This window comes from Catellatospora bangladeshensis (assembly GCF_016862575.1).
Classification (GTDB): Bacteria; Actinomycetota; Actinomycetes; order Mycobacteriales; family Micromonosporaceae; genus Catellatospora; species Catellatospora bangladeshensis.
The window spans coordinates 57,672-112,906 of record NZ_BONF01000008.1; the positions used below are offsets into that span (position 1 = coordinate 57,672).

Consider the following 55,235-nt stretch of genomic DNA (forward strand, 5'->3'; position numbering starts at 1 on the left):
ACGGAGAGGCCGGTCTGGCCCTTGGCCAGGTTCCGCCGGAAGAGCGCGTTGGTCGCGGCCGCGTGCGAGTGGCCGGCGTACGTGCGCATGACCCAGGGGCGATCCCGGTCAGCGAGGCGAGGCTGCTCCATACGCCGATGCTAAGTGAACGTTCAGTAACTTGTGCCGGTGAACAATGTCACTGGGTCATGTGTCACCGCCACACACGGCCGAGCGGGGTGCATGCGCGGCTCGCGTAGGGTGCCGGTGTGACTGACGAAGAGCTGGCCATCAGCGTCTCCGGGCTGCGCAAGTCCTATGCGGACAACGTGGCCGTCGCGGGCGTCGACCTGGCCGTACGCCGGGGCGAGGTGTTCGCCCTGCTCGGCCCGAACGGCGCGGGCAAGACGACCACGGTCGAGATCCTCGAGGGCTTCCGGCAGCGCGACGCGGGCGACGTGACGGTGCTCGGCGTCGACCCCGCCAAGGCCGACCAGGACTGGCGCCGCCGCGTCGGCATCGTGCTCCAGGGCACGGGCGAGTTCGACGAGCTGAAGGTCGGCGAGGTGGTGCGCCACTTCGCCCGCTTCTACCCCAACCCGGCCGACCCCGACGAGGTCATCGCCCGCGTGGGCCTGACCGAGAAGGCCGGCTCGCGCACGCACACCCTCTCCGGCGGCCAGAAGCGCCGCCTCGACGTGGCGCTCGGCATCGTCAACCAGCCCGAGCTGCTGTTCCTGGACGAGCCGACGACCGGCTTCGACCCGGCCGCGCGCCGCGAGTTCTGGGAGCTGATCCGGCAGCTCTCGCACACCGGCACCACGATCCTGCTCACCACGCACTACCTGGACGAGGCCGAGGCGCTGGCCGACCGGGTGGGCGTGATCGCGCACGGGGCGATGATCGCCGTGTCCACCCCCGCCGAGCTGGGCGGGCGGCACCTGGCCACCGCCACGGTGAGCTGGCGCGACGAGAACGGCACCCGCACCGAGGAGACCGACCGCCCCACCGAGGCGGTGCAGCGGCTCGCCGCGTCGTTCGGCGGCGAGGTGCCCGAGCTGACCGTCACCCGGCCCACGCTGGAGGACGTGTACCTGAAGATGATCGGCGAGACGGGAGAGCAGCCGTGAGCCTCAACCTGGCCCTGGCCCAGGGCGGCATCGAGTTCAAGCAGTTCGTGCGGACCCGGGAGTCGCTGGTCTTCACGCTGCTGTTCCCGGTGATGCTGATGTTCATCTTCGGGTCGATCTTCGGGAACATCATCATCACCCCGCCGGGCGAGATCCCCCAGGTCACACTCTCGCAGTACTTCGTCACCGGCATGATCGCCTCGGGCATCATGGCCACCGGGTTCCAGAACCTGGCCATCACCATCCCGATCGAGCGGGACCGGGGCGTGCTCAAGCGCTACCGCGGCACGCCCATGCCGAAGTGGGTGTTCTTCGCCGGCAAGATCCTGTGTGTGGCGGCGCTCGCGCTGATCTCGATCGTGATGCTGCTGGCCGTCGCGGTCGCCTTCTACGACATCCACCTGCCCGACACCGGGCAGAAGTGGTTCACGTTCTTCTGGGTGAGCGTGCTGGGGCTGATCTCGTGCACGCTGTGCGGCATCGCGTTCTCCGGCGTGGCCAAGACCGGCCGGGCCGGACCCGCCGTGGTCACCCCGATCGCGCTGATCCTGCAGTTCACCTCCGGCGTGTTCTTCGAGTACAAGGACCTGCCGCACTGGATGCAGCAGTTCGCCGCGCTGTTCCCGCTCAAGTGGATGTGCCAGGGCCTGCGCAGCGTCTTCCTGCCCGAGTCCTTCGCGTCGCAGGAGGTCGCCGGGTCGTACGAGCTGCCCAGGGTGGCCCTGGTGCTCGCCGCCTGGTGCGTCGGCGGCCTGATCCTGTGCCTGCTCGGGTTCCGCTGGACGACCAAGCGGGAGGGCTGATGGACCGCCGCCGGGCGCTGGGGCTCGCCGCCGGGGTGACCGTCGGCGCCGCGGCGCTCGGCGGCGCCCTGCTGTGGAAGTTCGGCGGCCCGGACGACCAGGAGACCGCCGCCGCGCTCATCCCCGACGCGCCGCTCGGCGACGAGCGGCTGGAGCAGCGCGAGTCCGCCGCGCGGGGGCAGGCGGTCGACTTCTACACCGCGGTGCCCGCCGGGCACGGCGACGGGCGCGGGCTGCCCTTGTGCCTGGTGCTGCACGGCGCCTCGGCGACCGCGGCGAGCTTCCCCGGCTTCGGGTTCGGGCGGTTCCTCAGCGATGCGGTACGCCGCGGCGTGCCGCCGTTCGTGCTGGCCGGGGCCACCGGCGGGCGGCTGCGCTGGGAGCCGTCCGGTGCGGACGACCCGCAGCGCATGGCGTACCAGGAACTGCCCGCATGGTGCGCCGAGCGGGGCTTCGACACCACCCGCGTGGCGCTCTGGGGCTGGTCCATGGGCGGGTACGGGGTGCTGCGGCTGGCGCAGGAGCAGCCGGGCCGGTTCCGGGCGGTGGCGGCGTTCTCCCCCGCGGTCAGTCAGGGTGACCGGGTGTTCGCCGGGGCGGCCGGGCTGGCCGGGACGCCCGTCGCGCTGTGGTGCGGCGAGCAGGACGACTTCTACGGCGACGTGCAGGCGCTCGGCGCGGCGATCCCGGGCGCGCGCACGGCGTACGCCGAGGGCGGCCACACCCGCACGTACTGGAACTCCGTCACCCCGGCCGCCTTCGACTTCCTCGGCCACACCCTCGCCGAGCCCCGCTCCTGACAGCGTCGGCCCGCCCGGAGGACCGGACGGGCCGACGCCGGGAGACGGCTCAGTACGTGTAGAAGCCCTTGCCCGACTTGCGGCCCAGCTCGCCGGCCGTGACCATGCGCTGCAGCAGCTCCGGCGGGAAGAACTTCGGGTCGGCGGTGTCGGTGTAGATGTTGCGGGCGGCGTGCGCCAGGATGTCCACGCCGGTCAGGTCGGTGGTGGCCAGCGGGCCCATCGCGTGGCCGAAGCCCAGCTTGCAGGCGACGTCCAGGTCCTCGGGGCTGACCACGCCGGACTCGACGAGCTTGACCGCCTCGACGACCAGCGCCGCGATGAGGCGGGTGGTGACGAAGCCGGCGATGTCGCGGTTGACCACGATGCAGGTCTTGCCGATGCCCTCGGCGAACGCGCGCGCGGTGGCCAGCGTCTCGTCGCTGGTGCGGTGCCCGCGGACCAGCTCGCACAGCTTCATCATCGGCACGGGCGAGAAGAAGTGGGTGCCGACGACCATCTCGGGCCGCTGGGTGGCGGCGGCGATCTGGGTGATCGGGATGGCCGAGGTGTTGGTGCCGAGCACCGCGTCGGGCTTGCAGATGCGGTCCAGCGCCCGGAACACCTCCTGCTTGATCTCCAGCTTCTCGAAGACGGCCTCGATGACCACGTCGGCCTCGGCGGCGGCCTCCAGGTCGGTGGTGGTGGTGATGCGGCCCAGGGCGTCCTGGGCGTCCTGCTCGGTGATGGTGCCCTTGGCGGCGAACCGGCTCAGCGAGGTGCGGATGCCGTCGAGGCCGCGCCCGGTGGCCGCGTCGTCGAGGTCGCGCAGCGTCACCTGCCAGCCGGCCTGCGCCGCCACCTGGGCGATGCCGGCGCCCATGAGTCCCGCTCCGATGACCGCGAGCTTCCCTGCCATTGCCCTGCCTCCCGCTTGCCGGACACGAGTCGTGTCGCTGCCTGACGGAGCCCGCTCCGCGGCCCCGGGGCTCGGTCTCCGCCGAGCTGCGGGCGGCCGCTCCGGCGCGCTCACCGGCCGCCGGTGTCGCGGCGGCCGCAGTCGAGCCTAAACGATCGCTCAGGAGCCCGCGAACGGCCTCGCGACCGCCTCCGCCGGGTGCAGACTTAGATCATGCCTGCTAGTGCTTATCTCGCCGGCCCGATGGTCGCGATCCTCACGATCGCGGTCCTGGCCGTGGTGCTGCACCGCGGTATGCAGCGCGAAGCGGAGACACCGGCCCCGGTCGCGCCGGTCCCTGACGACTACGGCCTGCTGGCCAGCGCCGCCGTGGCCCGTACGCTCGCGGACGCCGCGCTGATCCGCGATCACCTGCACAGCGTGGGCATCCGCGCCACGCTCGCCACCGCGCCCGACGGGCGCATCCGGGTCCTGGTCTTCGCCGACGAGGTGCATCGCGCCCGCAGGGTGGTCGGCGAGACCCGCTAGACCCCGGATGCCGTCAGCGCCGCCGGCACCCGGCTCAGCATGAGGGAGGCCCTGCCCGAGGCGGGGCCTCCCTCATCGGCTCAGAAGCCGTACTCGGGGTCAGCCGGGGCCTCGGCGCGCTCCACCTCGACGCCCAGGGCGCGCAGGTCGGCGACGAAGTCGGGGTAGCCGCGGTCGATGTGGTGCACGGCGCGCACCGTGGTGACCCCGTCCCCGCACAGGCCCGCGATCACCAGGCCGGCCCCGGCCCGGATGTCGCTCGCGCTGACCTCGGCGCTGGACAGGTTCGCCCGCCCGCGCACCATGGCGTGATGGCCCTCGATGCGGATGTCGGCGCCCAGGCGCTTGAGCTCCTCGGCGAACATGAACCGCCCGTCGAAGATGTTCTCGGTGATCAGCGAGACGCCGTCGGCGACCGCGGCCATGCCGATCGCCATCGGCAGCAGGTCGGTGGCGAAGCCCGGGAACGGCAGCGTGCGTACGTCCACCGCGTTCGGGCGGTCGGCCTGGCGCACCCGGAACCAGTCCGGGCCGTAGTCCACCGAGCCGCCCCCCTGCTGGATCTTGTCCAGGGCGATCTCCAGGCAGCGCGGGTCGACGCCGCGCACGGTGACGTCGCCGCGGGTCATCGCCGCGCCGAAGGCCCAGGTGCCCGCCACGATCCGGTCGCCGATGGAGGCGTGCCGGACCGGCTGGAGCTGGTCCACGCCGCGCACGGTCAGCTCGGAGGTGCCCGCGCCGGTGATGCGGGCGCCCATCGCGATCAGCATCTGGCAGATGTCGACGATCTCCGGCTCGCGGGCCACGTTGTCGATCACCGTGGTGCCGCGCGCGAGCACCGCCGCCATCAGCAGATTCTCGGTCGCGCCGACGCTCGGGAAGTCCAGGCTGATCTTGGCGCCGTGCAGGCCGGAGGGCGCCTCGGCGACCACGAAGCCGTGCTCGCCGCTGATGTCGGCGCCCATCTTCGCCAGGCCGGAGACGTGCATGTCCAGCCCGCGCGAGCCGATCGCGTCGCCGCCGGGATGGGCCACCCGCACCCGCCCGCAGCGCGCCAGCAGCGGCCCGAGCACGCAGATCGACGCCCGCAGGCGGCGCACCAGCTCGTAGTCGGCCTCCGGGTGCAGCACCGCGGGCACGTTGATGCGCACCTCGTCGCCCTCGAACGCGACCTCCGCGCCCAGCCGCCGCAGCACCTCGCCCATCAGCGCGATGTCGGTGATGCGCGGCACGTTGGTGATCACGCTCTCGCCCTCGGCCAGCAACGCTGCCGCCATGAGCTTGAGCGCGGAGTTCTTCGCGCCGACCACGCCGACCTCGCCGGCCAGCCGTACGCCGCCCTTGACCCTGATCACATCCACGTCGGCCATCGTAGAAGCCGGGCCTGGCGCCCGGACGCCCGCCAGCACCGCGCCGACGGAATCACCACCGCCGGGCACCATTAGGCTCGTCGACATGGCTGTTCACCTCACCCGCATCTACACCAAGACCGGCGACGCCGGCACGACCGCGCTCGGCAACGGCGAGCGGGTGGCCAAGACCGACCCGCGCATCACCGCGTACGCCGATGTGGACGAGTGCAACGCCGCGCTGGGGGTGGCACTGGCGCTGGGCGAGCTCGCCGGCGACGTGCGCGACGTGCTCACGAAGATCCAGAACGACCTGTTCGACGTGGGCGCCGACCTGTGCAACCCGATCACCCCCGACCCGAAGTACCCACCGCTGCGTGTCACCGAGGACTACGTCACCCGCCTGGAAGGCTGGTGCGATGAGTTCAACGCGCGCCTGGCCAAACTGGATTCTTTTGTCCTGCCGGGAGGCACCCCGGGCGCGGCGCTGCTGCACGTGGCCCGTACCGTCGCCCGGCGCGCGGAGCGCTCCACGTTCGCGCTGCTGGCCGAGGATGCGGCACGCACCGGCCCGCTGAGCGCACAGTACCTCAACCGGCTCTCCGATCTGCTGTTTATCCTGGCCAGAGTCGCTAATTCGAACGGCGCGGGCGACGTGAAGTGGGTGCCCGGGGCCAACCGGTGAGCCTGCACCACGTCGAGGTGTGGGTGCCGGACCTGGCCGCCACCGAGCGCTCCTGGGGCTGGCTGCTGGCCGAGCTGGGCTGGCAGGAGCACCAGCGCTGGGATCGTGGTGTCTCGTGGCGCCACGGCACGGCGTACGTGGTCTTCGAGCGCTCTCCCGACCTGGCCGGCGACCGGCACGAGCGGTGCGCGCCCGGCCTCAACCACCTGGCGCTGCACGCGGGCACCCCGGCCGACGTCGACCGGCTGGTGGCCGCGGCGGGCGGGCACGGCTGGACGCTGCTGTTCCCCGACCGGCACCCGCACGCGGGCGGCCCCGGCACCTACGCGGCGTACCTGGAGGACGAGCAGGGCTACGAGGTGGAACTGGTCGCCTCGGCCTGAAATGGCGGATCCGGCGCGCGCGTGCGCACGCGTGACTACCGTGTGTCCATGGCCGCTGCGATCCTCGCGGAGGGGCTGGTCAAGCGGTACGGCTCGGTGACCGCGCTGGCCGGTCTGTCGCTCAGCGTGCCGGAGGGCGAGGTGCTGGGCCTGCTCGGTCCCGACCGGGCGGGCAAGTCCACCGCGGTGCGCATCCTGGCCACCCTGCTCCGGCCCGACGCGGGCAGCTGCCTCATCAACGGCCTGGACGTGCTGACCCAGCCCGCGCAGGTGCGCGCCGAGATCGGGGTGAGCGGCGCCCGCCCGGCCGTGGACGGCTTCCTCACCGGCTTCGAGAACCTGGAGCTGCTCGGCCGGCTGCACCGGCTGGGCCGCCGCCGGGCCCGTTCCCGCGCCGAGGAGCTGCTCGAACGCCTCCACCTCAGCGAGGCGGCACACCGCCCGGCGAGCACCTACCCGCCCGGCATGCGGCGGCGGCTGGACCTGGCCGGGGCGCTGGTGGGCACGCCGTCGGTGGTGCTGCTGGACGAGCCCACCGCGGGCCTGGACCAGCGCAGCCGGCTGGGCATCTGGGACGTGATCGGCGAGCGGGTCCGCGACGGGACGACGCTGCTGCTGGCCACCCGCCAGCTCGACGAGGCCGACGAGCTGGCCGACCAGATCGTGGTGCTCGATCACGGGCGCACCCTGGCCCGGGGCACGCCGGAGCAGCTCACCCGGCACATCGGCGGCGAGCGGCTGCAGGTGGTGCTGGGCAACCGGGCCGAGACCCAGGTCGCCGAGGACCTGCTCAACCGGGTCTGCGGCGGCCAGGCGGTGGTCGAGCTGGAGCAGCACCTGGTCCACGCGCCGGTGACCTCCGGCGCGCAGGCCCTGGTCGAGCTGGTACGCCGGCTGGACGCGGCCGGCATCGAGCCGGTCGACATCGGCATCCACCGGGCGAGCCTGGACGACGTGTTCCGCAAGCTCACCGGCCAGGCCGTGACGCCCACCCAGGCCGAGGAGGAGGCCCGCCGATGAACCGGCGCGCTGCGGACCTGCGACCCGGCCGGTGCCCGCAGTGCGGTGCGGGCGGGAGGCGGCCGTGACGATCGGCGCGGGAGCCGGGCTGCGGGACGCGAGTGAGCTGGCCCGGCGCAGCCTGCTGCGCACCCGGCGGGCGCCGCGCACGCTGGTCCTGGCGGCGCTGCTGCCGCTGCTGCTGCTCCTGGTCTTCGGGTACGTGCTGGGCGGCTCGGTGGCCGTGCCCGGCTACCTGGACTTCCTCGTGCCGGGCGTGCTGGTGCAGGCGGTGACGCTGACGGCCGGGCTGGGCGCCGCGAACGTGGCGGTCGACGTGCGGCGGGGCATGGTCGACCGGTTCCGCACGCTGCCCGTCGGCTCGGCCGCGGTCCTGACCGGCGCGACCGCCGCGGACCTGGTCCGGCTCGCGGTGACGGTGACGGCGGGCGCAGCGGCCGGGGTGATCGCGGGCTGGCGGGTGGACGGCGGGCCTGCCGCAGCCGCCGCCGGCTTCGGCCTGCTGCTCCTGTCCGGGTATGCGCTGACCTGGGCTTCGTTACTGCTCGCGCTGCACGCGCGCAACCCCGGCACGGCCCGGCGGATGGTCTACGCCTGCCTGATCCCGCTGGCCTTCGTATCCGGCGCGGTGGCCCCGACGGACCCGATGCCGTGGTGGCTGCGCCCGCTGGCGGAGGCGAACCCGGTCACCCTCACCGCGGCGGCGCTACGCGGCCTCTGGAGCGGCGCCCCGGGGACGGGGCTGTCCGCATACCCCCTGGCCCTGCTCTGGCCCCTGGCCGTCCTCCTGCTGGCCGTCCCGCTGGCCCGCCGCCGCTACCGCCGCACGGTCCCCTAGATCCACCGACTTGCCAGGCACATGGGCGAAAGAACGCGCAAGATACGCCCACCTGCCAGGCAAGTCGGACGATCTTGGGGTGGTCACATGGAGTACGGGGCGGCGGCCTCGAGCCAGGAGAGGAAGCCGGTGACGGTGTGCATCGGCATGGCGATCTCGACCTCGGTGCGGGAGTCGGCGCAGTGCAGCACGATCCAGTCAGCGGGCACCAGGACGGCCTCGTCGGCGGTGGGCGCGCGGCGGCTGAGCACCTTCAGCTCGCGGCGGTCGTAGCGGCGCCGCGGGCGCGGGGAGAGGCTGAACATGCGATACCAGCGGAGCTCGTCCCCGCGGAACTGGGCGAAGCCGGGTGCCCAGCCACGGCCCCCGGCCGCCTGGCGCAGCCGGAGGTAGAGCTCCACGGTGCCGTGCCCGCGCGCGAACAGCTCGCGGCGCACGAACAGGCCCGCCAGCAGGGCGAGCAGGACGACGAGGCCGATGGCGATTGCTTCGAGCAGCGACCTCATCGTCGTGGGCGGCGCTGGTCGCTCAGTGGCGGGCGGCCGGAGCGACCGGGTGGGCGTTCTCGGCGAGCACCGTCACACCCTCGGTCGTGACGGACAGGAAGCCGCCGAACACCTCGTAGGCCAGCTCCTCGCCGCCCGGGAGGATGATCCGCACGCCGCCCGGGTTCGCGAGCTGGCCGAGCAGCGGCGCGTGGCTGGGCAGCACGCCCAGCTCGCCCTCGGTGGTGCGGGCGATGACCATCTCGGCCTGCCCGGACCAGACCTTCTCCTCGACGGCGACGAGCTCGACCTGGAGCAGCTTGGCCACGATGTCTCCTCGGATGCGGCAGCGAATGGTGCAGCGAGTCTAACCGCCGGTGATCGACGGCACCCACCAGGACCGGATCAGTGTGATCCGCCCGGCAGTCTAGTTGTTGATCAATTCCGGGTGGAAGGCGAGGTAGTTCTCGACCGCGCCCGCCGACACCGCCGCCAGGAACTGCTTGGCGTCGAGGTCGAGCTGCTCACCGAGGTACTGGTACTTCATCTTGGGCTTGGACTTCTTCTTGTCCTTCTTGTCGTCATCGTCGTCATCGTCGCCGCCGTCGTCCCCGCCGTCGTCGCCCTCGTCGTCTTTCTTGTCCTTGTCGAGGACGTAGCGGCCCACCCCGCCGCCGGACAGCCTGATCATGGCGATCCGGCTCGGGCGGATGTCCTGGAGCGCGAACGCCCAGTCGATCACGCCGTGGCCGCGCCCGCTGAAGGTCAGCGAGTCGCCGGCGGCCCGGAGCACCGCGTCGAGCTGCAGCGGATCGGCCAGCACGTCGGCGCTGAAGCCCTTGGCGACCATCGCGCGGACCAGTTGCTGCTGGTGGCGCTGGCGGGCGTAGTCGCCGCCGGTCACGTAGCGCTGGCGGGCGTAGTCCAGCGCCTGCCAGCCCTTGAAGTGGCGCAGGCCGGGCTCGTACACCATCTGCTCGCCGACGTAGCTGTCGCCGACCCGGTCGCGCGGGTCGCCGTCCGGCTCCAGGTGGATCGAGGCGACCCGCTCGTCGACGGTCATGTCGATGCCGCCCAGCGCGTCGATGACGTCCTTGAAGCCGCTGAAGTCGATGATCGCGCCCGCGTCGAACCGCGCGATGCCGGTGTACTGGCTCACCGTCGCGGCCAGCAACTCGAAGCCCTGCGCGTAGTTCGCATTGGGGCTGCCGGGCACCATCGAGCCGAAGTACATCGCGTGGGCCAGCTTGTCCTGGGCGTTGCCCGCGTAACCCGACTTCGGGAACGGCGGGATCGCCACCAGCAGGTCACGCGGGAGGGAGAACAGGTAGCCCCGGTCCAGCCCCGCGGGGACGTGCATGACCAGCACGGAGTCGGCGCGCGGGATCCAGGTCGGGTCGCCGCGCCGCGGGTCGATGCCGGCCAGCAGCACGTTCAGCGGGCCCTTGATGTCCTCCGGGCGCGGCCGGGCCGGGCCCGTCTGGTCGCCGAACAGGTCCTCGTTGTGGATGGCGCTCTCGTAGCGGGCCAGCACCCGGTCCACGGTCACCAGCGAGGCTCCGCTGAGCAGCATCAGCGCCGTACCGGTCAGAACACTCCAGCGCGCCCACCGCGCCGCCGTACGCCACTGTTTCGCCACCATGAAGTGCATAACGAGACAAAAACGGCGAGGCTCCTCCCCCGCCGGAGCGGAAGAGGAGCCTCGGGTGGACCGGACCGGCTTACTTGGTCAGGTCGCGGTAGTTCTTCTCGAGGTCGTCGAGGCCACCGCACATGAAGAAGGCCTGCTCCGGGACGTGGTCGTAGTCGCCCTGAGCGATCTTCTTGAACGCCTCGACGGTCTCCTTCACCGGCACGGTCGAACCCTCGACACCGGTGAACTGCTTGGCCGCGTAGGTGTTCTGCGACAGGAACCGCTCGATCCGGCGGGCCCGCGCCACGGTGATCTTGTCTTCCTCGGAGAGCTCGTCCATACCGAGGATCGCGATGATGTCCTGCAGGTCGTTGTACTTCTGCAGGATCCGCTTCACCTCGGAGGCGACGGCGTAGTGCTCCGCACCGACGTACTCCGGCGCCAGGATTCGCGAGGACGAGGCCAGCGGGTCCACGGCGGGGTAGATGCCCTTGTCGGACACCTTGCGCTCGAGGTTCGTGGTCGCGTCCAGGTGGGCGAAGGTGGTCGCCGGCGCCGGGTCGGTGTAGTCGTCCGCGGGCACGTAGATGGCCTGCAGCGAGGTGATGGCCTGGCCCCGCACCGAGGTGATGCGCTCCTGGAGCTCACCCATCTCGTCGGCGAGGGTCGGCTGGTAACCCACGGCGCTCGGCATACGGCCGAGCAGGGTGGACACCTCGGAACCGGCCTGCGTGAAGCGGAAGATGTTGTCGATGAAGAGCAGCACCTCCTGCTTCTGCACGTCGCGGAAGTACTCGGCCATGGTCAGCGCCGACAGCGCGACCCGCAGACGGGTGCCCGGGGGCTCGTCCATCTGGCCGTAGACCAGCGCGGTGTCGCCGATCACGCCCGCGTCGGTCATCTCGTGGATGAGGTCGTTGCCCTCACGGGTGCGCTCACCCACGCCCGCGAACACGGAGGTACCGCCGAAGTTACGGGCAACGCGGATGATCATCTCCTGGATGAGCACCGTCTTGCCCACGCCCGCGCCGCCGAACAGACCGATCTTGCCGCCCTTGACGTACGGGGCGAGCAGGTCGATCACCTTGACGCCGGTCTCCAGCATCTCGGTCTTCGGCTCCAGCTCGGCGAACGCCGGAGGCTTGCGGTGGATCGGCCAGCGCTCGGCGACCTCGAGCTTCTGGCCCGGGGCCAGGTTGAGGCAGTCACCGAGGACGTTGAACACCCGGCCCTTGGTCTCGTCGCCCACCGGCACGCTGATCGGGGTGCCGGTGTCGCTCACCGACGCGCCGCGGACCATGCCGTCGGTCGGCTGCATCGACACGGCACGCACGACGTTGTCGCCGAGGTGCTGCGCGACCTCCATGGTCAGCGTCTTGGTGCCCTCGGCGAGGGTCACGTCGACGTTGAGCGCGTTGAAGATCGGGGGCATCGCGTCGCGCGGGAACTCGACGTCGACGACCGGGCCGATGACCCGGACGACTCGGCCGACGCCCGCCTTGGTTTCGGTAGCAGTCATCATTCACTCCCCGCCGCCGCCAGCGCGTCCACGCCGCCGACGATCTCACTGATTTCCTGGGTGATCGCGGCCTGGCGCGCGGAGTTCATCTCCCGCGTCAGCGACCTGATCATTTCTTCGGCGTTGTCCGTCGCACTCTTCATGGCCCGGCGGCGAGACGCCGACTCGCTGGCGGCCGAGTCCAGCAACGCCGCGTAGATACGCGTGTTGATGTACTTCGGCAGCAGCGCGTCGAGCAGCTCCTCCGCGTTGGGCTCGAAGTCGTACGCCGGCAGCAGCTCGCCCTTGTTACCCGCGCGCTCCTCGACCTGCATCGGCGCGAAGATCTTCGTGCTGGCGTTCTGCGTCATGAGCGACTTGAACTCGGTGTAGACGATGTGCAGCTCGTCCACGCCCAGCACGCCGTCGGCGCCCGCGTGGTCCACGCTGTCGTCCGCCCCGTGCACGAACGCCTGGATCAGCGTCTCGCCGACCCGGCGCGCGTCCTCGAAGCGCGGCTGCTCGGAGAAGCCGCTCCAGCTCCCGGCGAGCTCGCGCCCGCGGAAGGTGTAGTAGCTGATCCCCTTGCGGCCGATCACGTACAGCGCGACCTGCTTGCCCTGGGCCTTCAGCCGCGCGATCAGCTGCTCGGTGAGCCTGATCGCGTTGGCGTTGTAGCCGCCGCACAGGCCGCGGTCACTCGTGATGAGCAGCACACCGGCCCGGTGCTCCGGGTCCCGCGGCACCAGCAGCGAATGCTGGGCGTTGGTGTTCGACGCGAGTGCCGTCAGCACGCCGGTGATGGCGTTGGCGTACGGCAGCGACGCGTCGACCCGGGCCTGGGCCTTGGCGATGCGGCTGGTCGCGACCAGCTCCATCGCCTTGGTGATCTTCTTCGTCGAGCGGGTCGCGCGGATCCGCCGTCGAAGAACTCGTACCGACCCGGCCATGGCTACTTCTTCTCGTCCACGATGCGGGTGACGGTCTCGGTGACCTCGTCGCCCTCGAGCGCGTCAGCGGGCGCCTCGTTGATCACGATGTTGTCCTCGGCGGGCAGGAAGCCCTCCTTGAACTCAGCGATGATCTTGTCGAGACGGCCGGCGATGTCGTCGTTCCAGGTGCCGCCCGCGATGCTCTTCAGCAGGTCGCTGTGCGAGGCACGCAGGTGCTGCAGGAACTCGCCCTCGAAGCGGCGCACGTCCTTCACCGGGATGTCGTCGAGCTTGCCCTCGGTGCCGGCCCAGATCGAGACGGTCTGCTCCTCGGCCGGGTACGGCGAGAAGTTCTGCTGCTTGAGCAGCTCGACCAGGCGGCCACCACGGTCCAGCTGGGCACGCGACGCGGCGTCCAGGTCAGAGGCGAAGGCGGCGAACGCCTCCAGCTCACGGAACTGCGCCAGGTCCAGGCGAAGACGGCCGGAGACCTTCTTCATCGGCTTGTCCTGCGCGGCGCCACCGACCCGGGAGACCGACGTGCCGACGTTGATCGCCGGACGCACACCCGAGTTGAACAGACCCTCCTCGAGGAAGATCTGGCCGTCGGTGATGGAGATGACGTTGGTCGGGATGAACGCCGAGATGTCACCGGCCTTCGTCTCGATGATCGGCAGACCGGTCATCGAGCCCGCGCCCAGCTCGTCGGACAGCTTCGCGCAGCGCTCCAGCAGGCGGGAGTGCAGGTAGAAGACGTCACCCGGGTACGCCTCACGGCCCGGCGGGCGGCGCAGCAGCAGCGACACGGCGCGGTACGCCTCGGCCTGCTTGCTCAGGTCGTCGAACACGATCAGGACGTGCTTGCCGGCGTACATCCAGTGCTGGCCGATGGCCGAACCGGCGTACGGCGCCAGGTACTTGAAGCCGGCCGGGTCCGACGCGGGCGACGCGACGATGGTGGTGTACTCCATCGCGCCCGCCGCCTCCAGCGTGCCCTTGACGGACGCGATGGTGGACGCCTTCTGGCCGATGGCGACGTAGATGCAGCGGACCTGCTTCTTCGGGTCGCCGGACTTCCAGTTCTCGCGCTGGTTGATGATCGCGTCCAGCGCCACCGACGTCTTGCCGGTCTTGCGGTCACCGATGATCAGCTGACGCTGGCCACGGCCGATCGGGGTCATCGCGTCGATGGCCTTGATGCCGGTCTGCAGCGGCTCGTGCACGGACTTGCGGACCATCACGTTCGGAGCCTGCAGCTCCAGCTCGCGGAAGCCCTCGTTCTCGATCTCGCCCAGACCGTCGATGGCGGCACCCAGCGGGTTCACCACGCGGCCCAGGAACTTGTCGCCCACGGGCACCGACAGCACGCGGCCGGTGCGCTTGACCGGCTGCCCCTCCTCGATGCCCTCGAAGGCACCCAGGACGACGACACCGATCTCGCGGACGTCGAGGTTCAGCGCGACACCCAGGGTGCCGTCGGCGAACTCCAGCAGCTCGTTGGCCATGGTGGAGGGGAGACCCTCGACCTTGGCGATGCCGTCACCGGCCTCGGTGACGACGCCGACCTCCTCGCGGGAGATCTCGGGCGCGTACGAGGAGACGAAACGCTCAAGCGCTCCACGGATCTCCTCGGACGAGATGGTCAGCTCGGCCATCCTCAGCTTCCTATCGGTGTCGTGACTGTCAAGTCAGGTTCGGTGATGATCAGGCGCTCGTCAGCCGGCGAGCGCGTTGCGGACTGCGGCCAGCCGCCGTGCGATGGTGCCGTCGTACAGGTCGCTGCCGACCTTCACGCTCAGCCCACCCAGCACCGCGGGGTCGACGGTTACCTTCACCGAGACCTGACGGCCGTAGATGGCGGACAGCGACGAGGCCAGCCGGGCCTCCTCCGCCTCGGTCAGCGCCTGCGCGACGGTGACGTAGGCGACCTGCGCCTCCCGGCGCTCGGCCGCCAGCTCCACCAGGCGGGTCAGGCCGTTGCCGAAGGAGCGGCCGCCGAAGCCCCGCACCGCCAGCTCGGCCAGGCTCACCGTCGCCGGCTTGGCCTTGCCGTCCAGCAGGCCGTGCACCAGCTCGGCGCGCTTGGCCACCGGCACGGTGAACTCACCGATGCTCGCGGCCAGCTCCGGGCTCCCGGCGACGATCTGCCCGAAGCGGAACAGCTCGTCCTCGACCTCGCTCAGGTCGCCGGACAGCTCGGCCGAGGCCAGCAGCGCGTCCACGCCCAGGCGCTCGGCGCCGTCCAGCAGCTCCGCCGCGGCCGACCAACGGCCGGACGCCAGGACCTTGACCAGCTCCAGGGTACCCGCGCTGATCTTGCCCGACAGCAGGGAGCCGACCAGCTCGGCGCGCTGCTCACCGGGGCGGGACGGGTCCGACAGCGCGCGGCGCAGCCGCGGCTCCCGGCCCAGCAGGTCCGCGAAGGCCAGCAGCTCCTCCGCGGTCACCGCGGTGGCGGCCGCACCGGCACCCCGGGCGGAGGCCTCCAGCGCCGCCCGGGCCGCGGTGTACGACTCTCGGCTTGCCGCCTGCATCAACGCGCTCCGGCGGTGTCGAGCTCGGCCAGGGCACGCTCGACGGTGCCGCGGCGACGGGCCTCGTCCTCCAGCGACTCGCCGACGATCTTGCCGGCCAGGCTGACCGCCAGCGCGCCCATCTCGCCGCGCAGCTCGCGGACGATGCTGGCCCGCTCGCCGGCCAGCTGCTCGCGGCCGGCCGCGATGATGCGGTCCGACTCCTCGCGAGCCTTGGCCAGCACGTCGGTGCGGATGCCCTCCGCGTCGGCACGAGCCTCGTCACGGATGCGCGCGGCCTCCGTGCGGGCCTCCGCCAGCTGCGCCTTGTACTGCGACAGCAGGGCGGCCGCCTCGGCCTGAGCCTTCTCCGCCTTGACGAGACCACCCTCGATGGCCTCCACGCGCTGCTGGAACATGCTCTCCATACGCGGGAACACGAACTTGGTCAGCACGAACAGCAGGACACCGAAGGCGACGAGGCCGACGATCACCTCAGCCAGCGGCACACCGAGCACGAAGTACTCTTCGCCCGCCGGCGCGTTACTTGCGATGTTCATTGGTCACTCCCCTTCGGCGGTGACCGGTCGCATGGACCGGTCACCGGATCGTCTCGGCGTCAGGACCGCTACTAGAGGGCGAACGCGAGGACCAGGCCCAGCAGGGCCAGCGCCTCGACGACCGCGAAGCCCATGAACATGTAGGTCCGGGTCAGGCCGGCGCTCTCGGGCTGACGGGCGGTCGCCTGGATGTAGGCGGCGAAGACCAGACCCACGCCGATACCCGGGCCGAGGGCGGCGATGCCGTAGCCGATGACGTTAAGGCTGCCGGTCATGTTGGATTCCTCCTGAGTTCGACGCGTGCCAGTCACGCGCACGTTTTTGATTACAGGTACGAGCGATCTTCAGTTGTTGATCGGTAAGCCAAGGGGTGTTCGCGCCGGGCTTCGGCGCGGGGTTGCCGGGTGGGCGCCCTGTCTCAGTGCTCGTCAGCGATCGAGCTCTGGAAGTAGGTCGCCGACAGCAGCGTGAAGACGTACGCCTGCAGGCTCAGGATGAAGAGCTCGAACAGGGTCATCACGATGGCGAACGCCCAGCTGCCCAGCGCGGCGGGCTTCAGCAGCAGCGGGCCCGCGTTCCACAGCGCCACGCCGCCCAGGGTGAACACCAGGAGGATCATGTGGCCGGCGAACATGTTCGCGAAGAGACGGACGGCGAGCGTGATCGGGCGCAGGATCAGGTTCGACAGGAACTCGATCGGGATCAGGATCGGGTGCACCCACCACGGCACGCCCGGCTGCACCGTGGAGTGCTTGAGGTAGCCCAGCAGACCGTGCTTCTTGACGCCGATGCCGATGTAGATGAACCAGGTCAGCACCGCGAGCACGACGGGGAACGCCAGGTGCGAGTTCGGCGAGATCTGCGCCAGCGGGACGATGCTCCACAGGTTCGTCACGAAGACGAACAGGAAGACCGTGGCCAGGTAGGGGGCGAAGCGCACGCCCTGCGGCCCGATGATGTCGGTCGCGATGTTGTTGCGGACCACGCCGTACACCGACTCGGCCAGCCACTGCTTCTTGGTGGGGACGAGGGTGGGGTTCCGGTACGTGACCAGGAAGAAGATGATGACGATGGCGACGGCCAGCCAGACCAGCAGGGTCAGCTTGGTGAAGGCGGGGCCCCAGGTGGTGCCGTCGAGGGACGGGATCAGGCTCTTGTAGTCGAAGCTCTCCACGCCAGGGGGGAACTCCGAGGCAAGGAAACCCGGCTGCGTAATCAACCTGTCATCCTCCGTCGATCGGGCACGGTCACCCGTCCAGTCGCTTAATGATCAGAAAGACCCCGGCGGCCCCGCCGCCGATCAACCCGATCAACAGCCCGACGTTCGGAAGTCCCAGCCACTTATCGATGAGCCATCCGACCCCTCCCCAGACCAGCATGCCGCTGAGGAGATACCCGATGGCCGCCCAACCCGCATCGGCGCCCTGTTGAGGGCGCTTCGGAGGCTGGTCATCGGCCATGACGCGGCGAACAATATCAGCCACCCCGTGCAGCGGGCGACGCACCCCCCGTACGCGAGCGATGTTCATCACCTGGTCGGGACTACGTCATCTCGCGCAAGGGTGAGATCGATGTTGATTTAACCGCGCCGAACCGCTGTGATGGAGCAGTCACCCTTCGTCTCCCCCACGGCGGTGCGACCATGCGCAAGGCCACGATACCTGTAATTCTCATGCTGCTCACAGCATTGAGCGCCGGTTGTGAGCCGCGCGGCAACGACGACGGGCAACAGTCCAAGCCCGTGCACTGCACGGTCATCGTCGATGGCCCGAAGGCCGACGAGAAGCGTGCCAACTTCGCGGGCCGCGTCCGCTATCGATGCGCCACCCCCGGCGCCGAGAAGCTCACCATCAAGATCCGCCTGGAGAAGCAGGACGGTGAGAAATGGCGCAGTGTGGCCACAGCCACACACACCCTCAAGGGCAAGCAGACCTACGCGGCGGAACTGAAATACAACGCCAAGACCGTCAGCCTCTCCTGCCGCTCCGGCACATACCGCACCGTCGTCGACTGGTCCCGCACGTCCCGCAAGGACACCGAGGGCGACAACCTCATCTCCGGCAGCGTCAAAGACCCCTGCCGCCCACCCCTCTTCGGCTGACCCCCGGCGGGGCAGATTCCGGTTGATCATGAACTTATGGCACGGCTCGACGGTGTGTCGCGGCCACAGTTTCCTGATCGACTACTGCTCCGGGTCGTCGATGTAGGGGATGCGGGCGTGCCAGAGCCACCAGCCGTGGCCGATGGTCCAGGCCACGGCGGCCACGCCGATGCCGATCGCCATCGGTTTGAGGCCGGCCCAGCCGGTCTTGGCGATCACCGCGAGCACCAGGAACAGCACAGTGAACTTGATGCCGTACATGAGCAGCCCGACGCTGAGCACCATCTTCGGGTTGATCGAATCCGCCCAGGCGATCACGAAGCTGGACAGCAGGTAGCTCAGCCCCACCAGCCCCACCCCGGCCAGCACACCCAGCGCCGCCGCCGGGCTGACCGCGATGTACGCCACCAGCGGCGCCACCACGGCCACCGCCGCGGTGACCCCGAGCATGAACGGCAGGAAGGTCAGCCGCTTACCAAGCATCACGCCTCAAGGTCATCAGGAGTCTGTGCGCACGACACGCCGCCCAACCGTGCCATAAGTTCATGATCAACCAGCAGGGCGGCGGGGGTGGGGAGGGTCACGCGGATGGGGTGGGGAGGAGGGCGGTGGTGAGGGGGGTGAGGGTGGCCTGGATCTCGTCGGCTATGCGGGAGAAGACCTGGTCGCCGCGGCCCCAGGGGTCGTCGAGGTCGTCCTTGGGCTCGGCGGGGTCGCCGTTGCGGGCGGTGGCGACGGCCGCGACGAGGGCGACGCCGCGTTCGTAGACGGCGTCGGGGGTGCGGGCGGCGGTGGGGAGCGCAGCGAGGTCGACGGACGGGAGGAGGCGGCCGAACTCGCCGAGGACGAAGGTGCGGTCGGCGGCGTCGGGGCGCAGCGCGGTGACGTAGTCGTACTGGTCGGCGGTGGCGGTGAGGATCAGGTCCGCCGCCTCGATGTGCTCAGCGCGCAGTTTGCGGGCGGCGAACTCGTCCGGCGAGCCGCCGCGTGAGCGCACCTGGCGGGCCGCGGGCGGGTTCATCTCCTCGCCCTCGTGCCAGCCGCCGGTGCCTGCCGAGTGCGACAGCACCAGGTCGGTGGCCGCGTCGCCGGCCTGCTCGAGGACGGCGAGGGCGAGCAGGCGCTCGGCCATCGGGGAGCGGCAGATGTTGCCCATGCAGACGTGCAGGACCGTGAACGGGGCCATCACGCCTCCTCCGGGGCCGTGATGTCGGCGGCGACCTCGCGCAGCTGGTCGAGGCTGATCGCGCCGGCGCGCAGCACGCGCGGGCGTTCGCCGGTCACGTCGACGATGGTCGAGGGCACCGGGCTGGGGCACTCCCCCGCCTCCAGGTACACGCTGACCTTGTAGCTGAGCTGGTCGCGGGCCTGCTCTGCGGTGAGCGCGGCGGCCTGGCCGGTCAGGTTGGCCGAGGACACCGCCATCGGGCCGGTCTTGCGCAGCACTTCGAGCGCGACGGGGTGCAGGGGCATGCGCACGGCGACGGTGCCGCCGGTCTCGCCCAGGTCCCACTGCAGGCTCGGCGCCTGCTCGACGACGATGGTCAGCGCGCCGGGCCAGAACGCCTCGACCAGGTCGCGGGCCACCGAGGGCAGCCGCATGACGAGCCCGTCGAGGGTGTGCCGGGAGCCGACGAGCACCGGCGGCGGCATGTGCCTGCCCCGGCCCTTGGCACTGAGCAGGTTGGTCACCGCCCAGGGTTTGAAGGCGTCGGCACCGATGCCGTACACCGTGTCGGTCGGCAGGACCACAAGGTCCCCGGAGGAGACGGCGTCGATCGCGGCCTGGATTCCCCGATCACGTTCGACGACGTTGCGGCAGTCGTAGAGCCTCACGGTGAGCCAGTCTGTCATGCGCTGTTCGCATTCGGCACGCACGGCTCCCTCCCTGGGACGGGAAGGCGTCGACGGCGTTAAGAAGGTGCCCTTCCTCTACGGAAACCGTTAAGAAGGTGCCCTTCCTTTCCTGACGGCGGTGGTGAAGCGGGGGCGGCCGGCCAGGTCGGGGTGGGTGCGGACGTCGGTCCAGGCTGCGGCCAGGAGGGCGGACATGGCGGGGGTATGCGTGTCGTCGTGCTCGACGCCGAGGAGGCCGCCGTCGCGGAGCACCTCGGCGGCGCGTTCGACGAGCGCGGGGATGAGGTCGAGGCCCTCGGCGCCGGCGAAGACGGCCTCGGCGGGGTCGTGGCCGACCTCGGGTGGCACGGTCGTGGACAGCGGGACGTAGGGCGGGTTGCTCAGGACGAGGTCCACGGGGGCCGGGAGCGGGACGGTGCGCACGTCGCCGGGCAGCACCTCGACGCCGGTGCCGGTGGCGTTGCGGCGCAGCCAGGGCAGGGCGTCCTCGCTGCGTTCGACGGCGTACACGCGCGCGTCCGGGCGCGCGTCGGCGACCGCGACGGCAAGCGCGCCGGAGCCGCTGCACAGGTCGAGCACCACCGGGTCGGCCAGCCCGGCCAGCGCCTCGATCCCCCAGCGGGCCAGCAGCTCGGTCTCCGGGCGCGGGATGAAGACGCCGGGCCCGACCAGCAGCTCCCGGTCCAGGAACGGCGCGGTGCCGGTGAGGTGCTGCAACGGGATCCGCGCCGCCCGCCGCCGCACCAGCTCGGCGAGCTGCTCGTCCTGCGCGTCGGTGAGCGAGTCGATCAGCAGCAGGCGCCCTCGGGCGGTGCCCAGGACGTGCGCCGCGAGCAGCTCCGCCTCGACGCGCGGGGCGTCGATCCCGGCGGCGGCGAGTTCGGCGGCAGCCTGCCGGAGCCGGGCGGAGAGCTTGAGCACCCGCCCACCGTAACCGCCGCCCAGCCCACCCCTCCCCCCGGCAACCCCGCCCCACCGCCCCGAGCCCTTCGGCGAGCCCCAGCCCGCCGAAGATCACCTGAGTTGCCTGGCACATGGGTGAATGCGCGCTCAAGATACGCACAGGTGCCGGGCAAGTCGGATGATCAGCGGGGGACGCGGCGGTGGCGGGTGGGCGGGAATGCGGTTGACCGCGGCGGAGGGGCGCTGGGAGGGTCGCGGCATGTCATTGGTCGAGGCCCGAGGGCTGACGAAGATCTTCCGTCGGCCGGAGAAGGATCCGGGTCTGCGGGGCGCCCTGAAACATCTGGTGCAGCGGAGGTTCAAGGACTTCCGCGCGGTCGATGGGATCGACCTGTCGATCGAGGCCGGCGAGTCGGTGGCGTACGTGGGCCCCAACGGGGCCGGCAAGTCGACGACGATCAAGCTGCTCACCGGCATCCTGGTGCCGACGGCGGGCACGGTGTCGGTGGCGGGGCTGAACCCGAACGCCGACCGCGTCGCCAACGCGCGCAACATCGGCGTCCTGTTCGGCCAGCGCACGCAGCTGTGGTGGGACCTGCCGGTGCGCGAGTCGCTGGACCTGCTGCGCGACATGTACGACCTGAGCCCGGCCTTCTACAAGCAGCGGCTGGAGCGGCTCGACGCCGTGCTCGGCCTCGGCGAACTGCTGCCGGTGATGTCCCGCAAGCTGTCGCTCGGCCAGCGCATGCGCGCCGACCTGGCCGCCGCGCTGCTGCACCAGCCGAAGATCGTGTACCTGGACGAGCCGACCATCGGCCTGGACATCGCGGTCAAGGACCGGGTCCGCGAGTTCCTGCGCGAGCTGCGCGCCGACGGCACCACGCTCATGCTGACCACGCACGACCTGGGCGACATCGAGGACGTGTGCGAGCGGATCGTCATCATCGACGAGGGCCGCAAGATCTTCGACGGCCCGCTGGCCGAGATGAAGGACCGCTTCGCCCGGGTACGCCGGATGCACCTGCAGCTGGCCGAGGTCACCCCGCTGGAGAAGCTCGCCGAGCGGCTGCCCGAGGTGGAGATCGTGGGCGGGGAGAGCCCGACCGAGGTGACGATCACGTTCGACCGGTTCCGGTACACCGCAGGGCTGGTCATCGCCGCGGTGCTGGACGTGGTCGAGGTCGGCGAGCTGCACCTGGACGAGCCCGCGATCGAGGACGTGGTGCGCAAGGTGTACGCCGGGGAGCTGCTGCGATGAAGCCGTATCTCGGGCTGCTGCGCATGTCGGCGCGCCGGGTCCTGGCGTACCGGATGAGTTCGGTGATCCTGTGGATCGGCGGGGCGACGTTCCTCGCGGGCTCGCTGGCGGTGTGGCACGCGCTGCTGGCCGACGGTGACATCGGCGGCTACGACTGGGACCGGATGAAGGCGTACCTGCTGGTGGGCTGGGCGACCGGCGCACTGGGCTCGGCGTACGGCGACTGGTGGATGGCCAACCGCATCCTCGACGGGCACGTGGCCACCGACCTGACCAAACCGCTGGACTACCAGTGGGCCCGGTTCAGCGAGCACATGGGCGGCCTGGCCACGGAGTTCATCGCGATCGCGGTGGCGGCCACGGCGGTGATGGCGCTCACCGACGGCCTGCCCCTGCCCGGTCCCGGCCAGGCGCTGCTGTTCGTGCTGAGCTTCCTGATGGTCGCGCCGCTGAAGTTCGCCATCGCGTACATCACCACCATGGTCTGCTTCTGGACCCAGAACTTCATGGGCGTCTCGTGGGCCAAGGACGCGATCGTGACGCTGTTCTCCGGCGCGCTGATCCCGCTCGCGCTGCTGCCCGCCTGGCTGGCCGGGCCGGCGTCGGTGCTGCCGTTCGCCAGCATCACGGCCACCCCCGCCGCGATCTTCCTGGAGCAGGCCACCGGCTGGGAGGCGCTGCGGCTGCTGGCCGTCCAAGCGGCCTGGGTGGTGGCGCTGTGGTGGGGCGCCCGGCTCATCTGGCGGCGCGCGCTGCGCGCCCTGACCGTCCACGGAGGCTGACGTGCGCCGGGTGTTACGGATCTACCGGCGCAGCCTGGGCGCGCACCTGCGCGCGGTGCTGGAGTACGAGGCCGACTTCTGGATCCTGGTCGTCGCCGGGCTGCTGTTCCAGGTGCTCAACCTGGTCTTCCTGAGCGCCGTGTTCGCGCACGTGCCCGCCCTCAACGGCTGGTCCTACCCGGAGGCGGTGCTGCTGGCCGGGACCTTCGGCTTCATCAACGGGCTCGGCCCGCTGTTCTTCGAAGGCACCTGGCGCCTGGCCCGGCGGATCAACCACGGCGAGCTGGACTATCCGCTGGTGCGCCCGGTCAACGTGCCGGTGCAGGTGATCAGCGGCGGCATCGGCATGCACGGGTTCGGCGACGTCGTCGGCGGCGGCGCGATGATCGGCTGGGGCCTGGCCAACGCGGGCATCGAGTGGACCCCCGTCAAGATCGTGGGCGGCCTGGTGATGCTGGTCAGCTCGGCCACGATCCTGCTGTCCCTGATCGTGATCGGCAACGCGGTGTCGTTCTGGGTCGGCGGCCCGCACCCCGTCTTCGCGATGACCTTGATCCGCACCGCCGACATGGCCAAGTACCCGATCACCATCTACGGCGTCGCGGTGCGCGCGGCGTTCACGGTGCTGGTCCCGTACGCCTTCATCAGCTTCTTCCCCGCCACCTGGGTGCTCGACAAGGAGCACTCCTGGATCGGCCTGCTCACCCCGCTGATGGCCGCCTACTGCGTCTGGCTCGCCCGCACCGTCTTCCGCGCCGGCCTCCGCCGCTACGACTCCGCCGGCCACTGAGGGCGCACTCCAGCGCCGAAGATCACGTCGATCTTGCGCGAAGTGTTAGGGATATGCCCGAAAAGGGCGTGCCGCACCCACAGTTCACGCAAGATCGACGCACTTGTGAAGCGCGGGATAGGGGTCAGGAGCGGGAGAGTTCTGTTTCGCCGGCGAGGCGGGCGGCGCGGTCGGCGGTGGTGAGGGCTTCGAGGACGCCGTCCATGTCGCCGGCGATGGCGAGGTCGAGGTTGTAGGCGGTGTAGCCGATGCGGTGGTCGGTGAGGCGGTTCTGGGGGTAGTTGTAGGTGCGGATGCGCTCGCTGCGGTCGACGGTGCGGATCTGGGCTTTGCGGGCGTCGGCGGCGGCGGCCAGGGCCTGCTCCTCGGCGAGCTGGGCGAGCTTGGCGCGCAGCATGCGCATCGCCTTGTCCTTGTTCTGCAGCTGGGAGCGCTCGTTCTGGCAGGTGACGACCGTGCCGGTGGGGATGTGGGTGATGCGTACGGCCGAGTCGGTGGTGTTGACGGACTGGCCGCCGGCGCCCTGCGAGCGGTAGACGTCGATGCGCAGGTCGTTGGTGTCGATGTCGATCTCGGTCTCCTCGGCCTCGGGCATGACGAGGACGCCCGCGGCGGAGGTGTGGATGCGGCCCTGGGACTCGGTGGCGGGGACGCGCTGCACACGGTGTACGCCGCCCTCCCACTTGAGCCGGGACCAGACGCCGTTGCCGCCGTCGGGCAGGCCGCGGGTCTTGATGGCGACCGAGACGTCCTTGACCCCGCCCAGGTCCGACTCCTGCGAGTCGAGCACCTCGGTGAGCCAGCCGCGCCGCTCGGCGTAGCGCAGGTACATGCGCAGCAGGTCGCCCGCGAACAGCGCGGACTCCTCGCCGCCCTCACCGGACTTGATCTCCAGGATCACGTCCTTGGCGTCGTTGGGGTCACGCGGCGCGAGCAGCTCGGCGAGCTTCTCCTCCAGGTCGGGCAGCCGCTGCTCCAGGCTGACCGCCTCGGTGGCGAAGTCGGGGTCGATCGCGGCCAGCTCGCGGGCGGCTTCCAGGTCCGCGCGGGCCGATTCCAGCTCCGCGGCGGTCTTGTGGATCGGGGTGAGCTCGGCGAAGCGCCGCCCCACCCGCCGCGCCTCCGCCTGGTCGGCGTGGATCGCCGGGTCGGCCAGCCGCGCCTCCAGCTCCGCGTACTCGGCCAGCAGCGCGGTGAGTCGCTCGTTGCTCATGTCCGAATCCTCACTCCACAGCGGTATGACCTGCAACAGCACAACGCCCGCCCCGTCGGTGACGGAGCGGGCGCGGGCACGGCTGCTACTTGGCGTCCTTCTTCTGGACCTTGGCGTACTTGGCCTGGAACTTGGCCACCCGGCCGGCCGTGTCGAGCACGCGCTGCTTGCCCGTGTAGAACGGGTGACAGGCGCTGCAGGTCTCGGCGTGGATCTGACCGCCCTTGGCGGTGCTGCGGGTGGTGAAGGTGTTGCCGCAGGAGCAGGTGACGGTGGTCACGTCGTACTGCGGGTGGATACCGGACTTCATAGCCGCGGTCCTTTCGTTTCGTGGGCGCTGGGTCGCTGTCAGCACTGCCGGACGCTCGTCCGGACAGCTCGGGCGTGAACCAGTCCCGGTGGCGACTGACCAGTATGCCATCCACCCCGGTCGCGCTTCGCAGCGGCTAACTCGGCTGCGTTTCGCGAGGAAGTCTCGTAGCGTCACCGGCCATGTCCCCCATCGCAACAACGACCCTCGCCGCCATGTTCCCGCCCGGGGCACTGGACCGTGCCGTGGCCGATGGGCTCGTCCGCGCGCAGGTCCACCCGGCCCTGCCGCTGACCATCTGGAACTACACCGAGAAGTGCACCTACGCGAACGCGTGGGACGAGGTGACACTCGCGTGCCGCGGGTTGGTCACTGATGCGTCCGGCGCGGTGCTGGCGCGCCCCCTGGTCAAGTTCTTCAACCACGGGCAGCCGGGCGCGGCCGTGATCGGCCTGGACGAGCCGGTCGTGGTCACCGACAAGGCGGACGGCTCGCTGGGCATCGTGTACCCCACCCCGGACGGCCCGGCGGTGGCCACCCGCGGCTCGTTCGCGTCGGTGCAGGCGCAGCACGCGACCCGGCTGCTGCGCGAGCGCTACCCGCACTGGGCGCCGCCGGCCGGGCTCACCGTGCTCGTGGAGATCATCTACCCGGGGAACCGGATCGTGGTCGACTACGGGCGGCTGGACGACCTGATGCTGCTCGGCGCGGTGGAGATCGCCACGGGCCGGTCGTTCCCGCCCGGCGCGGTCGCCGACTGGCCGGGCCCGGTGGTGGAGACGTTCGCGTACGCCACGTTCCGCGACGCGCTGGCCGCACCGGCGCGGCCGGGGCGGGAGGGCCTGGTCGTGCACGCGCTCGGCCCGGACACCCGGATCAAGCTCAAGTACCCCGAGTACGTCGACCTGCACCGGGTGGTGACGGGCCTGAACGCGCGCGTGGTGTGGGCGGCGCTGGGCGCGGGCGCGACCGTGGCCGAGATCGCCGAGCCGCTGCCCGACGAGTTCCACCCGTGGGTCACCGACCTGGCGACCCGGCTCACGGCGGGCCTCGACGAGCTGGAGAAGCGGGTCGCGGCGACGCACGACCAGATCGTCGCCGGGTTGCCGGACGGCTGGTCGCGCAAGGACTACGCCATGGTCGCCGGGCGGCACGAGCTGCGCGGATACCTGTTCGCGCACCTCGACGGCAAGGCGTACCGCCGCCAGCTCTGGGAAGAGCTCAAGCCGGACGCGGACGAGACTCCCCACGGCCGTACCTTCGACGACGAGTAGCACGACAAGGAGACGCGATGCCCACCCTCACCATCACCCGGGGCCTGCCCGGCTCGGGCAAGACCACGTGGGCCAAGGCGCAGCCGGGCGTCCGGGTCAACCGCGACGACCTGCGGCGCATGCTGCACGGCGGCCACCTCGGTGAGGGCTGGGCGGAGCGGCAGGTCACCGTCGCCCACCGGGCGCAGGTCGAGGCGCTGCTCAAGGCGGGCGCCGATGTGATCTGCGACGACACCAACCTGCGCGCCAAGGTGGTCCGTGAGCTGGCCGAGCTGGCCGTGGACTGCGGCGCGCAGGTGGTGCTGCGCGACTTCACCGACGTGCCGCTGGAGGTCTGCCTGGAGCGCGACGCGGCCCGGCCCGAGGCCGAGCGGGTCGGGCCCGAGGTGATCCTGCGCATGCACGAGCGCTTCCTGGCCGGGCGCCGGGAGGCGCTGGTGCTGCCGCAGGCCGGGCCGCGCCTGGTCTACACCCCGCCCGTGGACAAGCCGCGAGCGGTGCTGGTCGACCTGGACGGCACCGTCGCGCTGATGGGCGACCGCAGCCCGTACGACCACACCCGGGTGCACCTGGACGAGCCGCACCAGCCGGTGATCGACGCGGTGCGCGCGCTGCACGCGGCCGGGCACACGATCATCTACTGCTCCGGCCGGGTGGACGCGGCCCGCGCGGGCACGCAGGCGTGGCTGGAGAAGTACGTCGGGGTGCCGTACGCGGCGCTGCACATGCGCGGCAACGGGGACCAGCGCAAGGACTCCGTGGTCAAGCGGGAGATCTTCGAGCGCGAGATCCGCGACGACTGGTACGTCGTGTGCGTGCTGGACGACCGCAACCAGGTCGTACGCATGTGGCGCGAGCTGGGGCTGACCGTGTTCCAGGTGGCCGAGGGTGACTTCTGAGCCCGGACCGCCGCCGCATGCTCGACGGCGGCGGTCCGGGTTCCTACCATGGATTGACAGCGAGCAGTACGAGAGGGCTGTCCATGACCAGGCCGTCCCAGCGGATCACCCATGACGGGACCGCCCTCGTGCTGCCCACCGCCGTGACGGTCACCCCTGACGAGTACGACGCCCTGCCCCCGGATCCCCGGATCGAGCTCGTGGACGGAGTGCTGCACGTCATGACGCCCCCCACCACGCGCCACCAGATCGTCATGATGCGGCTCGTGCAGGGCCTGCTGCGCCGCTGCCCGGACCACCTGCTCGCGCTGCACGAGCAGGAGATCCGGCTCGCCGACGACCACCGGCGCAACCCGGACGTGCTGGTGGTGCGCCGCGCCGCGGTGAACCTGGACTGGTTCAGCTTCTCCCCCAAGGACGTGCTGCTGGCCGTGGAGGTGGTCAGCCCCGGCACGCAGACCGCCGACCGCAAGCACAAGCCGGCCGAGTACGCCGACGCGGGCATCCCGTTCTACTGGCGCGTCGAGCCGCTGCCCGACTTCACGGTGCACACGTACCAGCTCGACGAGACCGACGTGTACGAGTCCACCGGCACCTTCACCGCCGCCGACGTCATCACCGTCGCCCGCCTCGACTGGGCCACCCTCCCCGTCACCGACCTCATCCCCTGACCCGGCCCGCCGCGCGCCACCGCACGCCGCGCGGCAGTTTCGGGGAAAGTGCACGAATGCCCGGCTCCGCGGCTGCAGTTTCCCCGAAACTGCAGCGGGTCGGCGGGCCCGCGCCCGGGATGGGGCGGGCCCGCCGTGTGGGTGGAGTCAGGACACCGTGACGGTGGCCGTGGCGGTGACCGCGTTGACCGTGACCGTGAGGGTGGCGGTGCCGGGGCGGAGGGCCGTGAGCCGGCCGGTGGCCGGGTCATAGGACGCGACCGCGGACTTCGGGGCGGTGCGGGCCGGGCCGATGTGTACGGTGCCCGCCCAGTCCGCCGACACCGGGTAGGCGACCGGCACCTGCCGCCCCGCCTGGGTGACCACGGCCGACACCGGGCCGGACGCGCCCACGGCGAGCGAACCCGGCGCGGTCAGCGTCAGCTCGTCGACGTGCGGGCGGATCTCGGCGTGGAACCAGTCGCTGACCCCGGCCTGCGGGTACAGCCGCGGCACCAGCCACTCCAGCGGGGTGACCGGGTCGACGCCGATCATGGTCCAGCCGGTGAACCCGCCCTCGGCCGCCGACGTGGACGGCGCCTTGCCCGAGTTCCCGTTGATCAGGTACGGCACCCCGTCGATCTCGCTGGCCGCGAACGTGCCCACGTGGCTGTTGACCATCGCGGCGCCCTTGCCGGAGGTCCACTGGAAGTCGGCCAGCCACCGCTCCACGGTCGCCACCTCCTTGGCCTCGGCCAGCTCGCTGGCCTGGACCGGGGTGGGGTCGCGCGGCGGGTGGTGGAAGAACACCGCGACCGAGCCGACCGCCGGGTCGTCCGCCGCCTCGTCCAGCGCCTTGCGCAGCATCAGCACCTGGTCGAACCCGCCGCCGCGCAGCGTGCCCTTCGAGGTGTCGAGCATGACCAGGCGGGTGCCCTTGTGGTCGGCGACCCGGTGGGTGTCGCCGAACACGGCCCGGAAGTTGTCCAGGTTGCCGGGTCCCATGATCTCGTGGTTGCCGGGCACGTAGTAGTACGGCAGCGTGCCGCCCAGCTCCTCGTCGAGGATCTGCTTGGCCAGCGCGATGTCGGCCGGGGCTGCCTCGTCCACGAAGTCGCCGTTGATGACGAGGAAGTCCGGCGCGGCGGCCTTGATCTCGCGCAGCGTGCGGCGCGCGTTGCGGACCAGGTCGCTGTCCGGGTTGCGGGCCACGAACTGGGCGTCGGACATGACCGCGAAGCGCCACTGCTCGTCCGCGGCGGCCCCGTCCCGGATCACGAAGTCACGCCGGTACGCCGGGTCGGCGGGCACGTCGATCTCGGCCGGGAGCTTCACCGCGAGGTCGTCGATGACGACCGCGTTGGTGTAGGACGCCTCGGGCTTGATCTCCGCCGGGTAGAACCAGCGGAACTTCAGCGGGTACTGCAGCCCGGCGGGCACCGGGAACTCGATCTTCTGCCAGCCGGTCCTCGTCAGGTACGGGCCGCTGAACGCCGGGACGAGCGCGCCCGTGCCGTCGTAGACCTGCATCCGGGCCCACTCGCCGCGACCGGCCTCCGGGTTGACCCACATGCTCACCGCGAGCGGCTGACCGGGCAGCTCGATCAGGGCGGGCGGGGTGGCGTACGAGGTGCGCGTGCCGGTGGACTGGGTGAAGTCGTACGACATGCGCAGGCCCTGCCCGTCGTGGCCGGGCGCCGGGGCGACCGCGCAGGTGGCGCGCGCGGCGGTGCACTTCCACGCGGCCGCGTCGTCGAAGTTCGCGACGACGACCTCGCGCGCCCCGACGGTGACGCCAACCCGCGTGGTGAACCCGTCCACGGTCAGCGCGACGACGGTGCCGCCGTCGGCCTTCCCGGTGACCTTGAAGCCGCCCGCACCGTCCGGCGCGATGTCCACGATCGCGCTGTCGTAGGACAGGGCGACCTCTCCGGGCTCGATCGGGGCGCTCTGCGCGTCCCGGTCGAAGCCGAGCACGCCGAAGCTCCCGGTGCCGCCGACCCCGGCCAGCGACAGCCGCCCGGCCGTCGGGCTGATCCGGGTGAGCGGGTTGAGCACGGTCAGGCCCAGCTTTCCGGTGGCCGTGCCCCGGTACGCGGTGACCGTCGCGCTGCCGGGCGCGAGCGCCTTGAACGTGCCGCCCTCGACCCGGCCGATCGGCGGGAAGACCAGCCACGACGGGTCGCCCGCGGCGGGGCCGTAGGTCTCGTCGTAGCCGGCGGCGGTGAGCTTGCGCGAGTGGCCCGGGAACACCCGGTCGGGCCGCCCGCCACGCACGTCGTTGAGGGTGGGCGCGGCCATCGGCGCGGTCGCGGTCTCGACCCAGAAGCCGTGCAGCCGCCCGCTGCCGACCGGCGACAGCACCGCCAGGCCGTTCGGGGTGGGCCGCTCGGTGCCGTCCGAGGGCGCGTTCTCGATCTGCGGGGCCGCCGTGCCCGGCTCGCGGGCGAGCATCGTCGAGGAGCCGCCGCCGTCCAGGTTGAGCGCGTCGTGCGCGCCGAGCCGCTGCATCATCACGGCCAGGTCGCGCAGCGTCAGCCCGTGGCTGTCGGCCTGCCGCCCGTCGACCGTGAGCAGGTACATCTTCGTGCCGGTGGCGTCGAAGCCGACCGCGCTGCGCGGGTTGTCGGCGTCCACGGCCGCCTCGGACGAGATCTGCCCGCCGCGGACCAGCCAGACGTTGCCGCCGATGGCGGTGTCCAGCTCGCCGCCGTCGGAGCTGCGCGGCCGGTAGCTGACCTGAACCCGGGTGCCCGGGACCAGCGCGGCGAGCGCGTCCGCGCCGGTCTCGCGGCCGAGCAGGACCTGCGTGCCGTCGGCGATCACGCCGCTGCCGGGCGTCGCGGAGACGGACTCGACCACCCCGTCCCGCAGCACGACCTCGGTGGCCCGGCTCGCGCCGGTCACCGGGCGGCTGCGGCCGAAGGTGCCCCACAGCCCGGTGTACACGCCGACCGCGTTCGCGCCCAGCACGTGCGTGTTGAAGCCGGACAGCGCGATCGGGGCGGCCCCGTCGGGCGTGGCGGTGCCCTCGAAGTACACCTCGACCAGGCGGCCCACGTCACCGGCGGTGAAGCCGACGGCCTTGTGGTGGCCGGCGATCGGGGCCTGGATCAGCTCGCCGTCGCGGATGCCGACGCCCTGCGCCGCGCCGGAGTTGTTGATGTCGAAGAAGTCGCCGTTGATCCCGCCCACGACGCGGCGGTAGTCGCGCGCGGCGACCTGCTGGGACAGCGGCTGGGTGGCGGCGACCGCGCCGGGGAACACGTAGTCCACCGTGGCGCTGCCGGACAGGTCCACGGTGAGCGCGTCGGCGCGCAGGAAACCACGCGCGTCGTACCGGTCGAACGAGGTCAGCGTGACGCCCGGCGCGACCGGGCGGGTGCTGGTCGGGGTGTCCACGTAGTCGGGTCCGGTGACGACCTCGCCGTAGGGATCGGTGGCTGGGCCGAACAGCGGAGTCGCCGCGGCGGGCGCCGGGAGAGCCGCGGCGGCCGTGGTGAGAGCGGTGAGGGCGAGCAGCAGAGGGCGTATGCGCCTGCGCGTGGGCACGGTTCCTCCCGGGGATGAGGGGTGGCTGCCGTGTAGTGCAGCCCGCTCCGGGGGAGGCCGCACGGCAGCGCGGATGCCTGAAGGAAAACTTCAGACGAACACTAGTCCCCGAAAGGTAGTTGCACATCCCCCGATTTTCAGCGGCGTACCCGCAAAAGAAAGAGGGCCGGCACCTCGCGGTGCCGGCCCTCTTGCCGTCTTCGCTGCTGACGTCACTCCCCGGGAGTGGTCTTCGCGATCTGCATCAGGAACTCGATGTTGGTCCGGGTCTGCTTCAGCTTGTCCAGCAGCAGATCCAGGGCCGCCTGCGAGTCCAGCGAGTGCAGGACCTTGCGGAGCTTGTGCACGATGACCAGCTCCTCCGGCGCCAGCAGGATCTCCTCCTTGCGGGTGCCGGACGGGTCGATGTCGATGGCCGGGAAGATGCGCTTGTCGGCGATCTTCCGGTCGAGCTTGAGCTCGGCGTTACCCGTGCCCTTGAACTCCTCGAAGATGACCGTGTCCATCATGGAGCCCGTCTCCACCAGCGCCGTGGCGAGGATGGTGAGCGAGCCGCCGTTCTCGATGTTGCGGGCCGCGCCGAGGAAGCGCTTGGGCGGGTAGAGCGCGGTCGAGTCGATACCACCGGACAGGATGCGGCCCGAGGCCGGCGCGGCCAGGTTGTAGGCCCGGCCCAGACGCGTGATCGAGTCCAGCAGCACCACCACGTCGTGACCCAGCTCGACCAGGCGCTTGGCCCGCTCGATCGCCAGCTCGGCGACGGTGGTGTGGTCCTGCGGCGGCCGGTCGAACGTCGAGGCGATTACCTCGCCCTTGACCGAGCGCTGCATGTCGGTGACCTCTTCAGGCCGCTCGTCGACCAGCACGACCATCAGGTGGCACTCGGGGTTGTTGTTCGTGATCGCGTTCGCCAGCGCCTGCAGGACCATGGTCTTGCCGGCCTTGGGCGGGGACACGATCAGCGCACGCTGGCCCTTGCCGATCGGCATGACCAGGTCGATGACCCGGGTGGTCAGGATGTGCGGCTCGGTCTCCAGGCGCAGGCGCTCCTGCGGGTACAGCGGAGTGAGCTTGTAGAACTCGGAACGGCGGCGGGCCTCCTCGGGCTCCATGCCGTTCACGGTGTCCAGCCGCACGAGCGGGTTGTACTTGTCGCGCCGCTGCTCGCCGTCGCGGGCCGTCTTCACGGCACCGGTGATGGCGTCACCGCGGCGCAGGCCGTACTTCTTCACCTGCGACATCGACACGTAGACGTCGTTCGGGCCGGAGAGGTAGCCGGTGGTCCGGACGAAGGCGTAGTTGTCGAGCACGTCGACGATGCCGGCGACCGGCACGAGCACGTCGTCCTCGGCCACCTGCGGCTCGCCGCCGCCACCGACGTTCTCGCCGCGCTCGCGGCCACGCCGGCGGTCGCGGAACCGGCTGCGCCGGCCACGGCGGCCGTCGCCGTCCTCGTCACCGTCGAACCCGGCGTCGCGCTCACCGCGGTTGCCGTCGCGGTCGCCGCGGTTGCCATCGCGGTCGCCACGGTTGCCATCGCGGTCGCCACGGTTGGCGTTGCGCTCGCCCCGCTCGGCCCGGTCACCGCGCTCGGCACGGTCCCCGCGCTCGGCACGGTCGCCCCGCTCGGCACGGTCGCCGCGCTCACCGCGCTCGGCACGGTCCCCACGCTCACCGCGCTCGCCCCGCTCCCGGCGGGACTCACGACGGCTCTCCCGGCCCTCGGCCGGCGCCTCCGCCTCACCACGCGGCTCCGGCGCGTTGCGGCGGCCACGCCGCTCGCCTCGCTGCTCGGTGCCCTCGGCAGCGGCCGCGGGCTCGCCCGCGGACTCGCGGACCTCGGCCCGCACCTCCTCGCGAGCCGGTGCGGCGGCCGCGGCCACATCAGCACGGGGGCGCGGAGCGCCGCCGCCCTGGCTGGCCGTGATCGCGGCGATCAGCTCGCCCTTACGCATTCGCGCGGTGCCGGTGATTCCCAAACCCGCTGCCATCGTCTGCAGCTCCGGCAGCAGCTTCGCGGAGAGTCCGCTGCCGGCGGAGCGGCGGCGCCGGCCGGTGGAGGCGTCGTCAGCGACGTGGGAGACATCCGACGTCACGTCGGTGGTGTCGCTCAATGGATTCCTTCCCTCGATTGGCCGGGGCAGCCCGGGTCTTGGTGAGACAGTTGGCGGCCGGGCGGCCTCGGAACCCGTCGGTGCTCGTAGCGAGCCCTACGGGGGTCTTCGCGCAGTCTCGACGGCGTTCCGGAGCCGTCCATGAACGACGGCGCGGACACGCCTGGAGCGTGCGATCAGTCTGCGGCAGCAGGCATAGGACTGGGGGTGGACGGCCGTCTGGCAAACGGTATCCGTCTGAACCGAGCTCCGGTTGCGCCGCCCCGCTAGATCGGGCGCTTCGCGGCTGTGCTGCCTAGAGCGTAATCAACGACTGAGACCAGCGGCAACACCGGGCTACTCGGCGTGTCTGAACTGCTGCAAAAGCGAGGTCAAACGCCCCGGTTTCTACCCCGGGATCCTACCTGCCGAGACGCGGGCTCCACCAGAGAAAACCGGCAGAGTGTGCGCGAGCCAACTCCCACCGAGGTCGAAACCGGATGGCAGGGGCGTTAGCGCCAGCACGCTCGGCCCGGCGCCGCTCACCACGGCGGCGACACCCGCCTCTCGCAGACGTGCAACGAGCGCGGCGGTCTCCGGCATTCCCGCCGCCCGGTAACCCTGGTGCAGCCGGTCCTCGGTGGCCTCGAACAGCAGGTCCGGGGCGCCGGTCAGTGCGTGCACGAGCAGCGCCGAGCGGCCGGCGTTGAACGACGCGTCCGCGTGCGGCACGGCGCCCGGCAGCGCGGCGCGGGCGTGCGCGGTCAGTCCGCGTACGGCGGGCACGAACACGGTCGGCCGGATCTCGGGCGCCACCGGCAGCGACACGGCGCGCGCGCCGCCCGCTTCGGTCCAGGCGATGGTGAAGCCGCCGAGCAGGCACGGCGCGATGTTGTCCGGGTGCCCCTCCAGCCGGCCCGCGATCCGGACCTCGTCGGCCCGGCTCAGCCGGCCCCCCGCCAGCGCGTTGGCCAGGGTCACCCCGGCGACGATGGCCGCGCTCGACGAGCCGAGCCCGCGCGCCTGCGGGATGCGGTTGCGGCAGTGCAGCGCCAGCCCGGCCGGCTGAGCGCCCAGCTCGGCGAAGGTCTCCCGCATCGCGTGCACGATCAGGTGCGTCTCGTCCTGCGGCAGCTCGCCCGCGCCCTCACCGGTGACCTCGACCGTGGTCTTGCCGTCCTCGGGGACCCAGGCGGTGACCTCGTCGCAGAGGTCCAGGGCCAGGCCCAGGGCGTCGAACCCCGGCCCGAGGTTGGCGCTGGTCGCGGGCGCGAGGACGGTGTACGCCCCGGCCGGGAAGGAGATCGTCACGCGGTCATCGTAGGGGTGCACGGGTTGCCGCTTCTCGATACGGTGTCCGAGTTGCCCACCCCTCGGGAGATCTTCGTGGAATCCTCGTTCGACTTCGGCATGCTCGGCTACGCCGTGCCGCAGCTGATCGGCGCGCTGCCGTTCCTGGTCGGCCTGGTCCTCGCGCTGACCATGCGGGCCCGGCTCGGCGCCGTGGCCACCGGGCTCGCCATGGCCGCCTGTGTGCTCGGCATCGTCGGCGTGCTCGTCAGCACCTGGTGGGGGCTGTGGGGCATCCGGGCGGTGTACGAGGCCGACGGCTCGTCCACCGTCATCGGGATCGTCAGCGTGCTGATCGCCCTGCTGCACCTGGTCTGGCTGTCGCTGCTGGTCGCCGCGGTGTTCGCCGGCCGCCGACCCGCGGTCGTGGTGCGCGACGCGGTGCCCGCGCCGGACTCGCCGCTCTGATCGTCCGGATCGGACCCGGCGGGGCCTAGCCGTCCGCCGGGTCCTCCGTGTCGGCCAGGTCCTCCGGCGGCGGGCCGTCGGCGGCGCGGCCGGGCTGGCGCCCCGCCGACCGCAGCGCGGCCCGCAGGGCGTACTCGATCTGCGCGTTGACGCTGCGCAGGTCGTCCGCCGCCCAGCGGGCCACCGCGTCGTACACCGCGGGATCGAGCCGCAGCAACAGTTTCTTGCGTTCAGGCACCGGGCCGTCCTCAGTAGAGGGAGCCCGTGTTGACGACGGGCTGCGCGTTGCGGTCGCCGCAGAGCACCACCAGCAGGTTGGACACCATGTGCGCCTTGCGCTCCTCGTCCAGCTCGACCACACCCTGCTCGCTCAGCTGCTCCAGCGCGCTGGAGACCATGCCGACCGCGCCCTCCACGATCGTCGACCGCGCCGCGACGATGGCCTGCGCCTGCTGGCGAGCCAGCATCGCCTGCGCGATCTCCGCAGCATAGGCGAGATGGGTGATCCGCGACTCGACCACCTCGACACCGGCCAGCGCCACCCGCTCCCGCAGCTCGGCGGTCAGCTCGTCGCTGACCGCGGCGCTGTCCCGCAGGCTGGTCCGGCCGCTGCCGTGCGCCTCGTACGGGTAGCTGGTCGCCAGGTGCCGCACCGCCGTCTCCGCCTGCACCTCGACGAAGTGCGCGAAGTCGTCCACCGCGAACTTGGCCGCGTAGGTGTCGACCACCCGCCAGACGACCACCGCGGCGATCTCGACCGGGTTGCCGTCGGCGTCGGAGACCTTGAGGCGGTTGGACTCGAAGTTGCGCACCCGCTTGGAGATCTTGCTCTTCTCGGTCAGCGGCCAGGTCCAGTGGAACCCGGGCTCGCCGATCGAGCCCACGTACTTGCCGAAGAACTGGATGACCCGCGCGTCGTTCGGGCTGATCACGATGAACCCGGTGGCGATCAGCACCAGCAGCAGCGTGCCGACGGCGACGGCGATGCCCAGCACGGCGTCGTTGTTCGGCGCGTCGTGGCTGACCGCGATGACGGCGATCGTGGCGGCCAGCACCAGCAGCGACACCAGCACCATGATGAATCCGGAGATCCGGAACGCCCGCTTCTGCATGGCGCCTCCCCCTACTATCGAAGTGATATCACCAAGCTAGCAGGGCATGTCAAGCGCGTTCCTCAGTCGGCCAGGGCCGGCGCCGGGGCCGGGATGCGGCGGGTGACCAGGAACCAGCCCACGGCGTAGGTCAGGGTGGTGAAGCCGCAGCAGGCGACCAGCACCCGCCAGTCCACCGAGTCCACGAACGCGCCCACCACCAGCTGCGACGCGGTCACCGCGAGCATCGCGATCATCGTGTCGGTGGCGTTGACCCGGCCCCGCAGCTCGTCGGGCACCTGCTGGGCGATCGCGAAGTTCGACATCACCCAGTTGCCGCCGCCCGCCGCGTGCGCCACGAAGACCCCCGCCAGCACCAGCGGGAACCAGCCCGCCCCGGCGACGCCCAGGTAGGTCAGCCCGTACGTCGACATGGACAGCGCCAGCGCCGGGAACAGCCAGTGCGGCCGGGCCAGCGCGGCGCGGAACAGGAACGGGCCGACCAGGCTGCCCAGGCCGCGTACGGCGAACATCAGGCCCAGCCCGCGCGCGCCCACCCCGAACGCCGCCGCGATGAACGGGAACGTCGCCAGCAGGCCGTTGCCGGTGCCCACCGCCGACTTCACCGTCACCAGCGCCAGCAGCCGCGGCTCGCGGCGCAGGTAGGCCAGCGCCTCCCGGATCGCCGCGAACGCCGGGCGGGGCTGCGCCGCGACCAGCTCCTGCATGGGCCGCCTGATGCGCGAGGTGAGCAGCGCCGAGGTGGCCAGGCTGACCGCGACCAGCCCGAAGCAGGCGTACGGCGACAGCCACTCGGTGACCAGGCCGCCCAGCGACGAGGCCACCACGGTCATGGTGCCCCAGGCCGTGCCGTTCACCGCCATGGCCGGGCCCATGTCCACCGGGTCCACCAGGTTCGGCACCGCCGCGTTGGCGGCCGGGGTGTAGAACGCCTTCGCCGTGGCCAGCGCGGCCAGCGCCACCAGCGCGATCGGCCCGGCCGCGGGGCCGCGCACCAGGAACAGGCCGCCGACCGCGACGAGCGCGGACAGGTTCGAGACGATCAGGATCAGCTTGCGGTCGAACCGGTCCGCGATGGTGCCCGCGTACGGCAGCAGCAGCGCGACCGTACCGGTCTCCACCGCCAGCGCCAGCCCGCCCCAGAGCCCCTGCCCCGTCTCCCGGTTGAGCAGCACCAGCAGCGGCACCATCACGAACCAGTCGGCGCCGAAGACGATGACCTCGGCGAGGAACAGGCGCCGGAAGTCGGCACTACGCGTAAGGACCCTGAGCACGAAGGCACCGTACACCTGGGATCATCCCACTGGTGCGCTGCCCACCCTGTGATCTGCGGCGCGCCGCCTCCGGCGGCCGGTCAGGCCAGACCGAGCTCGCGAGCCGCGGCCAGCGGGTCGTTGCCGATGGTGGTCGGGGCGGGGGCCGTGGAGATCGCCCACTCCGGGTCCTTGAGGCCGTGGCCGGTCACCGTGCAGACGATGCGCGAGCCGTGTGGCACCTTGCCCGCCGCGCTGGCCTGGAGCAGGCCCGCCACGCTCGCCGCCGAGCCCAGCTCGACGAAGACGCCGACCTCGCGGGCGAGCAGCCGGTACGCGGAGAGGATCTCGCGGTCGGTGACCGCGTCGATGAGCCCGCCGGAGGCGTCGCGCGCGTCCAGCGCCTTGGTCCACGAGGCGGGGTTGCCGATCCGGATCGCCGTCGCGATCGTGGACGGGTTCGCCACCACCTGGCCGTTGACGATTGGGGCCGAGCCCGCGGCCTGGAAGCCGTACATCTTCGGGGCCTTCGTGGCGTTGCCCGCCGCGACGTCCTCCTGGTAGCCCATCCAGTACGCACTGATGTTGCCGGCGTTGCCGACGGGCAGGCAGTGGATGTCCGGCGCGTCGCCGAGCGCCTCGACGATCTCGAACGCGGCCGTCTTCTGGCCGTGCAGCCGGTCGATGTTCACCGAGTTGACCAGCGCCACCGGGTAGTCCTGCGCCAGCTTGCCGGCCATCCCGAGGCAGTCGTCGAAGTTGCCGCTGACCTGGAGCAGCTTCGCACCGTGTACCAGCGCCTGGGCCAGCTTGCCCAGCGCGATCTTGCCCTGCGGCACCAGGACGGCGCAGGTGATGCCGGCGCGCGCGGCGTAGGCCGCGGCGCTGGCCGAGGTGTTGCCGGTGGAGGCGCAGATGATGGCCTTGGCGCCGTGCTCGACGGCGGTGGACACCGCCACCGTCATGCCCCGGTCCTTGAACGAGCCGGTCGGGTTGGCGCCCTCGACCTTCAGGTACACGTCACAGCCGGTGCGGTCGGACAGCACCGGGGCCGGGACCAGCGGGGTGTTCCCCTCGTGCAGCGTGATCACGGGCGTCTTCGAGGTCACCGGCAGGCGGTCCCGGTACTGCTCGATCAATCCACGCCACATGCTGGTCTCCTTACCGAGTGTCATCGAGTACCTTGCCCGCTCGCCGCGCGGATCACCACTCAGGTTCCACCCTCCGGGACGTTACCCCTCCTGATACAGCGTCCGCTTCTCGCCGCCGTGTTGCACGCACGCGCCGCCCCGGCCGCCCGCCTTGCTGAACGTCCCGTCCTCGCACTGGACCACGTAGCCCTTGCTCTGCCAGAAGTTCTTGACGCACTCGAAGTAGTCGCAGAAGGCGGCGTCCGGCTCGGTGATCGGCTCCCCGTCGCAGAACGTGTAGCCCCAGGGGTTCTGGAGGTCTTCGCAGTAGGCCGCCGGATCGGCCGCGACCGCCGAGGGCGACGGCGAGCCCCACGCCGGCGACCCGGCAGGCGTGGCGGAGCGCTCCGGCCCGCGTTCCGGCTCCGGCGACCGCTCAGGCGACCGCACCGGTGACCGCTTCGGCGAGCGCTTGGGCGACGGGCCGCCCTGCGCCGTCACGCCGGGGGTGGGGCCGGGGGTGGGGCCGGGGGTGGGGCCGGGGGTGCCCGCGGCGGCGGCCGGAGCGGGCCTGCCTGCCGGGTCCGCCGCTCCGGGCATGAGCACCACCCCTGCCCAGAGCGCGATCATGGCCATGATCAGCACCGGCACGGCCTGCCGCGCCGTCGTGGCGCCGGGCGGGCCGAAGCAGGACCGCCGCAGCCAGGTGGCCGCGGCCGTGGCGGCGGCCGGCGCCTGCCGCGGCCACACGTGACGCGGCGGTGCGGGCCGCTCGCCGAGGTGACCCGCCACGGTCTTGGCCAGGTGCGCCACGAAACCCGGCCGGTCCCCGCGGGCCGCCGCCATCGCCAGGCTCAGGTAGAACCGGAACTCGTCGCCGGAACGCTGGTCCAGCGCCAATCCCGAGTCGGCCTGGCGGTGCGAGACCCGCATGAGCGTCATGGCGCCCCGGTGGGAGTGCACCAGTCCGGTCAGCGCGGCGTAGGGCCAGGTGCGATCGATGTGGCCGCCGATGAAGAGGACCCGCTGGTCGGTGACGACGACCCGGCCGCGGTCACGGCTCGCGTCGGCGTCGTAGTAGAGCGGGGCGTACGCCCCGCCGCGCCGCGCCGGAGAGTACGCGGTGTGCCCCGGGCGGAACATCCGGACCGGCTCGGCGCACTCCACCAGGACCGCACCGGAGCCCGTCCAGTAGAGCTCCTCGCCCTCGCCCAGGCCCAACCTGGCGGGTGCCTGATCGGGGCCCAGCGGCCGGGCGCCGATCGCCAGCGCGTGGTAGTGCTCGTTGAGCTCCGCCTCACTCTGCCAGCGGCGCAGCGACGCCTCGTGCTCCTGCCGCAGCCGCGCGTTCTGGCGATCCGCCCACCGCTGCCTGCGCCCCGTCCCGCCTGCCCCCAGGTTCACCACGACCTCCTCGGCAGGGCCGCGCGACGGCTCGGCGCGGCCTCAGGAGGTAAACAGCGCGAGCGGCCGGGACGGACCGGCCCATCCGCCGACCGGTCCCGGCCGTTCGGTCAGAACTCGACGCGCAGAACGCTCGCCACGTCCCTGACGAAGTCGAGCGTGCGCAGCTCGGCGACCGTGGCCGCGAGCGCCGCGTCGGGGGCCGAGTGGGTGACGATGACGAGGATCGCCTCGTCGCCGCGGCCCGACTGGTTGACCGTGGCGATGGAGACGTCGTGGCGGGCGAAGACGCCGGCGACGGAGGCCAGCACACCGGCGCGGTCGGCGACGTCCAGGGAGACGTGGTAGCGGGTGCGGACCTCGCCCATCGGGTGCACGGTGAGGTCGGCGTACGCGGACTCGCTGGCGGCGCGGACCCCGGCCAGGCGGTTGCGGCCTACCGCGACCAGGTCGCCGAGCACGGCGGACGCGGTGGGCGCGCCGCCCGCGCCACGGCCGTAGAACATGAGCTGCCCGGCGGCCTCGGCCTCGACGAAGACGGCGTTGAACGCCTCGCCGACGCCCGCCAGCGGGTGGGTCCGCGGGATCATCGCGGGGTGCACGCGCACGCTGACGCCGCCGTCGGCGGTGCGCCCGGCGATGCACAGCAGCTTGATGGTGCAGCCCATCGCCTTGGCGCTGGCCACGTCGGCCGCGCTGACCTCGGTGATGCCCTCGCGGTAGACGTCCTCGGCGCGCACCCGGGTGTGGAACGCGAGGCTGGCCAGGATCGCCGCCTTGGCGGCGGCGTCGAAGCCCTCCACGTCGGCGGTCGGGTCGGCCTCGGCGTAGCCGAGCGCGGTCGCCTCCTCCAGCGCCTCGGAGAACCCGGCGCCGGTGGCGTCCATCGCGGACAGGATGAAGTTGGTGGTGCCGTTGACGATGCCGGTGACCTGGGTGATGCGGTCGCCGTGCAGCGACTCGCGCAGCGGGCGCAGCAGCGGGATGGCCCCGGCGACGGACGCCTCGTAGTACAGGTCGGCGCCGCCCTCGGCGGCCGCGTCGTGCAGGCTGCCGCCGTCCTCGGCGAGCAGGGCCTTGTTGCCGGTGATCACGCTCTTGCCGGAGCGCAGCGCCTCGACCAGCCAGGTGCGGGCGGGTTCGATCCCGCCCACCACCTCGATGACCACGTCCACGTCGTCGCGCTTGACCAGGCCGAGTGCGTCCGTGGTGAACAGCTCGGGGTCGACCGGCAGGTCGCCCCGGTCGCGGCCGGCACGCCGGACGGCGATGCCGACCAGCTCGACGGGCGCGCCGATGCGCGCCGTGAGGTCGTCGGCCTGCTCGTGCAGCAACCGGACGACCTCCGAGCCGACGGCGCCGCATCCGAGCAGCGCCACCTTGACCGAGTCAGCCACTTCGTCTCCCGTAACGCTCACCTGTCAGGGCCCCGCGTGCGCGTGCCCTACCCGACGTCCAACGCGAGGAGATCGTCTTCGGTCTCCCTGCGCACGATCACCCGTGCCTGCCCGTCGCGCACGGCCACCACCGGCGGCCGGGGCACGTGGTTGTAGTTGCTGGCCATGCTCCGGCAGTAGGCGCCGGTGCCGGGCACCGCGATAAGATCTCCGGGCCGGACGTCGGCAGGCAGGAATTCATCCTTCACCACCACGTCCCCGGCTTCACAATGTTTTCCCACCACGCGGGCAAGGATCGGCTCGGCCTGTGACGCACGCGACGCCAGGGTCGCCGAGTACGACGCGTCGTACAGCGCGGTGCGGATGTTGTCGCTCATGCCGCCGTCCACGCTGACGTACGTGCGCAGGCCGTCGAGCGGCTTGACCGTGCCGACCTCGTACAGCGTGAAGGTGGACGGGCCGACGATGGCGCGGCCGGGCTCGATGGACAGGTGCGGCTGGGCGATGCCCAGGCCCCGGCACTCGTCCTCGACGATCTTGAACATCCGCTTGGCCAGGTCACCGGCGGGCGACGGGGTGTCCTGGCTGGTGTACGCGATGCCGAAGCCGCCGCCCAGGTCCAGCTCGGGCAGCTCGGCGCCCAGCTCGGTCCGGATCCGGTCGTGCAGCGACAGCACGCGGCGGGCGCTCACCTCGAAGCCCGAGGTGTCGAAGATCTGCGAGCCGATGTGCGAGTGCAGGCCGCGCAGCTCCAGCGCGTCCTGCGCGAGGATGCGCCGGGCCGCCTCGAACGCGGTGCCCCCGGCCAGCGAGAAGCCGAACTTCTGGTCCTCGTGCGCGGTCGCGATGAACTCGTGCGTGTGCGCCTCGACTCCGACCGTCACCCGGATCATGACGCGCGGCCGGACCCCGCGCTCGCGGGCCACCGCCGCCAGCCGCTCGATCTCGTCGAACGAGTCGACCACGATGCGGCCCACCCCGGCCTCGACGGCGCGGGTCAGCTCGCGTACCGACTTGTTGTTGCCGTGCAGCGCGATCCGCGCCGGGTCCATGCCCGCGGCCAGGGCGGTGGCCAGCTCGCCGCCGCTGCACACGTCGAGGTGCATCTCCTCGTCGACCAGGATGCGCACCACGGCGCGGCACAGGAACGCCTTGCCCGCGTAGTACACGTGCGCGCCCTCGAACGCCTGCTTGAAGTCGCGGCAGCGGGCCCGGAAGTCCTCCTCGTCCAGCACGAACGCCGGGGTGCCGAACTCCTGCGCCAGGCTCGCCACGTCCAGCCCGCCGACGTGCAGCAGACCCGCCTCGTCCTTGGCGGCGGTCCGCGGCCACAGCGGGGTCATCAGCTCGTTGACATCGGCGGGGGTACGCAGCCAGGCGGGGCCGGTCCGGCCGATCTCACCGTGCAGGGCGCCTGCCTCATGAGCACGCAAGGCGGTTCACATCCGTTCGGGGGCGGTCACGCCGAGCAGGCCGAGGCCGTTGGCGATGACGGTGCGGGTGGCGTCGTTGAGCCAGAGCCGGGCGACGTTGACGGGCTCGACCGATGCGTCCCCCAGGGGGAGCACCCGGCAGTTGTCGTAGAAGCGGTGGTACGCCCCGGCCAGCGACTCCAGGTAGCGGGCCACCCGGTGCGGCTCGCGCAGCTCCGCGGCGGTCTCCACCACCCCCGGGTAGTCGGCGAGCGCCTTGAGCAGGTCCAGCTCCTTCGGGTGGGACAGCAGCGCCGGGTCGAACGGCAGCGTGTCGCGGGTCAGCCCGGCGTCGGCGGTCTGCCGCCCCACGCCCGCGGTCCGCGCCGCGACGTACTGCACGTAGTAGACCGGGTTCTCGTTGCTCGCCCGGGTCCACAGCTCGACGTCGATGTCGATGGGCGAGTCGATGCTGTAGCGGGCCAGCGCGTACCGGGACGCGTCCACGCCGATCGCCTCGACCAGGTCCTCCATCGTCACCACGGTGCCCGCGCGCTTGCTCATGCGCACCGGCTGACCGTCGCGGACCAGGTTCACCAGCTGGCCGATGAGGATCTCCAGGTTGACGTCCGGGTCGTCGCCGAAGCAGGCGGACATGGCCTTCATCCGGCCCACGTAGCCGTGGTGGTCGGCGCCCAGCATCAGGATGACCCGGTCCGCGCCCCGCTCGCGCTTGTCGAGGTAGTAGGCGCAGTCGGCGGCGAAGTACGTCCACGCGCCGTCGCTCTTGCGCAGCACCCGGTCCTTGTCGTCGCCGAAGTCGGTGGTGCGCAGCCAGGTCGCGCCGTCGGCCTCGTAGAGGTGGCCCTGCCCGCGCAGCCGCTCCAGGGCCAGGTCCAGCTCGCCCTTGTCGTGCAGGTCCTTCTCGTTGAAGTACACGTCGAAGGAGGTGCCGAACTCGGCCAGGGACGACTTGATCTGCGCGAACATCAGCTCGACGCCCTCGACCCGGAACGTCTCGGGGTCGTCGGCGTCCGGGCGCTTCGCCTTGACCGCCTCGGCGATCTCGGCGATGTACGCGCCGCCGTAGCCGTCCTCCGGCGTCGGCTCCCCGCGCGACGCGGCCAGCAGCGAGTTCGCGAACCGGTCGATCTGCGCGCCGGCGTCGTTGAAGTAGTACTCCGTGGTGACCTCGGCGCCGGACGCCTTGAGCAGCCGCGCGAGCGCGTCGCCGACCGCGGCCCAGCGGACCCCGCCCAGGTGGATCGGGCCGGTCGGGTTCGCCGAGACGAACTCCAGGTTGAGCCGCTGGCCGGCGAGCGCGACACCGTGCCCGTACGCACTCCCCCGGGTGACCACCAGGCGGGCCAGCTCGCCGGCCGCGGCGGCGTCGACCCGGATGTTCAGGAAGCCCGGCCCGGCGATCTCCACCGAGGCGATGCCTGAGACTTTGCTGAGTTCCTCGGCCAGGGCGGCGGCCAGGTCACGCGGGTTGGCGCCGACCTTCTTGGCCACCTGAAGGGCCAGGTTGGTGGCGTAATCGCCGTGCTCCGGGTTGCGCGGTCGCTCCACCGTCGCCGCGGCCGGCAGGGCCGACATATCGAAGCTTCGTGCCGCGAAAACGGCTTTTGCGGCGGTCAGGACGGCGTCGGCGAGATTCGCGGGAGTCACCTGGCCATGCTAACCGGGTAGACTCTGGCGATCTGCGTCCCACCACATGGCGGGCGCGCCCACCCCTCGATGTGACGGACACCACGATGAGCATCAGCACGCAGGGCGGCGAGCAGCACCGCCCCAATGTTGTGAAGGTCGGCGGCAAGCCCGCGGCCGGCGCCAAGCCGAACACCGGCGGCGGCAAGACCCCGCCCAAGGGCGGCAAGAGCGGCGGACCCAAGAAGCCGATCACGCCAATCAAGGTCAACCAGGGTCGCAACTGGGGCCCCATCGCGATGTTCGTCGCGGTCGGCGTGATCGCCGTCGGCATCATCGGCTGGGGTGCCTGGGCCGCGTTCCGCCCCGGTGGCGCCGGCTACGGCTGGGAGGACCGCGCCCAGGGCATCGACGGCATCACCCACTTCAGCCAGGACTTCGGCCGCGAGCACACCTACGACCAGGTGAAGTACGAGCAGAGCCCGCCAGTCGGCGGCAACCACTCGTACGTGTGGCAGACCTGCACGGGCAACGTCTACGACGCGCCCATCCCGAACGAGCACGCGATGCACTCCCTGGAGCACGGCGCGGTCTGGATCACGTACCGCCCCGACCTGCCCGCCGACCAGGTGGCGAAGCTCGCGTCCCGGGTCACCGGCGTGGAGAAGATGTTCATGAGCCCGTACACGGGCCTGGACAAGGCGATCTCGCTGCAGGCCTGGGGCTACCAGCTGAAGGTCGACAACGCCGACGACGCCCGCATCGGCGACTTCATCAGCGCGCTGCGCGTGAACGCGAGCCTCGAGGGCCCGACCGCCCTGTGCTCCGGCGGCAACACCGCCACCGGCGACAAGCCGCTGACCGAGCAGCAGGCCGCCGCGCTGCAAAACGGCGGGATGCAGGGCTGACGGGAGCACCATGACCGACACGAGGAACAGCCCTCGCGGGTTCACGATCGTCAGCAAGCGAGGGCTGGCCCTCGTGGCCGCTGTGACGCTGCTGGTCGGGCTGGCGCTGGGCGCCGGCCTGACCCGCGTCCTCGGCAGCGGATCACCCGCCGACGACTCCGCCGAGGCGGGCTTCGCCCGCGACATGACCGCCCACCACGCGCAGGCCGTGGCGATGGGCATCCTGGCGGCCAAGCAGGGCCACTCGCACGAGGTCCGCACCATCGGTGAGGACGTCGCGATGACCCAGCAGGGCCAGATCGGCATCATGAGCCAGTGGCTGCGCGACTGGGGCCTCAACCTCAACGGCACCGCCAAGCCGATGGCCTGGATGCCCGACGGCGACAAGGCGCTCATCAACGGCAACCTGATGCCGGGCATGGCCACCCAGGCCGAGATGGAAGCGCTGCAGAAGGCCACCGGCAAGGAGTTCGACCGCCTCTTCCTGGACATGATGATCAAACATCACCTGGGCGGGGTGCACATGGTCGACGCGGTGCTCGCGGACTCCACCGACCCGGACGTGACCTGGCTCGCCAAGGGCATGAAGGCCGGCCAGACCGCTGAGATCTCCGACATGCAGCGCCTCCAGGAGACCCTGGCCAAGCGCTGAACGGACGACGAGAAAGGGCCCCGCCGGATTCCGGCGGGGCCCTTTCTCAGTTCTGGCTGCGGGATCAGGCCTCGGTCGGCAGGTCCCGGCGGCGGCGCACCATGAACAGGGTCACAGCGCCACCGGCGACGAGCACCAGACCGGCCAGCACGATGCCGGTCACGGCCGTACCGGTCACGGGCAGGCCCGGCTCCGACGGGGACGGCGCCGGGGTGCCCGACGGGTCCGGGCTGTCGGACGGCTCCGGGGTGCCCGACGGCTCCGGCGAGGACGACGGCGACGGGCTCGTCGAGGTCGACGGGCTCGGGCTCGGCGAGCTCGGGGTTCCGGCGCAGGTGTGGCTCAGGTTGAAGTAGCCGTCCGCCGTCGCGCCCTCGACGTCGGCGGAGGCCGCGGTCAGCGTCCAGCCCGCGTCGGTGATCAGGTAGACGTGCTTGTCCGACGCGCCCGCGTTGTCGATGTAGCCGGACCAGCCGGTGCCCGTCGACGGCGCGGCCGAGTCCTTGCTCGTCACGACGGCGGTCGTGCCGTTGCTGAAGGTCGCGCTGAGCGAGGTGAAGTCGTCACCGCTCGCGTTCGGCAGCACGAAGTGCCAGCCGTCCTTGCCCGCGGGCAGCGAGGCGAACGGGCCGGTGCAGGACTTGGACCCGAAGCCGGCGGCCGTGGTCGGCACGTGCGAGCTGTGGATGGGGAGAGTCGTCCCGGCCCAGGCCGCAGTGGCCGTGCCGAGGGAGAGAAGGCCGGCGGCAGCAACAACCGCGAGGCGGGAAGTCCAGCGCTGGCGCATGGTTCCTCCGAGGAGATGGGTTTACGGAACGCCACATACTCGCTCGCCGCGGGGGTGCGCCGGATCGGATTAACCGGCTGGTAGCTGATGGGGCGCCGCGACATGCCATCGCCCGAACGGCCGAGCGGTATACCGGTTCGGTGACGGCGGAGGGACCTGATACTCTTTGTCGGTCGCTGAGCCCCCGTAGCTCAGGGGATAGAGCACCGCCCTCCGGAGGCGGGGGCGCAGGTTCGAATCCTGCCGGGGGCACCACGGTCTACCAGCACCAAGAAGCCGCTGAACTGCTAAGAGCAGATCAGCGGCTTCAACTGTATGTTCCGCCGCGCGGCTCCCATCCGGAGTCGGACTCGAGCGCGGCGATCGGCCGATGTCAGCGGTGATATCATGGGATATCACCGCCGGCGGACCCTCGGGAGCGATGATGACCGACCTGCTCATCCGCGACGTGCCCGATGAGGTTGTCGCCGCCATCGACAGCAACGCCGGACGCCTCGGCCTGTCCCGAAGCGAATACCTGAGGCGGACGCTTGCCCAGGCTGCCCACAAGCCGGGCGCCGTCTCGATCGAGGATCTGACCCGGTTCGAGACCAGCTTCGGCGATCTGGCCGACGAGGAGACCATGCGGCAGGCGTGGCGATGACCTGGCTGATCGACAAGTCCGCGCTTGTCCGGCTGTCGACCAGTCCCGATGCCGCAGCGTGGGCCGATCGCATCGGCCGCGGATTGGTCCACGTCACCACGGTGACGCTTCTGCGAGGTCGGGTTCTCCGCACGCTCCGCCGGTGATCTGCGCACAGCATCGAGTCAACCGCCGCTGTCGCTGATGCCGGTCGAGTATCTGACGCCGGCCATGGAGCAGCGAGCGGTAGACGTTCAGTTACAGCTCGCCGATCGTGGCCTGCACCGGGCACCCGGCATTCCGGACCTGCTCATCGCCGCCGCGGCGGAACGCGCCGGCCATGTCCTGCTTCACCTGGACAAGGATTTCGAACTCATCGCGGACCTGACAGGCCAGGCCAACGAGCGCCTACGGATCGCCTGACCGACTGGACGTCGCCGGGGCCGTGCACTGCCCCGGTCAGTCGTCGAACTCGAACCCGGTCGCCTCCGCCAGCGCCATCAGCGCGCCCAGTTCCTCCAGCGCGGCGCGGTCCGTGCCGTAGGCGCAGAACATGCCGCCCTCCGGGTCGTAGTCGAACCGGCCGCCCAGTTCCGTCGCCTCGTGCTCGACGAGCAGCTCGGCGATTCCCTCCCAGAAGTACCCGTTGGGTTCGTGCCCCAGCTCCTCGATGAGCCCGTCGACGCTGGTGTCGCCCGCGTTCAGCAGCAGCGAGTACCTGCCGGCGTCGGTCTCGATCAATTTCAGCGGTGTCATCGGCGCAGCATCGCACAGGATTTCGACGCTCCGGCCGTCACCTCATGGATGCGCCGCCGCCCCCGGCTCCGCGTCGCCAACGGCCGGTGCCGCGCTGCGCAGCGGCTCCACGGCGGGCGCCGCTGTCCCGGCCGGGGCGGGAGCGTCCTTGGTGCGCTGGTGGTGCTCCCAGGCGGCCCGCTCGTCGGCGTCCTGGCGGGCACGGGCCTTCGCCTGCGCCACGTCCTCGGCCAGGCCGCCGGACTCCCGCCATACCGCATGCCCGCGCAGCACCCAGGCGAAGGCCGCGGCGGCGAGGAGGATCAGGCACAGCGTGAAGGCGACACTCGCCAGCCCGACCACGAACGGAGCCAGGTCGCGGAGCTGGTAGTCGAGGTTGCCCGCGCAGACCAGGCCGACGAGCCCGACACCCAGCGCGGTGGCCGCCAGCGCGTAGAGCCGTGGCGACTGACTGGGATGCGAGTTCCTCATGAGCAGCAGATAGTGCCACAGGGGTTGATCGCGCCGCTGCCCCGCACGTAAAAACCCGGCTCCACGAGGGAGGCCGGGTGAGTTATGTCTCGAAGCTACCAGCGGCCGGACAGGCACGTCAATGACGGCGGTCACCACCCGGTGGGCTTCGCATAAGCCCCGACCTGGGCGGGGAGCTGGGCCCGCTCGAACTCCCCCGGCCGCAGCTGGTGCCACCAGTGCCGCCCGACGCCGTCGTCGGGCTGCCCGGCCAGCGCCCCGGCGAGCCAGCCCGGGGACGGGTTGATGAGGCCGACCGGCACCACGGTGCGCGCGTGCTGGAGCGGGAAGCGCAGGTCGCTGTCGTTGGAGATGACCACGGCGGCGTCGACGGCCCCGCTGAGCACGTCGACGAGCAGGTGGGAGGCGACGTTGACGTCGGAGCCCTTCTCCTCGCGGTGCGAGTACGACACCATGAACAGCCCTTTGGGCACGGGCTGCTTCGCGGCGTTCTGGATCATGACAGGCCAGGTCGGGTGGACCAGCTTGGGTTTGCGGGAGCGGCCCGCGGGCACGGCGAGCGGGGCGTACTTCACGCGGTTGACGTAGTAGCCGTATTCGATGGCGTCGACGCTGCCATGGGCTTCCAGGGCCTTTAGGTAGATCTGCTGGTCGACGTAGCCTGACTGGTTGGTGGCCTGGTCGATGACGGCGGTGCAGTACACGATCCGCTCGATGCTCGCGCCGGGCCAGTCGGTGCGGCGGGCGACGGCGGCGCGGGCGAGGGCGCGTACGTCGAGCCAGCGCCAGCCGGGCGTGCCGCGGCCGAAGAAGGACCGGCCGCCGTAGTAGAGGTTGAACGCGTCGATGTAGACACCCAGCCGCACACCCGAAAGCTAGCAGCGCTGCGTGAACGGGGACAGCCACTGGAAGGGTCAGGCCGCACCGTCCGGCTGGGACAGTGCGGCCTGACCTGCGAGAGGTTAAGAAGGGCACCTTCCTATACGTAAAGCGTTAAGAAGGTGCCCTTCCTTTACAGGGGGAGGCGGTGGGTGCCGCCGCGGAGGGTGCCGGCGAAGAGCCAGCGGCCGTCGGGGCTGACGGCGATGGTGATGACGTCGGTGTTCTGGAGGCCGGACGAGATGTTGTGCCAGGTGCGGCCGCCGTCGGTGCTGCGCAGGACGCCGCGTCCGCCCTTGGCCAGGCCGTAGGAGGAGTGGGCGGTGGTGGCGGCGTAGAGGGTGTCGCCCTTGGCCGCGAAGTCGGACACGAGCAGGGACAGCGGGCCGGTGTCGGCGGTGCGGAAGGTGCGGCCGCCGTCGGTGCTGGTCCGGATCGTGTCGCCGCCGAGCACGAAGCGCCCGCCGTCGAGGTGGATCGCGGTGACCGGGCCGTCGGCGACCTTGGTGAGGTTCACGCCGCCGTCGTCGGAGCGGTAGAGGCCGCTGTTCATGCCCAGCCAGAGGCGGCGCGGGTCGGCGGGGTCGCCGGCCAGTGCGTTGACGCGTTCGGGCAGGTAGAGGTTCTTCCAGGTGCGGCCGTTGTCGCGGGTGACCGTGAGGCCCTGGTCGGACAGCCGCTCGAAGCCCGCGTACACCTGGCCGGGGTCGGCGGGGTGGATCAGCAGCGCGGTCGGCTTCTCCGAGGCGGTGGCCAGCTCGGTCCACTCGTGGCCGCCGTCGTCGCTGCGGGCGAGCACGAACTGGTCGCCCCAGCCGAGGCGGCGGACCTTCCAGAGCACCTTCGGGTCGGCCGGGGAGGCGGCCAGGTGCTCCGCGCCCTCGCCGATCCAGCCCTCGCCCCGCGCCGCGCCCCACTCGGCGCTCGTCGCGGGCGACGTGGTGCGGTAGAGGCCGTTCTCGGTGCCGGCGAGCAGGTCGCCGCCGGTGAAGGCGAGGTCGTACACGGTGGTGCCCTGCACGCCGAGGCGGCGGAACCCGTCGCCGGACGCGGCGTAGACGCCCGCCGTGGTGGTCGTCGCGGCCGTGCCGTCGGGCCAGCGGTCGTAGTCGTAGACGTACGCGTCGTGCGACGGCAGGGCGACGGACTCCCAGGTCCGGCCGTGGTCGCGGCCGCGCAGGCCCTCGCCGGACAGCGTCGCCGCGTACAGCTCGCCGCCGGTCGCGCGCAGCGTGCTCAGGCCGAAGTCGCGCTGGTACAGGGTGGACCAGTGCTGCCCGCCGTCGTGCGAGCCGACCACGCCCTCGCCCCAGACCACCGCGGCGACCACGCCCTCGTCGGCGGCGAGTGCCGCGACGAACCGGGAGCCGCCGTCGTACACCTGGACCGCCGTGCCCGGCGTGCCCGAGGTGATCCCGGACAGTTTCCACACGCCGTCGTACGTGCCGAGGTAGAGGTCGTCGCCGCCGATCGCCGTGTACACGATCTCGCCGGGCACCCCGGACGGCTGCGGCGTCCACGTGTCGCCGCCGTCGGTGCTGGTCAGCAGGGTGCCGCTGACCACCGCCACCAGCACGCGCGCCTGGGCGTCGGCGAGCAGGCCGGTCACCCAGCCCTCCGGCGCGGGCAGCGTCGTCCAGGTGCGGCCCTTGTCGGTGGTACGCAGGATCCGCCCGCCCGCCTGCGGGTCGTTCACCGCGTACCACCAGCGGGCCGCGTTCTCCGGGTCGACCACGACGGTGCCGAGGCCGGAGCCGCCGCCGACCGGGAGCCGGTTGAGCTGGCTCCAGGTCGTGCCGTGGTCGGTGGTGAGCCAGAGGCCCGCCTTGTAGTCAGTGGTCATGACGCCCTGCGCGCCGTCGGCCGGGGTGAGCGTGAGCTGGCCGCCCGCGCCGTTCGGGCCGACCGGCTGCCACCTGTTGCGCCGCACGTCCTCGGGGGTGACCTCGAAGCCGCTCGCGCCGCTCAGCCGCTGCCCGGTGGCCGCGGTGCCCTGGACGCTGATGCCGTACGCGCCGGGGTGCGCACCGGTCAGGTCGGCGGTGTAGACGGTGTCGTAGCGGTGCGTCGCGGTGACCGTGTACGGCTTGCCGCGCGGCGGGTCGACGGTCACCACCGGGGCCGCCCCGAGGGCGGTCGGCGCGCCGATCCACACGGTGCTGGTGCCGTCGCTCGGGTCGGGCGTGGCCGCCACGATCAGCGGGCGCACGACCAGCAGGTACGGCACCCGCGTGACGCGGCCCGAGCCGCCGTCGGCGGTGATGACGCCGGAGATCTCGGTGTCCCCGGCGGGCCGCTTCGCGGACAGCGTGACGGCGACCTTCGCGGTCCGCCCGGCCGGGACGGTGACCCGGTCCGGCTTGAGGCGCACGTCGGCCGAGCCGGCGCGCAGGCGCACGGTCATCGCCCGGGTGCCGGAGTTGTGCAGGGTCACCGTGGCGCTGCCGCCCACCTTCGGGCCGGACAGGTCCGCGAGGCCGAACGAGATGCTCGCGGGGGACGCGGTGAGCACCGCCTGCGCCGCCGCTGCGACGTCGAGGCGGCCCGCGCCGTACGCGGTCGGGGTGCCGCCCACCGGCTTCGCGGTGCCCGTGAGCGTGGACAGCACCGCGGCGGGGTCCTGGCCGGGGTGCAGCTGGCGCAGCAGCGCGGCGGCGCCCGCCACGTGCGGGGCGGCCATCGAGGTGCCGGACATCAGGTACTGCCCCGGCCCGAACAGCGCCGTCGGCACCGTCGAGCGGATGCCCACACCGGGCGCGACCAGCTCCGGCTTGAGGCCGAACCGCAGCGACGGGCCGCGCGAGGAGAACGACGCGATCCGGTCGGTCACGTCCTCGCCCTTGAGCGTCACGTCGACCGGACCGGCGGCCAGGCGCGCGGTCAGCTCCTCGTACTGCGTGCCGTCCATGCCGAGCACGACCAGCTTGTCCATCCGGTACAGGTCGCCGGAGGCCTGCGTACCCACGAGGCCCTTGGCCAGGTCCTTGGCCAGCCCGCGCGGGCCGCCCGACGGGGCGGCGGGGACGGCGCCGCCGGCGGAGGCCACCACGGGGCCGCCACCGCCGCCCTGGCCGGAGATCACCGCGAGCGCGCCGCGCCGCTCCAGCTCCTTGGCCAGGTCTAGCTCCCACTGGGTGAGGTAGTCGAGCACCGGCGCGGCGTAGCCGTTGATCCGCACGATCTTGCCGTGCAGGTCGCCCGCCGCGTCCAGCTCCTCGGTGCTGCCGGACCCGCCGTCCACGAGCCGCCCGGTGACCGGCTCGGCCGCCGGGTTCGCCGACAGGTGCCCGCGGTAGGTCTGCACCCGCACGCCGTCCACATAGGCCGTGGGCAGCACCATGTTGCTGGTGGACGCGCCCACGGCGATGACGCCGTCGGCCGCGGCCGGGGTGCTGACGGTGTCCCGGCCCGGGCCGCTGTTGCCGGCCGAGGCCACCACGACCACGCCCGCCTCGGTCGCGGCCGTCGCGGCCAGGCCCAGCGGGTCCAGGCCGTCGCCGAAGCCGCCGAGGCTCATATTGATCACGTCGGCCCGGTGCGGGTTGGCCGGATCGGCCGCCGCCTCCAGGCCCGCGATGATGTCCGAGGTGTAACCCTCGCCCCACTCGTTCATCACCTTGTACGCCAGCAGGTCCGCCTCCGGCGCGACGCCGGTGATCCCGCCCGGCGCCGCCGCCCGGCCCGCGATGATGCCCGCGACGTGGGTGCCGTGCCCGTTGTCGTCCATCGGGTCGGCGTCGCCGTTGGCGAAGTCGTACCCGCCGACCACCTTGAAGCCCGCGCCGAAGCCGCCGCCCAGGTCCGGGTGGGTGTAGTCGATGCCGCTGTCCAGCACCGCGACGGTCACCCCGGTGCCGTTGGCGGGGGTGCCCGTGCCGTCCTGCCGCTGCCAGACCTCGGGCGCGCCGATCAGCGGCACGCTCACGTCGGTGTGCGCCCGCACCGGGGCGTCCGGCACCACCGCGAGCACACCCGGCAGCGCGGACAGCCGCGCCACGTCGCCGGCGGGCACCGTGGCGGCGACCGCGTTGACCAGCAGGCCGAGCGGGCGCTCGCGGGTCACCCGCAGGCCCTGGCGGCGCGCGGTGTCGAGCAGCGCGCGCTGGCGGTCCTGCACCGCCTTGCGGGCGTCGCCGACCCGGGCCGCATCGGCGCCACGCGCGTCGCGCAGCGAGCCGCCCGGGGCCGCGGCGACCGCGGCGTCACCGGCCAGCAGCACGATGACGCGCCGCAGCGCCGGCGGGGGTGCGGCGTCCGCCGGGGACCAGGCCGAGACGAGCCCGGCGGCGAGGACGACCGAGAGCCCGGCCGCGATGGAACGAGGGGGGAGTTTCATGACTGTTCGGTCTAGTGGTCGTGACCTTGAGGGCGCAATGACATCGGCTGGCCCGTTGCTGCCGGTGGCACTTTTGGGCCAGGATCAGGCACATGACCTCCGAGCTGACCCCCGCCGGTGTCGACCCCTTCGACGAGGCCGTCTACCGGGCCGTTCTCGTGCGCCGCACGGCCTCCCCCGCCGACCTGACCGCGGAACTCGGCTGCTCGGCGGAGCGGGTGGCCCGCGCGCTGGACCGGCTGCGCGACCACGGCCTGGTCGGGCGCCTGGCCGGGCGCAGCCGCCGGTATGCCGCGATCGAGCCGCAGGCCGCGGTGTCCGCCCTGGTCCGCAGCCGGGCCGCCGAGCTGGACCAGGTGCAGGCCGCCGCCGGCAAGCTGGCCCTGCTGTTCGCCGCCGCGCACTCCGGCACCGGCGAGGAGATCGAGATCGTCACCGGCAGCGAGGCGCTGGGCCGCTGGTTCGTGCAGATCCAGCAGGAGGCGCGCGAGGAGGTGATCACGCTGGACCGGCCGCCGTACGCGCTGACCACCTCGAACCCGATCGAGCAGGCCAACATCGCGCGGGGCGTGAAGTACCGGGCCGTGTACGCGCCCGAGGCGCTGGAGTGGCCCGGCGTCTTCGACGACATCCGGGAGCTGATCGGCCACGGCGAGCAGGCCCGCGTGCTGCCGGGGCTGCGCATCAAGCTGGCCATCGTGGACCGGCGCATCGCCCTCATGCCGCTGTCACTTGACCTGACCGACGTGCGGGCCGCCGTGATCCGGCCGTCCACACTGCTCGACGGCCTGATCGACTACTGGGAGCTGTGCTGGCGCAGTGCCGTGCCACTGCAGGCCCCCGCCGAGGACCCGGTGTCCGAGGAGGACCGGGCGCTACTCGCGCTGCTGGTCAGCGGCCTCAAGGACGAGGCGATCGCGCGCCAGCTCGACTGGTCGGTGCGCACCATGCGCCGCCGCATGAGCCGCCTCTACGAGCTACTCGGCGCCGCC

57 protein-coding genes, 1 tRNA gene and 1 pseudogene (2 of these 59 cut by a window edge) are annotated in these 55,235 nt (G+C 71.8%); 23 read left to right on the forward strand and 36 right to left on the reverse strand.

Going from position 1 to position 55,235, the window contains the following annotated elements; all coding sequences use genetic code 11:
* Positions 1–131: the beginning of an ethylmalonyl-CoA mutase gene (locus tag Cba03nite_RS05385; protein WP_203742585.1), read on the reverse strand. It extends 1,864 nt beyond the left edge of the window; 131 of the gene's 1,995 nt are visible here — the first part of the coding sequence; the start codon lies at positions 129–131; the stop codon falls past the left edge of the window.
* A 117-nt stretch (positions 132–248) separates the two neighbouring features.
* Here Cba03nite_RS05385 and Cba03nite_RS05390 point away from each other — a divergent pair, with 117 nt between their 5' ends.
* The 3 genes from Cba03nite_RS05390 to Cba03nite_RS05400 are packed head-to-tail and all read left to right on the forward strand — an operon-like array spanning position 249 to position 2,712.
* Positions 249–1,109 carry an ABC transporter ATP-binding protein gene (locus Cba03nite_RS05390; protein WP_203742587.1) on the forward strand — a complete coding sequence of 287 codons (861 nt, stop codon included), beginning with the start codon at positions 249–251 and terminating at the stop codon, positions 1,107–1,109.
* Positions 1,106–1,912: an ABC transporter permease gene (locus Cba03nite_RS05395; protein WP_203742588.1), complete on the forward strand. Its 807-nt coding sequence runs from the start codon at positions 1,106–1,108 to the stop codon at positions 1,910–1,912. Before Cba03nite_RS05390 ends, Cba03nite_RS05395 begins: the two co-directional genes overlap by 4 nt.
* A complete protein-coding gene (locus Cba03nite_RS05400; RefSeq protein ID WP_203742589.1) occupies positions 1,912–2,712 on the forward strand; it encodes an alpha/beta hydrolase-fold protein in 801 nt (266 codons plus the stop codon). The genes Cba03nite_RS05395 and Cba03nite_RS05400 overlap by 1 nt, the downstream gene beginning before the upstream one ends.
* Positions 2,713–2,761: 49 nt before the next feature.
* Here Cba03nite_RS05400 and Cba03nite_RS05405 read toward each other — a convergent pair whose 3' ends face one another.
* Positions 2,762–3,610: a 3-hydroxyacyl-CoA dehydrogenase family protein gene (locus Cba03nite_RS05405; protein ID WP_203742591.1), complete on the reverse strand. Its 849-nt coding sequence runs from the start codon at positions 3,608–3,610 to the stop codon at positions 2,762–2,764.
* Between the two features lie 213 nt (positions 3,611–3,823).
* On the opposite strand from Cba03nite_RS05405, the gene Cba03nite_RS05410 reads away from it, so the two are divergent.
* Positions 3,824–4,138: a hypothetical protein gene (locus tag Cba03nite_RS05410; RefSeq protein WP_203742593.1), complete on the forward strand. Its 315-nt coding sequence runs from the start codon at positions 3,824–3,826 to the stop codon at positions 4,136–4,138.
* Between the two features lie 80 nt (positions 4,139–4,218).
* Here the strand turns inward: Cba03nite_RS05410 and murA are convergent, their stop codons facing one another.
* Complete coding sequence (gene murA, locus Cba03nite_RS05415) at positions 4,219–5,580, reverse strand: UDP-N-acetylglucosamine 1-carboxyvinyltransferase (RefSeq protein ID WP_373315731.1); 1,362 nt, start codon at positions 5,578–5,580, stop codon at positions 4,219–4,221.
* 13 nt (positions 5,581–5,593) lie between these two features.
* Between murA and Cba03nite_RS05420 the strand changes: the two genes are divergently transcribed.
* The 4 genes from Cba03nite_RS05420 to Cba03nite_RS05435 all read left to right on the forward strand — a co-directional run bounded on the left by Cba03nite_RS05420 (position 5,594) and on the right by Cba03nite_RS05435 (position 8,413).
* On the forward strand, positions 5,594–6,172 hold the full coding sequence (locus Cba03nite_RS05420; RefSeq protein WP_203742603.1) for a cob(I)yrinic acid a,c-diamide adenosyltransferase: 579 nt from the start codon (positions 5,594–5,596) through the stop codon (positions 6,170–6,172).
* A complete protein-coding gene (locus Cba03nite_RS05425) occupies positions 6,169–6,555 on the forward strand; it encodes a VOC family protein (RefSeq protein WP_346112138.1) in 387 nt (128 codons plus the stop codon). The genes Cba03nite_RS05420 and Cba03nite_RS05425 overlap by 4 nt, the downstream gene beginning before the upstream one ends.
* Positions 6,556–6,603: 48 nt before the next feature.
* On the forward strand, positions 6,604–7,575 hold the full coding sequence (locus Cba03nite_RS05430) for an ATP-binding cassette domain-containing protein (protein WP_203742614.1): 972 nt from the start codon (positions 6,604–6,606) through the stop codon (positions 7,573–7,575).
* Between the two features lie 64 nt (positions 7,576–7,639).
* The gene (locus Cba03nite_RS05435) at positions 7,640–8,413 is read left to right on the forward strand and encodes an ABC transporter permease (protein ID WP_203742634.1); all 774 of its coding nucleotides are present in this window, start codon (positions 7,640–7,642) and stop codon (positions 8,411–8,413) included.
* Between the two features lie 83 nt (positions 8,414–8,496).
* On the opposite strand, the gene Cba03nite_RS05440 is transcribed toward Cba03nite_RS05435, so the two are convergent.
* The 11 genes and pseudogenes from Cba03nite_RS05440 to Cba03nite_RS05490 all read right to left on the reverse strand — a co-directional run bounded on the left by Cba03nite_RS05440 (position 8,497) and on the right by Cba03nite_RS05490 (position 17,494).
* Complete coding sequence (locus Cba03nite_RS05440; protein ID WP_203742636.1) at positions 8,497–8,919, reverse strand: DUF2550 domain-containing protein; 423 nt, start codon at positions 8,917–8,919, stop codon at positions 8,497–8,499.
* 22 nt (positions 8,920–8,941) lie between these two features.
* The gene (locus tag Cba03nite_RS05445; RefSeq protein WP_203742638.1) at positions 8,942–9,226 is read right to left on the reverse strand and encodes a F0F1 ATP synthase subunit epsilon; all 285 of its coding nucleotides are present in this window, start codon (positions 9,224–9,226) and stop codon (positions 8,942–8,944) included.
* Between the two features lie 99 nt (positions 9,227–9,325).
* Entirely contained in the window at positions 9,326–10,540 is a 1,215-nt protein-coding gene (locus Cba03nite_RS05450) for an LCP family protein (protein ID WP_203742640.1), read from the reverse strand.
* A 79-nt stretch (positions 10,541–10,619) separates the two neighbouring features.
* Positions 10,620–12,053 (reverse strand): F0F1 ATP synthase subunit beta, encoded by a 1,434-nt coding sequence (gene atpD, locus Cba03nite_RS05455; RefSeq protein WP_371821385.1) that lies wholly within the window; start codon positions 12,051–12,053, stop codon positions 10,620–10,622.
* Entirely contained in the window at positions 12,050–12,979 is a 930-nt protein-coding gene (locus tag Cba03nite_RS05460; protein WP_203742644.1) for a F0F1 ATP synthase subunit gamma, read from the reverse strand. The genes atpD and Cba03nite_RS05460 overlap by 4 nt, the downstream gene beginning before the upstream one ends.
* A gap of 2 nt (positions 12,980–12,981) precedes the next feature.
* Positions 12,982–14,616, reverse strand: a complete 1,635-nt coding sequence (gene atpA / locus Cba03nite_RS05465) for a F0F1 ATP synthase subunit alpha (protein WP_203742646.1) — start codon at positions 14,614–14,616, stop codon at positions 12,982–12,984.
* 60 nt (positions 14,617–14,676) lie between these two features.
* Positions 14,677–15,495, reverse strand: coding sequence for a F0F1 ATP synthase subunit delta (locus Cba03nite_RS05470; protein WP_203742648.1), 819 nt, complete (start codon positions 15,493–15,495; stop codon positions 14,677–14,679).
* Positions 15,495–15,971: pseudogene (locus tag Cba03nite_RS05475) on the reverse strand (F0F1 ATP synthase subunit B); the annotation flags it as partial. The pseudogene Cba03nite_RS05475 and the gene Cba03nite_RS05470, both read right to left, overlap by 1 nt.
* 134 nt (positions 15,972–16,105) lie before the next feature.
* Positions 16,106–16,309 (reverse strand): ATP synthase F0 subunit C, encoded by a 204-nt coding sequence (gene atpE / locus Cba03nite_RS05480; RefSeq protein WP_203742652.1) that lies wholly within the window; start codon positions 16,307–16,309, stop codon positions 16,106–16,108.
* A gap of 143 nt (positions 16,310–16,452) precedes the next feature.
* Positions 16,453–17,253: a F0F1 ATP synthase subunit A gene (gene atpB / locus Cba03nite_RS05485; protein WP_203742654.1), complete on the reverse strand. Its 801-nt coding sequence runs from the start codon at positions 17,251–17,253 to the stop codon at positions 16,453–16,455.
* 28 nt (positions 17,254–17,281) lie between these two features.
* A complete protein-coding gene (locus tag Cba03nite_RS05490) occupies positions 17,282–17,494 on the reverse strand; it encodes a hypothetical protein (RefSeq protein WP_203742656.1) in 213 nt (70 codons plus the stop codon).
* Between the two features lie 182 nt (positions 17,495–17,676).
* On the opposite strand from Cba03nite_RS05490, the gene Cba03nite_RS05495 reads away from it, so the two are divergent.
* Entirely contained in the window at positions 17,677–18,135 is a 459-nt protein-coding gene (locus Cba03nite_RS05495; RefSeq protein WP_203742658.1) for a hypothetical protein, read from the forward strand.
* A gap of 81 nt (positions 18,136–18,216) precedes the next feature.
* Here the strand turns inward: Cba03nite_RS05495 and Cba03nite_RS05500 are convergent, their stop codons facing one another.
* The 4 genes from Cba03nite_RS05500 to prmC all read right to left on the reverse strand — a co-directional run bounded on the left by Cba03nite_RS05500 (position 18,217) and on the right by prmC (position 20,913).
* Positions 18,217–18,618, reverse strand: coding sequence for a hypothetical protein (locus Cba03nite_RS05500; protein WP_203742660.1), 402 nt, complete (start codon positions 18,616–18,618; stop codon positions 18,217–18,219).
* 97 nt (positions 18,619–18,715) lie between these two features.
* Positions 18,716–19,321, reverse strand: a complete 606-nt coding sequence (locus Cba03nite_RS05505) for an arsenate reductase/protein-tyrosine-phosphatase family protein (RefSeq protein ID WP_203742662.1) — start codon at positions 19,319–19,321, stop codon at positions 18,716–18,718.
* Positions 19,321–19,989, reverse strand: coding sequence for an L-threonylcarbamoyladenylate synthase (locus Cba03nite_RS05510; protein ID WP_203742670.1), 669 nt, complete (start codon positions 19,987–19,989; stop codon positions 19,321–19,323). Before Cba03nite_RS05510 ends, Cba03nite_RS05505 begins: the two co-directional genes overlap by 1 nt.
* A 90-nt stretch (positions 19,990–20,079) precedes the next feature.
* Positions 20,080–20,913, reverse strand: a complete 834-nt coding sequence (gene prmC / locus Cba03nite_RS05515; protein WP_239125487.1) for a peptide chain release factor N(5)-glutamine methyltransferase — start codon at positions 20,911–20,913, stop codon at positions 20,080–20,082.
* Positions 20,914–21,154: 241 nt separating this feature from the next.
* Between prmC and Cba03nite_RS05520 the strand changes: the two genes are divergently transcribed.
* From Cba03nite_RS05520 to Cba03nite_RS05530, 3 genes are read left to right on the forward strand one after another with little or no spacing between them, the layout of a single operon-like run.
* The gene (locus tag Cba03nite_RS05520) at positions 21,155–22,153 is read left to right on the forward strand and encodes an ABC transporter ATP-binding protein (protein WP_203742679.1); all 999 of its coding nucleotides are present in this window, start codon (positions 21,155–21,157) and stop codon (positions 22,151–22,153) included.
* On the forward strand, positions 22,150–22,935 hold the full coding sequence (locus Cba03nite_RS05525) for an ABC transporter permease (RefSeq protein ID WP_203742688.1): 786 nt from the start codon (positions 22,150–22,152) through the stop codon (positions 22,933–22,935). The genes Cba03nite_RS05520 and Cba03nite_RS05525 overlap by 4 nt, the downstream gene beginning before the upstream one ends.
* 1 nt (position 22,936) lies before the next feature.
* Positions 22,937–23,725 carry an ABC transporter permease gene (locus Cba03nite_RS05530; RefSeq protein WP_203742690.1) on the forward strand — a complete coding sequence of 263 codons (789 nt, stop codon included), beginning with the start codon at positions 22,937–22,939 and terminating at the stop codon, positions 23,723–23,725.
* 124 nt (positions 23,726–23,849) lie between these two features.
* Here the strand turns inward: Cba03nite_RS05530 and prfA are convergent, their stop codons facing one another.
* The gene (gene prfA / locus Cba03nite_RS05535) at positions 23,850–24,938 is read right to left on the reverse strand and encodes a peptide chain release factor 1 (protein WP_203742692.1); all 1,089 of its coding nucleotides are present in this window, start codon (positions 24,936–24,938) and stop codon (positions 23,850–23,852) included.
* Between the two features lie 85 nt (positions 24,939–25,023).
* Positions 25,024–25,248 carry a 50S ribosomal protein L31 gene (gene rpmE / locus Cba03nite_RS05540; protein WP_203742699.1) on the reverse strand — a complete coding sequence of 75 codons (225 nt, stop codon included), beginning with the start codon at positions 25,246–25,248 and terminating at the stop codon, positions 25,024–25,026.
* 182 nt (positions 25,249–25,430) lie between these two features.
* Here rpmE and Cba03nite_RS05545 point away from each other — a divergent pair, with 182 nt between their 5' ends.
* The 3 genes from Cba03nite_RS05545 (at position 25,431) to Cba03nite_RS05555 (ending at position 28,092) form a co-directional block, all read left to right on the forward strand.
* A complete protein-coding gene (locus Cba03nite_RS05545) occupies positions 25,431–26,522 on the forward strand; it encodes an RNA ligase (RefSeq protein WP_239125488.1) in 1,092 nt (363 codons plus the stop codon).
* Positions 26,523–26,539: 17 nt separating this feature from the next.
* Positions 26,540–27,421, forward strand: a complete 882-nt coding sequence (locus tag Cba03nite_RS05550) for a phosphatase domain-containing protein (protein WP_203742701.1) — start codon at positions 26,540–26,542, stop codon at positions 27,419–27,421.
* 83 nt (positions 27,422–27,504) lie between these two features.
* Complete coding sequence (locus Cba03nite_RS05555; protein WP_203742703.1) at positions 27,505–28,092, forward strand: Uma2 family endonuclease; 588 nt, start codon at positions 27,505–27,507, stop codon at positions 28,090–28,092.
* A 147-nt stretch (positions 28,093–28,239) separates the two neighbouring features.
* Here the strand turns inward: Cba03nite_RS05555 and Cba03nite_RS05560 are convergent, their stop codons facing one another.
* From Cba03nite_RS05560 to thrB, 3 genes are all read right to left on the reverse strand, one after another.
* Positions 28,240–31,623 (reverse strand): phosphodiester glycosidase family protein, encoded by a 3,384-nt coding sequence (locus tag Cba03nite_RS05560; RefSeq protein ID WP_239125489.1) that lies wholly within the window; start codon positions 31,621–31,623, stop codon positions 28,240–28,242.
* Positions 31,624–31,835: 212 nt separating this feature from the next.
* Positions 31,836–33,737 carry a transcription termination factor Rho gene (gene rho, locus Cba03nite_RS05565; protein ID WP_203742705.1) on the reverse strand — a complete coding sequence of 634 codons (1,902 nt, stop codon included), beginning with the start codon at positions 33,735–33,737 and terminating at the stop codon, positions 31,836–31,838.
* Between the two features lie 387 nt (positions 33,738–34,124).
* Entirely contained in the window at positions 34,125–35,027 is a 903-nt protein-coding gene (gene thrB / locus Cba03nite_RS05570; protein ID WP_203742707.1) for a homoserine kinase, read from the reverse strand.
* A 51-nt stretch (positions 35,028–35,078) separates the two neighbouring features.
* On the opposite strand from thrB, the gene Cba03nite_RS05575 reads away from it, so the two are divergent.
* Positions 35,079–35,474: a hypothetical protein gene (locus Cba03nite_RS05575; protein ID WP_203742709.1), complete on the forward strand. Its 396-nt coding sequence runs from the start codon at positions 35,079–35,081 to the stop codon at positions 35,472–35,474.
* A 25-nt stretch (positions 35,475–35,499) separates the two neighbouring features.
* Here the strand turns inward: Cba03nite_RS05575 and Cba03nite_RS05580 are convergent, their stop codons facing one another.
* The 8 genes from Cba03nite_RS05580 to argS all read right to left on the reverse strand — a co-directional run bounded on the left by Cba03nite_RS05580 (position 35,500) and on the right by argS (position 44,853).
* A complete protein-coding gene (locus Cba03nite_RS05580; protein WP_203742710.1) occupies positions 35,500–35,712 on the reverse strand; it encodes a type II toxin-antitoxin system antitoxin in 213 nt (70 codons plus the stop codon).
* Positions 35,713–35,722: 10 nt separating this feature from the next.
* The gene (locus Cba03nite_RS05585) at positions 35,723–36,586 is read right to left on the reverse strand and encodes an SPFH domain-containing protein (protein ID WP_203742712.1); all 864 of its coding nucleotides are present in this window, start codon (positions 36,584–36,586) and stop codon (positions 35,723–35,725) included.
* Positions 36,587–36,648: 62 nt separating this feature from the next.
* The gene (locus tag Cba03nite_RS05590; RefSeq protein WP_203742714.1) at positions 36,649–37,860 is read right to left on the reverse strand and encodes an MFS transporter; all 1,212 of its coding nucleotides are present in this window, start codon (positions 37,858–37,860) and stop codon (positions 36,649–36,651) included.
* Positions 37,861–37,940: 80 nt separating this feature from the next.
* Positions 37,941–38,990: a threonine synthase gene (thrC, locus tag Cba03nite_RS05595; protein WP_203742716.1), complete on the reverse strand. Its 1,050-nt coding sequence runs from the start codon at positions 38,988–38,990 to the stop codon at positions 37,941–37,943.
* An 81-nt stretch (positions 38,991–39,071) separates the two neighbouring features.
* Positions 39,072–40,373, reverse strand: coding sequence for a DUF3761 domain-containing protein (locus Cba03nite_RS05600; RefSeq protein WP_203742718.1), 1,302 nt, complete (start codon positions 40,371–40,373; stop codon positions 39,072–39,074).
* A 110-nt stretch (positions 40,374–40,483) separates the two neighbouring features.
* Positions 40,484–41,770, reverse strand: a complete 1,287-nt coding sequence (locus Cba03nite_RS05605; protein WP_203742720.1) for a homoserine dehydrogenase — start codon at positions 41,768–41,770, stop codon at positions 40,484–40,486.
* 47 nt (positions 41,771–41,817) lie between these two features.
* The gene (gene lysA / locus Cba03nite_RS05610) at positions 41,818–43,203 is read right to left on the reverse strand and encodes a diaminopimelate decarboxylase (protein ID WP_203742722.1); all 1,386 of its coding nucleotides are present in this window, start codon (positions 43,201–43,203) and stop codon (positions 41,818–41,820) included.
* A 6-nt stretch (positions 43,204–43,209) separates the two neighbouring features.
* Positions 43,210–44,853 carry an arginine--tRNA ligase gene (gene argS / locus Cba03nite_RS05615; protein ID WP_203742724.1) on the reverse strand — a complete coding sequence of 548 codons (1,644 nt, stop codon included), beginning with the start codon at positions 44,851–44,853 and terminating at the stop codon, positions 43,210–43,212.
* 86 nt (positions 44,854–44,939) lie between these two features.
* Between argS and Cba03nite_RS05620 the strand changes: the two genes are divergently transcribed.
* Both Cba03nite_RS05620 and Cba03nite_RS05625 read left to right on the forward strand, forming a co-directional pair.
* Positions 44,940–45,740, forward strand: coding sequence for a thioredoxin-like domain-containing protein (locus tag Cba03nite_RS05620; protein ID WP_203742731.1), 801 nt, complete (start codon positions 44,940–44,942; stop codon positions 45,738–45,740).
* Between the two features lie 10 nt (positions 45,741–45,750).
* The gene (locus Cba03nite_RS05625; RefSeq protein WP_203742733.1) at positions 45,751–46,392 is read left to right on the forward strand and encodes a DUF305 domain-containing protein; all 642 of its coding nucleotides are present in this window, start codon (positions 45,751–45,753) and stop codon (positions 46,390–46,392) included.
* Between the two features lie 64 nt (positions 46,393–46,456).
* Here Cba03nite_RS05625 and Cba03nite_RS05630 read toward each other — a convergent pair whose 3' ends face one another.
* Positions 46,457–47,065, reverse strand: coding sequence for an LPXTG cell wall anchor domain-containing protein (locus Cba03nite_RS05630; RefSeq protein ID WP_203742735.1), 609 nt, complete (start codon positions 47,063–47,065; stop codon positions 46,457–46,459).
* 294 nt (positions 47,066–47,359) lie between these two features.
* Here Cba03nite_RS05630 and Cba03nite_RS05635 point away from each other — a divergent pair.
* From Cba03nite_RS05635 to Cba03nite_RS39540, 4 genes are all read left to right on the forward strand, one after another.
* A tRNA-Arg gene (locus Cba03nite_RS05635) sits at positions 47,360–47,434 on the forward strand.
* 169 nt (positions 47,435–47,603) lie between these two features.
* Complete coding sequence (vapB, locus tag Cba03nite_RS40205) at positions 47,604–47,822, forward strand: type II toxin-antitoxin system VapB family antitoxin (RefSeq protein ID WP_203742737.1); 219 nt, start codon at positions 47,604–47,606, stop codon at positions 47,820–47,822.
* Entirely contained in the window at positions 47,819–47,968 is a 150-nt protein-coding gene (locus Cba03nite_RS39535; RefSeq protein ID WP_239125490.1) for a PIN domain-containing protein, read from the forward strand. The genes vapB and Cba03nite_RS39535 overlap by 4 nt, the downstream gene beginning before the upstream one ends.
* A 37-nt stretch (positions 47,969–48,005) precedes the next feature.
* Complete coding sequence (locus tag Cba03nite_RS39540) at positions 48,006–48,224, forward strand: PIN domain-containing protein (RefSeq protein WP_239125491.1); 219 nt, start codon at positions 48,006–48,008, stop codon at positions 48,222–48,224.
* 36 nt (positions 48,225–48,260) lie between these two features.
* Here Cba03nite_RS39540 and Cba03nite_RS05650 read toward each other — a convergent pair whose 3' ends face one another.
* From Cba03nite_RS05650 to Cba03nite_RS05665, 4 genes are all read right to left on the reverse strand, one after another.
* Entirely contained in the window at positions 48,261–48,557 is a 297-nt protein-coding gene (locus Cba03nite_RS05650; RefSeq protein ID WP_203742739.1) for an Imm51 family immunity protein, read from the reverse strand.
* Positions 48,558–48,599: 42 nt separating this feature from the next.
* On the reverse strand, positions 48,600–49,028 hold the full coding sequence (locus tag Cba03nite_RS05655; RefSeq protein ID WP_203742741.1) for a hypothetical protein: 429 nt from the start codon (positions 49,026–49,028) through the stop codon (positions 48,600–48,602).
* 131 nt (positions 49,029–49,159) lie between these two features.
* The gene (locus Cba03nite_RS05660; RefSeq protein ID WP_203742743.1) at positions 49,160–49,894 is read right to left on the reverse strand and encodes a PIN domain-containing protein; all 735 of its coding nucleotides are present in this window, start codon (positions 49,892–49,894) and stop codon (positions 49,160–49,162) included.
* Positions 49,895–50,040: 146 nt separating this feature from the next.
* Positions 50,041–54,243: a S8 family serine peptidase gene (locus Cba03nite_RS05665; RefSeq protein WP_203742745.1), complete on the reverse strand. Its 4,203-nt coding sequence runs from the start codon at positions 54,241–54,243 to the stop codon at positions 50,041–50,043.
* 92 nt (positions 54,244–54,335) lie between these two features.
* Between Cba03nite_RS05665 and Cba03nite_RS05670 the strand changes: the two genes are divergently transcribed.
* A protein-coding gene (locus Cba03nite_RS05670) for a helix-turn-helix transcriptional regulator (RefSeq protein ID WP_203742747.1) crosses the window boundary here: on the forward strand, positions 54,336–55,235 show its 5' portion. 48 nt of this gene lie beyond the right edge of the window; only the first 900 of its 948 coding nucleotides appear in the window; the start codon lies at positions 54,336–54,338; its stop codon lies off the right edge, out of view.

Coding starts and splice junctions, on each gene's coding strand:
- Cba03nite_RS05400 (WP_203742589.1), top strand. CDS start 1,912: ATGGACCGCCGCCGGGCGCTGGGGCTCGCCGCCGGGGTGACCGTCGGC.
- Cba03nite_RS05405 (WP_203742591.1), bottom strand. CDS start 3,610: ATGGCAGGGAAGCTCGCGGTCATCGGAGCGGGACTCATGGGCGCCGGC.
- Cba03nite_RS05410 (WP_203742593.1), top strand. CDS start 3,824: ATGCCTGCTAGTGCTTATCTCGCCGGCCCGATGGTCGCGATCCTCACG.
- murA (WP_373315731.1), bottom strand. CDS start 5,580: ATGGTGCCCGGCGGTGGTGATTCCGTCGGCGCGGTGCTGGCGGGCGTC.
- Cba03nite_RS05420 (WP_203742603.1), top strand. CDS start 5,594: ATGGCTGTTCACCTCACCCGCATCTACACCAAGACCGGCGACGCCGGC.
- Cba03nite_RS05430 (WP_203742614.1), top strand. CDS start 6,604: ATGGCCGCTGCGATCCTCGCGGAGGGGCTGGTCAAGCGGTACGGCTCG.
- Cba03nite_RS05440 (WP_203742636.1), bottom strand. CDS start 8,919: ATGAGGTCGCTGCTCGAAGCAATCGCCATCGGCCTCGTCGTCCTGCTC.
- Cba03nite_RS05450 (WP_203742640.1), bottom strand. CDS start 10,540: ATGGTGGCGAAACAGTGGCGTACGGCGGCGCGGTGGGCGCGCTGGAGT.
- atpD (WP_371821385.1), bottom strand. CDS start 12,053: ATGATGACTGCTACCGAAACCAAGGCGGGCGTCGGCCGAGTCGTCCGG.
- Cba03nite_RS05460 (WP_203742644.1), bottom strand. CDS start 12,979: ATGGCCGGGTCGGTACGAGTTCTTCGACGGCGGATCCGCGCGACCCGC.
- atpA (WP_203742646.1), bottom strand. CDS start 14,616: ATGGCCGAGCTGACCATCTCGTCCGAGGAGATCCGTGGAGCGCTTGAG.
- Cba03nite_RS05470 (WP_203742648.1), bottom strand. CDS start 15,495: ATGCAGGCGGCAAGCCGAGAGTCGTACACCGCGGCCCGGGCGGCGCTG.
- atpE (WP_203742652.1), bottom strand. CDS start 16,309: ATGACCGGCAGCCTTAACGTCATCGGCTACGGCATCGCCGCCCTCGGC.
- Cba03nite_RS05490 (WP_203742656.1), bottom strand. CDS start 17,494: ATGGCCGATGACCAGCCTCCGAAGCGCCCTCAACAGGGCGCCGATGCG.
- Cba03nite_RS05495 (WP_203742658.1), top strand. CDS start 17,677: ATGCGCAAGGCCACGATACCTGTAATTCTCATGCTGCTCACAGCATTG.
- Cba03nite_RS05500 (WP_203742660.1), bottom strand. CDS start 18,618: ATGCTTGGTAAGCGGCTGACCTTCCTGCCGTTCATGCTCGGGGTCACC.
- Cba03nite_RS05505 (WP_203742662.1), bottom strand. CDS start 19,321: ATGGCCCCGTTCACGGTCCTGCACGTCTGCATGGGCAACATCTGCCGC.
- Cba03nite_RS05510 (WP_203742670.1), bottom strand. CDS start 19,989: ATGACAGACTGGCTCACCGTGAGGCTCTACGACTGCCGCAACGTCGTC.
- Cba03nite_RS05520 (WP_203742679.1), top strand. CDS start 21,155: ATGTCATTGGTCGAGGCCCGAGGGCTGACGAAGATCTTCCGTCGGCCG.
- Cba03nite_RS05525 (WP_203742688.1), top strand. CDS start 22,150: ATGAAGCCGTATCTCGGGCTGCTGCGCATGTCGGCGCGCCGGGTCCTG.
- prfA (WP_203742692.1), bottom strand. CDS start 24,938: ATGAGCAACGAGCGACTCACCGCGCTGCTGGCCGAGTACGCGGAGCTG.
- rpmE (WP_203742699.1), bottom strand. CDS start 25,248: ATGAAGTCCGGTATCCACCCGCAGTACGACGTGACCACCGTCACCTGC.
- Cba03nite_RS05545 (WP_239125488.1), top strand. CDS start 25,431: ATGTCCCCCATCGCAACAACGACCCTCGCCGCCATGTTCCCGCCCGGG.
- Cba03nite_RS05550 (WP_203742701.1), top strand. CDS start 26,540: ATGCCCACCCTCACCATCACCCGGGGCCTGCCCGGCTCGGGCAAGACC.
- Cba03nite_RS05555 (WP_203742703.1), top strand. CDS start 27,505: ATGACCAGGCCGTCCCAGCGGATCACCCATGACGGGACCGCCCTCGTG.
- Cba03nite_RS05585 (WP_203742712.1), bottom strand. CDS start 36,586: ATGCAGAAGCGGGCGTTCCGGATCTCCGGATTCATCATGGTGCTGGTG.
- thrC (WP_203742716.1), bottom strand. CDS start 38,990: ATGTGGCGTGGATTGATCGAGCAGTACCGGGACCGCCTGCCGGTGACC.
- Cba03nite_RS05620 (WP_203742731.1), top strand. CDS start 44,940: ATGAGCATCAGCACGCAGGGCGGCGAGCAGCACCGCCCCAATGTTGTG.
- Cba03nite_RS05625 (WP_203742733.1), top strand. CDS start 45,751: ATGACCGACACGAGGAACAGCCCTCGCGGGTTCACGATCGTCAGCAAG.
- vapB (WP_203742737.1), top strand. CDS start 47,604: ATGACCGACCTGCTCATCCGCGACGTGCCCGATGAGGTTGTCGCCGCC.
- Cba03nite_RS39535 (WP_239125490.1), top strand. CDS start 47,819: ATGACCTGGCTGATCGACAAGTCCGCGCTTGTCCGGCTGTCGACCAGT.
- Cba03nite_RS39540 (WP_239125491.1), top strand. CDS start 48,006: ATGCCGGTCGAGTATCTGACGCCGGCCATGGAGCAGCGAGCGGTAGAC.
- Cba03nite_RS05650 (WP_203742739.1), bottom strand. CDS start 48,557: ATGACACCGCTGAAATTGATCGAGACCGACGCCGGCAGGTACTCGCTG.
- Cba03nite_RS05655 (WP_203742741.1), bottom strand. CDS start 49,028: ATGAGGAACTCGCATCCCAGTCAGTCGCCACGGCTCTACGCGCTGGCG.
- Cba03nite_RS05665 (WP_203742745.1), bottom strand. CDS start 54,243: ATGAAACTCCCCCCTCGTTCCATCGCGGCCGGGCTCTCGGTCGTCCTC.